Origin of the sequence: Trinickia dinghuensis (assembly GCF_003367175.1) — a bacterium.
In the GTDB taxonomy this organism is placed as follows: domain Bacteria; phylum Pseudomonadota; class Gammaproteobacteria; order Burkholderiales; family Burkholderiaceae; genus Trinickia; species Trinickia dinghuensis.
Window position 1 is genome coordinate 172,562 of record NZ_QRGA01000016.1, and the last position, 54,821, is coordinate 227,382.

A 54,821-nucleotide genomic window follows, 5' to 3' on the forward strand; every position below is an offset into this window, starting at 1 on the left:
GACGCGCTGCGATTGCCCCATGCCGTCGCGGATGACCTTGCCGCCGCCGAACTTCACTTCCTCGCCGTAGATCGTGAAATCGCGTTCGATCTCGATCGTGAGGTCGGTATCGGCGAGCCGGATGCGGTCGCCCGTCGTCGGTCCGAACATTTCCGCGTAGGCGCGGCGGCTGATGCGTAGTGTCATGACGATGCGTAGTCCTAAGGATTGACCGGGGATGCCGCTAACGAGATCAGAGCGGTCCCATCACCTTGCCGTTGAAGCCGTAGACCTCGCGCGCGCCGGCCAGCGCCACGAGTTCTACCGTGCGCGATTGCCCCGGCTCGAAGCGCACCGCGGTTCCGGCAGCGATGTTCAGCCTGAAGCCGCGTGCCTGTTCGCGATCGAACGCGAGCGCCGCGTTGGCCTCGTAGAAGTGATAGTGGGAGCCGACTTGCACGGGCCGGTCGCCGGTATTGGCGACCGCCAGCGAGCGTGTCTCTCGGCCCACGTTCAGCTCGATGTCGCCGTCTTCGGTCAGGATTTCGCCGGGAATCATGGTGAGCGTTCCCTCAGGGAATCGGATGATGAACGGTGACGAGCTTCGTGCCGTCGGGAAACGTGGCTTCGATTTGAATCTCGGGAATCATTTCGGGTACGCCGTCCATGACGTCGTCGCGCGTGAGCAGCGTCGTCCCATAGTGCATGACTTCGGCAACGGTCTTGCCGTCGCGGGCTGCTTCCATGAGTGCCGCGGAGATGAACGCGACGGCTTCGGGGTGATTCAGTTTCAAGCCGCGTGCGCGGCGTCGTTCGGCAAGCAGTGCTGCGGTGAAGACGAGCAGCTTGTCTTTTTCACGGGGCGTCAGTTTCATGGCGCGGAGCGCTCAAGCGTAATGTCGATGAAAGATAAGGCCGCAATCCGCGGGGGGCATGGGATGGCCGTTCGTGCCGCGATGAAATGCTGAAATGCGCGGTTATCGTAGCACTGGGGTGCGATGTATGGGAACGTATCCCGATCGATTTTACGGAGTCCTGAGTAATTCGATCCGCCATAGTGACACGATGCACCGCAATGACACCTTGTGCACTGTAATGAAGCGCGTGAACCGTTATCGATTCGATATGACCATGCGTATCGGAGGGCGGAGAGAACATGATTTTCGGATTGGCATCGATTGCTTCGGATTGCACGATCCGTTAGCCGTTTGCAGCGGATAAATTGCGACTCAAGTAGCAAGGAGATCGCTCATGTCGGCTTTTGATGCAATCATCGTAGGCGGCGGCCCTGCCGGCGCATCGTGTGCCCTATGGCTGAAACTGTTGGGATTTCAACCCTGCATCGTCGAGCAGCGCTCGGAATTGGGCGGGCTCCAAAACGAAAGTCCCTACCCCAATGAGTGGATCGCTCCGGTGGTCGGTGTGCGCGGCGAAGAGGTCGCGCACCGCATACACGGCAACATTCTTTCTCGCGGTATCGAATGCCGCCTGAGCACATCGGTCGAGTGGGTGACGATCGACCGCGGCCGGTTTGTCGCCGATGTCACCGATGCAGCGGGGCGGCAAGACATCCTGTCCAGCCCCTATCTTGTACTCGCGTCGGGCGTGCGTCCGGCCGACGGCGGATTTCGCGCAGGCCCGAATTTCGTGATCGGACCGGGAAAGCGAATCAACGGAAGAGACTTCCGCGGCCAATCCGTCGCGATATTGGGCGGTGGCGACAGCGCATTCGAAAATTACGAGTTTATCCGTGCCAAAGGCGCTGCCCACACCCACATTTATGCCCGATCGATTCGAGCGAGACGGGACTTTCTCGAGCGCATTCCTGTAACGGACGTCAGTGTTGGTCCGTACGACGTTTGCCCCGATACGGCTACTGTGTCGGGACAACGTTACGATGTCGTCGTCGTCCTCTATGGCTGGACGCCGTCGCTCGAATTCATGCGTGGCCTCGACCTCGCGCGTAGCGCCGAAGGGTTCGTGTCGGCCGACAGCCGCACCGCCGAAACGTCGATACCCAACGTGTTTGCGATTGGCGAGGTCGCTCATCGAATGCATCCGTGCTGCGTGACGTCGATGGCTGATGGCGTGGTTGCCGCCAAGGAAATTCAGAAGCGGATCGAAGCGGATTCCAGGGGCCGCTTCATTGCCGCCGCGCGTGCCCTAGCTTTGTAGGTGCGGCGTGGCGCGGCCTACGTGCGCCAGAGCCGCAGGTCGTGCGCACCTACGCCGTGCACCAGCGGGCGCAGCGTATGCCAACACTGGATAAGCCTGTCCTGCAGCCTCTCCATCGAGTTCGACACCGCGCGCACGATGAGCACGCCCGGCGTGACGCAAGAGGCCCCCGCGCGCAGGCCGTCGTCGAACGGCAATTGTCGCGTCAGCATGTCGGCAAGCGCGTCGTCGCAGGCGGGGCCGATCGCCCAGAGCGTTCCATAAGCGGGATAGCTGTCAAGCCCTTGGCGCGCCACGCGCAGCGCGTCATCCGCCGCGAGTTCCGCGCGCTCGAACCAGAGCAGCTTGCCCGATGGGCCACAAATCCGCGCTGTGCTCGACAACGCCCCGGCGGCCCAGCGTTCACCGGCGGCGACTCGCCCGAGCTGCGTCGCATCCCAGCCGAGCGCCGTCGCACCTTCGGCGAGCGTCAACGTGAAGTCGAGCGCGATCCGCGCGCCATCGAAAACGATGTTGTTTTGCGGTAGCCAATCGAGCTTCGCATCGGTTTCGGCGACGATATCGATGCGTTGGCGTGCAATGCGGCCGTTCGACTTGTACCACTTCGCAGCACCGGGCGTCGTGAGTACGGCATGCGTGCCCGCGCCGAGCGAGACGTCGAGCGTCAGGGCATCGCCGCCGGCGATACCGCCGGGCGGGTGGACGATCACCGCATGGCAGATCGCATCGCCTTCCGGGTACAACGGCTTTTGCACGCGCAACGGGCCCAAGTGAAGTCGATGCGTCAGCGTCGTCCGCGTGCTACGCCGCTCGAAACCGAGCGCGAGGCTCGCTTGCCAGCCGTCGGCAGCGCGCGGGCGCTGCCCGGCGCTGGGTTCGGCAGCCACTGCCGTCGAAGCGTCGGTTACATGAGAAGACATGAAATGCGGAGGGCGCCGGATAGGCTTGAGTAAGCGTGGAATCGAGCATAACACCGGCCCTGTCAGACAGCGATCATCTCTCGCACGCCGGCAGCCTCCATCTCGCTGCCCGCGCCGCCCGCGACGATTTCGCCGCGCCGCATGACCCAGTAGTGATCCGCGAGTGCCTTGGCGAAGTCATAGTACTGCTCGACGAGCAGTACCGTCATCCCCGTTTCGTCGACGAGCTTGCGCAGGGTCCGGCCGATCTCCTGAATGATCGAGGGTTGAATGCCTTCGGTGGGTTCGTCGAGGATCAACAGGCGCGGCTCGCTCATCAGCGCCCGGCCGATCGCGAGCTGCTGTTGCTGGCCGCCCGACAAATCGCCGCCGCGCCGTTTGCGCATGTCTTTGAGGACGGGGAAGAGCGTGTAGATGCGCTCGGGCACCTGCGAGACGCCGCGCTTGCTCGCCGCGCCGACGAGCAAGTTTTCTTCGACGGTGAGGCGCGCGAAGATCTCACGCCCCTGCGGCACGTAGGCGATGCCGCGCGCCACGCGTGCCGGCGGCGCGAGTGCATCGATCGTTTGGCCGTGCCATGCGATCGTGCCGTTCTTGGCCCGCACGACGCCCATGAGGCAGCGCATCAACGTCGTCTTGCCGACGCCGTTGCGGCCGAGCAGCACGGTCAGCGAACCTTGCGGCACGTGCATCGTGACGTCGCGCAAGATATGGCTGCCGCCGTAAAACTGATTGAGTCCGGTCACGTCGAGCATCGATGCTGTCCTTGCGGGTGCGTGAATGCAAAAAGGGCGAACGGCTCAGCGGCCGAGATACGATTCGATGACGGCTTCGTCGCGCTTCACCTCGTCGAGCGAGCCTTGCGCGAGCACGCTGCCCTCGGCCATGACCGTCACGCGCGAGTGCGTTCCGGCGAGTGCGGCCACGAACTCCATGTCGTGCTCGACGACGATCATCGAACACGTGCCCCGCAATCGGTCGAGCAGGGCGGCGAGCGCCATTGTCTCGTCGTCGGTCATGCCCGCGGCGGGCTCGTCGAGCAAGAGCAGCGCGGGCTGCTGCATGAGCAGCATTCCGATCTCCAGCCGTTGTTTCTGCCCGTGCGAGAGTTCGCCGGCCGCTCGCCATGCTTGCTGTTCCAGCCCGATCGTCGCGAGCGTCTCTTCGATTCGGGCGATGGCGGCGGGCGTCAGCCGTGCGCGCAGCGTGGCGTGCCAGCGCTTGTCGGTTTTCATCGCAAGCTCCAGGTTTTCCCACACCGGATGCTGCTCGAACACGGTCGGCTTCTGGAACTTGCGGCCGATTCCGGCACGGGCGATCGTCGGCTCGTCCATGCGCGTGAGATCGAGGGTCTGGCCTAGAAACACGCGACCATGATCGGGCCGCGTGCGACCCGTGATGACGTCCATCATCGTCGTTTTGCCGGCGCCGTTCGGTCCGATCACGCAACGCAGTTCGCCGACGTCGAGCGTCAGCGACAAAGCATTCAGCGCGCGGAATCCGTCGAAGCTGACCGTCACGTCTTCCAGATAGAGGATCGTGCCGTGCGTGACGTCGATCGCACCGGGCGCGACGATGTGCGCCATCGGCGCATCGCCCGCGGGTGGAACGTGGGCCGCCGCCGTTTCATTAGGCGTGCTGAGCATCGTCATTTGCGGGTGCTCCTTGCCACGAGCGAGGATGCCAAGCCGGCGAGACCGCGCGGCAGCGCCAGCGGCACGACGACGAACAACGCGCCGAGAAAGAACAGCCAATATTCGGGAAGATGCGCCGTGAACACGCTGCGGGCAGCGTTGACCGCAAATGCCCCGGCGATCGGCCCGAGCAGCGTGCCGCGTCCGCCGACGGCGACCCAGATCGCCATTTCGATCGAGTTCACCGGCGACATCTCGCTCGGGTTGATGATGCCGACTTGCGGTACGTACAGCGCGCCGGCGATCGCGCAGAGCATGGCTGATAAGGTCCACACGAACAGCTTGTAGGCGAGCGGGCTGTAGCCGAGAAACATCAAACGTGTCTCGCTGTCGCGCATGGCAGTGACGATGCGGCCGAGCTTGGATGTGACGATGGCGCGCGCACCGACGAACGCGAGCACGAGCACGGCGAACGTCAGCAAAAAGAGGGTGACGCGCGTATAGGGGTGCGCGATCGGAAATCCGGCGATGCGCTTGAAGTCCGTGAAGCCGTTGTTGCCGCCGAAGCCCGTTTCGTTGCGATAGAAGAGCAGCATCGCCGCGTACGTGAGCGCCTGGGTGATGATCGATAAGTAGACGCCTTGCACACGGGAGCGGAACGCGAAAAAGCCGAACGTCCATGCGAGCACCGCGGGCACGACGAGCACGAGCAAAAGCGCATACCAAAGGTGCTCGGTGCCGTGCCAGAACCAGGGCAGTTCATGCCAGTTCAGAAACACCATGAAATCGGGCAGATCGCTGCCGTAGACGCCGTCATGGCCGATCGAGCGCATGAGGTACATGCCGATCGCGTACCCGCCGAGCGCGAAGAACAGGCCGTGGCCCAAGCTCAGGATTCCGCAATATCCCCAGACGAGATCGAGCGCGAGCGCTGCGATCGCATAGCACATGAACTTGCCGCCGATCGTCAGCGTATAGGCGGATAGATGAAAGGCGCTCGATTCAGGCAGCACGAGCGCGGCGATCGGTACGCCGAAGCCGACGACGAGCACGAGTGCAACGAGTGCGCTCCATGCGGGGCGAGACAGCAGTCGGCGTCGTTGCGGAAGCACGAATCGCGTGGGAGACGTGTGCGCCGTGCGCGGGTGGCTCGGTTCGCGCGCGGCATCGTCGGCGGCGTTCACCGATGAGGGAGCGTCTGGTTCCGCCGTCGCCGTGGGAGTGAAAGAATGCATCGCGGGCCTCATGCATTGCGTCCTTTCAGAGCGAACAAGCCCTGCGGACGCTTTTGAATGAACAGGACGATCAGCACGAGCACGGCGATCTTCGCGAGCACCGCGCCGGAAAACGGTTCGATGGCCTTCGTGAGAATGCCGAGCCCGAAGCTGCCGAGCACGGTGCCGGCCAATTGCCCGACCCCGCCGAGCACGACGGCCATGAACGAATCGACGATATAGCCCTGACCGAGATCGGGGCCCACGTTGCCGATTTGCGAGAGCGCGCAGCCGCCGAGGCCGGCGATGCCCGCGCCGAATGCGAACGCATATGAATCGATGAATGCCGTTTTCACGCCGACACAGGCAGCCATGCCGCGATTCTGCGTGACGGCGCGCACGAACAGTCCGAGTCGCGTGCGTGTGAGCACGGCCCAAGCGATGGCGACGACGCCGAGCGAGAACGCGAGGATGGCGATGCGGTTGTACGGCAGGATCAGATTCTGCATGACGGTGACGCCACCCGTCATCCAAGCGGGATTCGTGACTTCGACGTTCTGCGCGCCGAACAGCGTGCGAGTCGCTTGCATCAGCACGAGGCTCGCGCCGAACGTCGTCAGCAGCGTTTCGAGCGGCCGGCCATACAAGCGCTTGAGCACGAGCCGCTCGAGCACGACGCCGACGAGCGCCGCGGCGATGAACGAGGCCGGCACCGCGGCGAGCGGATACCAGTCGAACGCGCCCGGCGCGTAATGCCGAAACGCGCTTTGCACGACGTAGGTCGCATAGGCGCCGATCATCAGGAATTCGCCGTGCGCCATGTTGATGACGCCGATGACGCCATAGGTGATCGCGAGCCCGAGTGCGGCCAGCAGTAAAACGCTGCCGAGCGAGATACCGGCGAACAGCGTCCCGGCGATGCGGCTGTTGCGTTCGATCGCGTCGAGCGCGTCGATGCCGCGCTGCGCCGCGGCGCGCACGCGCGGATCGGTTTCGGCGAAGGTGCCGTCGGGGTGCTGGGCGACGAGCGGGCGCAACAGCGGATAGAGGTCGAGGTCGTGCCGCGCGGCCACGAGTCGAACCGCTTCCAACCGCCTGGCCGGGTCCGCGTCGGTGAGCGCTGTCGTTGCCCACAGCACGTCGAGACGGCGCTTGAGCGCGGCATCGGTTTCCTTCGCGCGAGCCGCTTCGATGAACGGCTTCATCGAAGGATCGGGATTCGCAAGGAGGGTGTCGGCGGCCTTGCGGCGCACCGCGAGATCGGGCGAGGCCAGCTGCGCGCCGGCCAACGCATGCGCGACCTTGTTGCGCAGCAGGTTATTGAGCATGACGGGCTGGGCGTCGCCGATCTCGACCAGCCGGCCGGAGACGGCGTCGCGCGCATGCGCATCGTCGCCGCTCTCTGCGATCAGCACTTGGCCCGAATCCGTTGCCAATGCGCGATCGTCGGCGAGCGCCCCGAGCAATGCGAGTCCTGCCGCATCATGGTTGGTCGCGAGCGTGTCGATGGCGGTGGCTTTCGCATCGAAGTCGTCGCCCGCGAGCGCCGCGACGTCGGCTGTCGTCAGGGCGAACGCCGTGGAGGCGGCGAGCGAGCACGCGAGCGCGACCACGAGTGCGCATCGGCGTAGGGATCTGTTCATGGGTCGAGGCATGCAAGGAGCGACGGTCCAAGGGCGAGCGGCGGCAGCGCGAGGCGCGATCGAACGCGCCTTGCACTGCCGTCCGCCGGGCGGGCTGCGGTCGAACGCGCCGTTGCCTAAGCGACGTTGCGCCGGCGCAAGAACTCGCGGATCGAGCTGACGACGTCGGGCTTGCCTTGGTTGCCCGCAATGTACGGACTCCACGGCTGCGCGCGAACGGGCGCCTTCGTCTTCCAGACGATGTTGAATTGGCCGTCGGCGCGCACTTCGCCGATCATCACGGGCTTGTGCAGATGGTGGTTGCCGTCCATCGTCAGCGTGAAGCCGGACGGCGCGTCCACCGTTTGCCCGATCATCGCGGCTCGCACCTTGTCGACTTCAGTGCTCTTGGCCTTCTCGGCGGCTTGCTTCCACATATGGATGCCGACGAAGGTCGCTTCCATCGGGTCGTTCGTGACGCGCTTGCTGCCGCCGGGCAGGTTCTGCGATTTGACCCACTCGGCCCACTGGGCCTTGAATTTCGTATTGGCCGGACTCCTGACCGACATGAAGTAATTCCACGCGGCGAGCTGGCCGACGAGCGGCTTCGTGTCGATCCCGCGCAGTTCCTCTTCGCCGACCGAGAATGCAACGACCGGGATATCCGTCGCCTTGATCCCCTGGTTGCCGAGTTCCTTGTAGAAGGGCACGTTCGAATCGCCGTTGATCGTGGAGACGACGGTGGTCTTGCCGCCTTGCGCGAACGCCTTGATGTTGGCGACGATCGTTTGATAGTCGCTGTGCCCGAAAGGCGTATACACCTCCTGAATGTCGGCGTCGCTCACGCCTTTCGAATGCAGGAAGGCGCGCAAGATTTTATTCGTCGTGCGCGGATAGACGTAATCGGTGCCGAGCAGGAAGAAGCGTTTCGCGCTGCCGCCCTCGGCGCTCATCAGATATTCGACTGCGGGCAGGGCCTGTTGATTCGGCGCTGCTCCCGTATAGAAGACGTTGCGCGACATTTCCTCGCCTTCGTATTGAACGGGGTAATAGAGCAGTCCATTCAACTCTTCGAAAACGGGCAATACCGATTTCCGCGAAACGGAGGTCCAGCAGCCGAATACGCAGGCGACTTTGTCTTGCGTCAGCAGTTGCCGAGCTTTTTCGGCGAACAGCGGCCAGTTCGATGCCGGGTCCACCACGACAGGCTGAATTTGACGGCCCAAAACGCCGCCGTTCTTGTTGATGTCGGCGATCGTCATGAGCGCCGTGTCTTTGAGCGAGGTCTCCGAAATCGCCATCGTGCCCGAGAGCGAATGCAAGATGCCGACTTTGATCGGCCCGCTCGACGACTGCGCGCGAGCGAACGGGGCTTGCCCTGCTAGCGCTAGCGCGCCGGAGAGCGAACCGAGCTTCAACAAGCTACGACGTTTCATGTGCTTCCCCTTGCCGATGCTGAAATAGCGTTTATTGGAGTAGGCCGCGCGATGCGGGCGTCGATGAGACAAGCGACGCGTGCGCGGACCGCCGAGCATTGCAAGGGATATGCCAACCGCGATTTGTCGGGCGCAGCGCGGCCCAGCGCGGCGATCGCCGAAGGGGAGGGAGATGGTTTGCACCAATTCCGGCTGCCAACTTGGTGCGAGCCGCGTCGCGAAAGCGCAGGGTGCGCGATGTTGGTGAACGAATGGGCTGTTTCGCGCTTGCCGTGAGGGGTTGCGTCACCGATCTCGTTGCTTCGATAATGGCTGCGCTCCGCTTACTGGGCAAATACGATTCAATGGTTGTGTAATATAAATGTAATAAAAAATCATCAAAAGATAACAAGCCAATTCAATTAGAAGAGAACCGATATGACCAACGGAAAGGCTGTACGAGGGCAGTACAAGAGGGGGATGGGGTGGGCGGCAACGGGGGCCGTTGCGCTATTCGCGCTGGCCGGCTGCGGCGGTGGGGGAAGCAGCGGCAGCCCGAGCGCGGGAACGAGCGTCACGCAGGTTGCGCTGCAAGGCACGGCAGCCGTGGGCGCACCGATGGCGAGCGCCAACATCGTCGTCATCGATTCAAAAGGCGCGATGGCGACGACCACGGCCGATTCCAACGGCCAGTACTCCGTTTCCGTAACTAGCCTGACGGCGCCGCTCGTGATTCTGGCATCGGACCCAACCGGCGTCGATTCCACGCAAGTGTCGGTGGTACCGTCGATGGGCACGACGTCGACGGTCACCGCCAACGCCACGACACTGACCACCGCGATCAGCGCCCTTCTGACCAGTACCGGCAATCCGACGGATCTAGCAGCGAGCAGCAGCGCACTGGCGGCCGTGACGCCCGCGAGCGTATCGGCGGCGGTGAGCAGTTTGAAGACCGCGTTGTCGACAATTCTGGCCGCCAACGGTGTCGGCGCGGCGACGTTCGATCCGATCGGCACGCCTTTCACGGCCGACCACACGGGGCTGGACGGCGTCATCGACGCGGTTCAAGTGGTCGCGGCACCGGGTGGAGGCGATGAACTCGTTTCGACCGCGGATGCGACGACGAGCGTTTCGCTGAACAGCAGCGCGAATATCTCGACCACGCTGTCCGCACCGCCTGTCCAAGGCGGATATCTGAGTTCGCTGGTATCGCAGCTTTCGCTGTGTCTGAACGGGACGAGCACGGCGTGCAGCCAGGCGATCGACGCCAAGTACTTGGGGAACGGGTTTACATCGTTCGCGAGCGCGCATCCCGTGGTGGCTGCCGGCGGGGTGACGCTGGGCGTTCCGCGCACGCTCCAATTCTTCACGGCCGGCGGCGTTCAGAAGGCGCTGGTTCAACTGCCCTATGTGACGCAGAGCGGGGCCAAGGGCTCACTCGTCATCGTGGTGCAGCAATTGTCGAACGGCAGCTGGGATGTCATCGGAAATCAGCAGCCGTACAACGTATCGATTTCGTCGTTCCTCGAGCGCAAGCAATTCCTGGATCCGACCGAAGTGAAGTTCGGCCGTTACGAAGCCGGCATTTCGATCACCGTACCGAACGGTGCGGCTGGCACCCCCAATCCGGCCAATCTCGCGTCGGCCGCCGTGACCGGCCCCGGCATCAACGGCACGGTATATCTGACGCCGCGTGCCGGCGTCGGCAACGCCTTGCTGGGCTTGACGAGCACCGCGCTGACGCAGCCGCCCGTCGGCAGCGTGCTGTCGACGTCGAACACGAGCCTGTATCGATGGTCTTGGCTAGCTCTGGGCGGTAGTGCGAACGGCACCTTCGTTCCGGGTACCGGCGCTATGGGTTACTACACTCCGTCTCCGATCGACGTGTCGACGGTGCCGAGGTACGCCACCTACACCGTGACGTTCTACGATTCGACGGGCGCGCAGATCGGCCAACCGTTCTCGGTCATGAACCCGACGCCGGTGATGCCCGCGACGGCGGGCCAAGGCGTGCTATGGCAAAGCTTGTCCGGCAATACGATCGCGAACTTCATGAATCCCGCCGGCTCATTGGCGGCTCAGCAAGCGAGCGCGCCGATCGCCTGGTCGAGCTTGATCAATGGCGTGAACGCCGCGCCGCTCGTCGGCAAGGTGCAGATCCAGGCAACGCCGGGTACGGGCGTGAATACGAGCGAGGTCGACGGATGGGCGATCATGCCTTCGACGTTTGCCATAAACGGCAGCTATGCCGCCACGGTCACGGCCGGCGTCGATCAAACGGGCGTCCAGCAATGCACGAGCGCGTGCGCCTTCCCGGCGCTGCAGACCGGCGCCTCGCGCCTCGTCCAGCTTTATTGGATCGCGGGTGAGATCGAGTACTTCAACATCTGGAAGTACAACGACTGATTGAGCGCGACCGGGAAGGGGGCGGCGTTGCCGCCCTTCGACGCGACGGTTTTGCATCGGCCAAACAAAATGCCGTCGGTTCGGAAGGCCGACGGCATTTTTATCGCATCGATGGCGGCAGTGGGAGGCGCGATACGGTTCGAGTGGGCGTCGCCGCCCATTCGACGCTCGGTCGGCTCAATAAAGCGGCACCTTCGGATCCACCTGACGCGACCACGCGTCGATCCCACCTTGAAGGTTGAAGATGTTCTTGAAGCCGCGCCCTTCGAGGAACATCCCGACATTGGCGCTGCGTGCACCGTGATGGCAGATGCAAACGATCTGCGCTTCGTCGTCGAGTTCTTCGCTGCGCGCCGGGATGTCGCGCATCGGAATCTCGACGCAGCCGGCGATATTGGCGGTCGCGACTTCCCAGGGCTCACGCACGTCGAGCAGCACGGGAGCGGGGCGCGACGAATCGGCCAGCCATTCGGCGAGTGCGGGAGCGGTCAGGTTTTGCATGGCGGACGATCGATTGAAATAACTGAGCGGCGCTGGGCGGCACGGCCTGCTAGGCCGCACCGCTGCGAAGCGATGAAATTAGAACTTGAAGCGCGGCGGCTGAACGGCACCCGCCAGCGGCTCGACGAACGTCTCGAACACGTCGGCCACGCGGAATTGCTTTTCGTCGATGCGCGTGATGACTTGCGCCTTCATGACGGGAGCCGTGCCGACGAACGCTGCGAGGCGGCCGCCGATCTTCAGTTGCTCGAGGATTTCCTGCGGCAGCACGGGCAGGCCACCCGACACGCAGATGACATCGTACGGTGCGCCCGTGGGCCAGCCGCGCGCGCCGTCGCCGAGCGCGACTTCGGCATTCGTCACGCCGTTCTCGGCCAGATTGCGCTTGGCGAGTTCGACGAGTTCCGGCGAGATATCGACCGTCAGCACGTGGCGGGCGCGGTGAGCGAGCAGCGCGGCCATGTAGCCCGAGCCCGCGCCGATTTCGAGCACGGTTTCATGCTTCTTGACGGCCAGCTCTTGCAAGATGCGCGCTTCGACGCGCGGGAAGAGCATGTGCTCGCCCGTGGGCAGCGGCACTTCGAGATCTGCGAACGCGATCTCGCGGTAGGCGGCGGGGACAAAATTTTCGCGCTTGACGATCGACAGCAGATTCAGCACGTCCTGGTCCAGCACGTCCCAGGGGCGAATTTGTTGTTCGATCATGTTGAAACGGGCTTGCTCGATGTTCATGGCGACTTAGCGGACTTAGGACGTGACGTAGCGGTTATAGCGGTGCGGTACGACAGAAAGAAACTTCGGGATTGTACCAAACCGAATGCGCAAGCCGATGTGCTCAGCGTTTGCTGCGTTTGATCTGCGCCTCGAACGCCACGTCGAGCTTGCTGACCCGCTTGGGTTTCGCGGGCGAGATGGCGTCGACGAACGAGACGAACGCATCGAGCGGCAGCGGCTCGGAAAGCGGCAACTCGACCCCGCTCGCGCGGTCGACCAGACGAAACAGGCCGCCGGGCATGCCGATGGCGGCGTATTGGGTATTGCCGGTGCGCTCCTTGAGCTTTTGCACCGCGGAAATGGCGCGTGTGCCGCGCATGCTTCGATCCTCGTAAAATCGCGGGTTAAACATCTACTTTACCAAGCCGCGTGCCCGCGCACCTAATGTCGTATGGCGGGCGCGGATGCAAATTGGGCTCGCGCACGGCCGCGCGCCCTTATTCGGGCCCTTGCAGTGAACGCCACCGGTTTCAGCCTCAGTTCTGTCAGTTCGATCAGTTCGTCCTCCGCACCCGAGCATGCATGCCGTCCCGGCTGCGGTGCCTGCTGCATCGCGCCGTCGATCACGAGTCCGATCCCGGGCATGCCGAACGGCAAGCCGGCGGGTGTGCGCTGTATTCAGCTTTCCGATGAGAACCGGTGCCTCATTTTTGGGCTGCCCGAACGTCCGAGCTGTTGTGCGGGATTGAGTCCGTCGCTGGAGATGTGCGGTTCTTCCCGGACGGATGCCTTGCTTTGGCTGACCCAGCTCGAGATAGACACGCTGCCGTAGCTTTTCCCACTTTCATGACGGGCGCGATGGTCGGCAATTTCGTCATGGTCGGCGTCGGCACCGCGATCTTAGAACCCATCGATACGGCGTCGGGCGCAGCCTATGCCTATCCGAAGGAGATTACGGTGTCGTTCGGCCAACCGGCCCCGTCGAAAGCCGCTCCGGATACCGGCAAGGCCACGCCGATCGATTCGACGGCCGCAATCGATACCCCGGCCCCGCCGGCGAAGTGACTCCGCGGCGAGACGAAACCCCAACGGCTTCGTCTCGCCGGCGCATGCGAACGCGCTCGGCATGCGCCGGTGAAAACGAGCCCAGAAAGCGATGCGGGTTAGTATTCCTTTATGCGGCCAACGGCGAGCCGGCCGGTGCCTAACGCCGAGGCTGAACACTAGGAGTCATGCATGACGTACGCTGTTGCGCCCCGTCGGCGCAAATTGCTGGGTTGGGTTTTCGCGGCCGTTGCCGGCGCGTGTATTGCGAGTGTTGGCGTTTCGCTGTCCGCGTGCGCGAGTTCGACGTTCCCGTTCATCCCCGATCACTACACGTTTTCGCGCCAGCAGATACAGACGGCGGTGGCGCGAAAGTTTCCCTACCACCGTACCGTATCGCAGCTGTTCGACGTCGCGCTGACGAACCCGGTCGTGGGCTTCGAGCCCGGCAGCAACCGTGTCACCGTCCATGTTGACGCGCACATCGCAAGTCCGTTTCTGCAGCAGCCTGTCGATGGTGGATTTCTTCTGACGAGCCAGCTCGAATACGACGCGCCGACCCACGCCGTCGTGCTGCGCTCCCCAAGCGTCGAGCGCGTCGACGTGGACGGCCAGGCGCAGGCGTACCAGCAGCAGATTCAGGCAGCCGGCGCGGTTGCCGCCGCGCAGTTGCTGGACGGCTATCCGATCTACACGTTCAAGCCTGAGCAGCTGCAATTCGCCGGCGTGGACTTCGAACCCGGTACAATCACGATCCTTACAAACGGCATACGCGTTCAGATCGTCGAGAAATGACGTTCGCGCGGCCGCGAGAGGCCGCGCACGGAAAGCTTGCTGCCCGGTCCGCTCGCACTCATCGAGAGAGAGGGCATCGATGGACTGGGTTTTGATCGGCAAGGCACTGATTCTCGGCATCGTCGAAGGGGTGACCGAGTTTCTTCCCGTCTCCAGCACGGGACATTTAATCGTCGTCGGCAGCTTGCTCAATTTCGGCGGGGATGCCGCGAAGACATTTCATGTCGTGATCCAGTTCGGCGCCATTCTCGCCGTCTGCTGGGAATACCGGCAGCGCATCGGCCGCGTGGCCTTCGGCGTATGGGGCGATCGGACACAGCGCCGCTTCGCGCTGAACGTCGTGATCGCGACGATCCCGGCCGTCGTGCTGGGTCTTGCCTTCGAAGCCGCGATCAAGGACGCACTGTTCGCGCCGGTGCCCGTCGCATTCGCGCTCGTGGCGGGCGGCATCGTCATCCTGTGGGCTCAAGCACGCGAGCGCCGGCTAGGGGGCGCATCGGGCCGCATTCGGACGCTCGACGAACTGCGTCCGCTCGATGCCCTCAAGGTGGGGCTTGCACAGTGCTGCGCGTTGATTCCGGGTGTCTCGCGCTCGGGTTCGACGATCATCGGCGCCATGCTGCTGGGCGTCGAGCGCCGAGTCGCCACCGAGTTCTCGTTCTTCCTCGCCATCCCCGTGATCGGCGGCGCGACGCTTTACGAACTCGTCAAGCACCGCGGAACGGCATTCGTCGATATGGCCGACATCCTTACGGCCGGCACCGTGGCCGCGTTCATCAGTGCGTTCGTCTGCGTGCGCTGGCTGCTGCGCTTTCTCGCCACGCACGATTTCACCGTGTTCGCTTGGTATCGGATCGCGTTCGGGATGATCGTGCTCGTGATCGGCTATGGCGATGCGCTCAATTGGGGCGCGTAGGATTGCCGCGCCCCGGCGCCGAGGCTGGACGTCTGACGCGGCACGGCCTTGGCGCGAGCTTTATTGCGTGCGGTTAAGTCCGCCGTTTGAACACTAGATCCCATACCCCGTGGCCGAGCCGCAAGCCGCGCCGCTCGAATTTCGTCACGGGGCGGTAGTCGGGGCGCGGTGCATAGTCTTGCGCCGTGTTTTCGAGCGACGGCTCGGCGCCGAGTACTTCGAGCATTTGCTCCGCGTAGTTCTGCCAATCGGTCGCGCAGTGCAGATAGGCGCCCGGTTTCAAGCTCGACGCCAATAGCGCGACGAACGGCGGCTGGATCAGCCGGCGTTTGTGGTGCCGTGCCTTGTGCCACGGATCCGGGAAGAAGATGTGAACGCCGTCGAGCGTGCCCGGCTCGATCATGTGTTCGATCACCTCGACCGCATCGTGCTGAACGATCCGGATGTTCGTCAGCGAATGCTCGCCGACGAGCTTGAGCAGCGCGCCCACACCGGGCTCGTGCACTTCCACGCCGATGAAATCGTCGGCCGGACGGACGGCCGCGATCTCGGCCGTCGTGGCGCCCATACCGAAGCCGATCTCCAGCACGCGCGGGGCTTGGCGGCCGAACAGCGAGTGCCAGTTCGCTGGGCCGGGCGAGTACGGAACGACGAAGCGCGGGCCCAGTTCGTCCATGGCGCGGCGTTGGCCGGTCGAGACCCGGCCGGCGCGCGTGACGAAGCTGCGGATGCGGCGCGGGAAGAGGGGGGCGTCGGGCGTTGCGTCGCCGTTGTTGTCGGGCGCGTCGGGCGGCAGGCCCGTGTCGTTCGGATCGTGAATCATCGTTTCTAGAGCAGTCTAAGGCGTCGGCGCCCGGCGACATGAAAAAGCCGCCAGCGCGGGCGGCTTGCGGGTCGGGCGCGCGCCGGCGGATGGCCGGCGTGAAGTAGTGGGCGAGATTGTAGACGAGAGTGCGGCGCGCGTGAAATCGCGGGGGGCGTACGCGCGCGGCGAGCAACAGGCTTGCGTGTTGACGGTTCAGTCCGACACGATCACGTGGATGCGGTTTGGTGTTTCGATCTCGAATTCGCGCGTGCGCCCGATGCGAACGTCGAGCAGCAGGCGGTCGAGGTCTTGGAGCATTTGCTGTTGGCGCGAGGCATCATGCGCCGGCTTGTCATGCAAGTCCTTGGCGACCGTTTGACGCGTATCGACGAGCAACCCGACGGCGCTCGTGCGTGACATGAAATACCGTTCCATCTTTTTCGATTACACAAGAAGTGGGCAGGTGGCCGTGGCCTTACGGACCGAAGTTGGCCGAGCCTCGTATCGACAGTAGCGCGCGCCGGAAATTCCTTGATTCGTGAACCGGTACCATCTGTTCGCTTGGCAACCACCGTGGCGTCTAGCGCGAGGACCGATTCGCTTGCTCGCTCGGCGGCGCGGCCGACATTTACACAGTGAGGGGTGGCGCGCGATATTTCAAGCACCCCACTGCACTGTGTACGGGGCACGCTACGGGCAGCTATTCGACGAGAGCGTTTGCATCATTTGTTTGGTGCGATCGGTCGCACACATGGCGACCGCAGCCGACAGCATCGAGCCGTCGCCCCATTGCTGTTCGGCTGATTTTTGACAGGTTTCGTCACGCTGCTTGCGCCAGGCCGCGACTTTTTGCGCGAGCACGGCGCCGCACTTCGGCGAGGCTGCGCGCCGTTCGTCGATGAGGTGGCGCAGCGTGCGTTCGGCGGCCAGTTCGTCGCGCAAGGCGCAGAACTTCATGCTGGTTTGATTCGCGTCGCAGTTCGCGAGCAGCGTCGTGACCTGGATGGGGCTCATGCCGCTGTGCTCGGCCAACTCGGCGGTGAGCGTTTGCGCGCGTGCAGCGACAGCCCACACCGATAGGAAGGCGAGCAGTAAGAGAATACGTTTCGTAGGTCTTTCCGCCGACATGGCTGGCTCACGCCATCAGAGACAACTTACCGACTCCGGATGAGACGCTGAGAGATGGACTGCAGCGGGTGATCGGAATCCTTACCCCAAGTCCCGCGGGTGCCGCTGGCCCACATAGCGGGAACGGCGCGGGTGCGCAGCCTAGATTTCTAAGACAAGCGCACGGCAGTATAGCAAGTCTCACGGGGGCCGGAGATGGCAAGTCTGAATGTTGGGCATGGGTTCGTATCAGTGCTGAGCGTGTGACTGCGCGCGGCGCACGTGAGCTGTGGGCGCTGCGCCTTTTTGCTTCAGAGGGGGAGTTCCGCTGACGCTACCTGGAGGACCTGTGGATAGGTGGCGGCAGCGTTGGAGCGGGCGATGGGAATCGAACCCACGTCTCTAGCTTGGGAAGCTAGGGTAATGGCCATTATACGACGCCCGCAGAGCCAGCTATTCTACAGGGGGCGCGGTGGGGATGGCAAGCGCAAGAAATTGGCCGGTGGTGGCAAAACTGGCATGGCTTTCAAGAGCGACCGTTCTCGACCTTGGCGGAATCCTATTGACCAAGGCCGCAGGGCTTGGTTTTGTTCTTGTCCAGCGCGGGTGCCTCGCGACACGACGCGGCTTTGTAGCTTCTGCTTTTGCGGTCGAACTTGAGTCGCATCGAGTTGCAGTCGACCGCGGTACATTGCGTTTCCTCGATGTCACGCATGCCGTCGTGAGCGGACGACAGCACCCGAAAACCATCGGAACTATCTTCGTAGAAGATGTGACCATTCAAAACCAGCCAATGCTGGAAGATATGAGCGCCGTAGAACGGTGTGAAATATGGCTCGAGCGTCGGCCTGACGTACAGAACCTTTTGCCCATGCAGACCAATCGGCACCGCCTTCTGTACGAGTCTTGTGCTCGCGTCTTTCGGTATCTCGCCCGCCTCGGCAAAGCCGCTCAAATCTTGAAGTTGCGCTTCGTGCTTCATTAGCACTTTCGCAAAGGCCGGAGTCACGTGACTCCAACCGTTGGTCGGATCTTCCGTTTCGTTGTCGAACAGCGGCTTGGCTGCGAAGGCGCGCCCAGCTGCGAGGCCGATCAACAAGTAGAGAAAAAGAAAGGCTGTGCGTTTCATGTTCTCTTTGTCACTGCGTTGTTGCAGACCGCGCTAGCGCTTCCGCGTCCCACTTGCCGTTGATAAGCGCGCTGTGAAGCATTCCCAGAGTTATGGCTTCTCGCTTAAATGTATGTGGCCTTCTCAGTAGCTTCATCGTCAAATGATAAAGAATCCCTTCGCCTTCCATCAGGAAGTAGCGACGGAAATCGTAATCACCTCTATCGATGCCGAACAGTTCGAAGAAGTGCTGCATGAATTCGTCGGCCTCCTCACCCTGCTGGCCCAAATCATCTTCCACCGTTGACTTTGCGGAGATAGTTTTTTTTGACGATATACACGCTTCCCTTCTGACGAAAGACTCGAGATCCTCCCACGTGTAGTTCCCCCTCAAAATATTTTTCCTCAGGCGAGTCGTCAGTCTGGATCGTATCAAAGAATTCGGCGTGGCAGTCGTTTCGTATGATTAATTGATGGACGACCTCCACCCCAAGCCCGTCGCCCCCAGGCCCGATTAATGCGACGAAAGAATCCCCTCCGCCGCGCTAAATATGACGATAACGCGGCCGTTTTTTTAAATTTTTATGAATCGTTTTCATGCGACGATGCTCGGGGCTCCCCCTCGGCTCAGCATTTGGGACTCAGCGGGGGGCGACCCACGTAACAAGAAGGAGAAGGACGTAGTGAACGGTTTCGACCATACAATTCTGACTTTCTTGACGCAGCACGCGTTTCATTCCGGCTTCGCCAACCGCGCGGTCAAGGCGATGACGGAGTTCTACACGATCAAAGGGCTCGTGCTGACCACGGTGCTCTGGTGGATCTGGTTCGCGCAAACGGAGCGCGCCGGATCAAAGCACACCGTCGAATCGAACCGGCAAATGGTGATCGGGACGATCGTCGCCGCGCTGCTCGCGCTTCTCATCGGTCGACTCATGGCGCATTACTTGCCATTCCGGACGAGGCCCGTGGACGATCCCAATCTCCATCTGCATTTCCCCGAGGCGACTTACACGGAGAGCACGCTCCGATTCTGGAGTTCATTCCCGAGCGACCACGCCATGATGTGGGGCGCAGTTGCCACGGGAATTTTTCTCGTCTATCGCGTCCTCGGCGTTTTCGCGCTGCTTTACACCGTGCTTTGCATCTTGCTGCCCCGCGTGTACCTCGGTTTGCATTACCCCACCGACATCATCGCTGGCCTGGTGCTCGGCATAGCGTTGGCGGTCGCGGTGACGCGCGACGCCGTGCGGGTCAAGTTCGCGGCCCCGATCCTGCGCTTGATCGAGCGATTTCCGGCACCGGGCTACACGCTCGCCTTCGTCCTTTGCTTTGAAATGATCACGCAATTCGACGATCTTCGAGTGGCGACCGAGGTGATCAGAAAGGCGCTCCTGCATACAGCGACTTGAGGCGGCACGGGCGGCCGGCGGCTGAGTGGATCGCGCGATGTTGCCGCGGTCCTACTTCGCGGCGACCCAGCGCCCCTTGGCGTCGAGGTTCGCATAGGGCTGGAACTTGCCGTCCCGAACCGTCACGGCCATGAAGGCCGCCTTGGCCCGATCGCCCTTCTGATCGAACGCGATTTCACCGGTCGCGCCGTTGTAGCTTTTCAACCGATGCAGCGCCGCGGCGATGTCCTCCGGCTTGGCTGACTTCGCGCTCTTGATTGCCCACGCCGTAACGCCGATCGCGTCGTATTCATAGACGGAATACGGCCCCGGCGCGCGCCGGTACGCCGCTTCGTAGGCTTTCACGAACCGCCGTGCCCCCGCGGTCTCGAGAAATTGCGGCAACGGCGACGTCATCACGATCATGCCCTCGGCCGCCGCGCCTCCTTTTTCGATGAGCGCCGGGTCTGCCGTGCCGTTGCCCATGAAGTATTTGATCGAGGGCGCCAATGCATGCCGATTCTGGGCCAGCACGATCGCTTCGGCGGAATAACCCGTGTAATAGAGCACGTCGGGCTTCAAAGCCCCCACGGATTTGACGGTATCGCCATAGTCTTGTTGTCCGGGCGTGATCGCGCCGTCGTAGACGACGTCGATGCCGTCTTTCTTTAATGCGTCGACGGCGCTTTTGGCCAGTCCTTGCGAATAGGCGGAGCCGTCGTTCATCACGGCCGCGCGCCTCGCATGCAATACGTCCTTCATGAACTGCGCGGCCAGGGCGCCCTGCGAATCGGTGCGCCCGATCGTGCGAAAGGCGTTGTTCCAGCCGTGGTCGGTTAGTTGAGGGAAGGTCGAAGCATCAAGAACGTAAGGAATGCCTTGGTCGTGCAGCACGCGTAATTCGGGGAGCGCGGCACTCGAGCAATAACCGCCGGCCACCGCCGCGACCCCCGCGGAAGCGAGTTGGCTCGCCGCTTGAGCCGCGATATCGGCGTTGCAGGCGTCGTCCTTCGGGACCAGCGCCAACTGTCTGCCGAGCACCCCGCCCTCGGAATTGATTTGCACCACGGCGAGCATGGCACCGTCGACGATGTCCTTGCCGGCCTGCGCGCAACTTCCCGACAACGGCACCGGCACGCCGATTTCGATGATGTCCCGCGCCTGCGCCTCGGCTAACTGCTGTGCCAAGGCGAGCGCCAGTCCGACCCCGACCGCCCAAGCCAGCAGCGCAATACCACCAGAGCCGGGCCCCATACGCCGCCGTACTCCGAACAGGGGAATGGAACGGATACTGTCGATCCTCATCTTGCGACCTCTTTGGATACCGATACCTGCTGCCGTCCGCCGCCCGGCTACGTGACGGCCTTGGTGTGCGACTTCGGAAATGGACAGGAAGCGACCGGCTCTCGCCTTCGCCATGCAACGTAGATATCGGCGGTTTTCTCTGGAAGATGAAACCGCCTGTTGGCATGGAATCGTTTCGCTAGGGAATACGATAGCCGGCGTGCTTTCGTTGATATCGATCAATGCCGACGAGCATGAGCGAGTCCTGCTGCGGGAGGGGAGGGCATATTGCGTATCGCCGCTCAAACCCCTAAAGTAGCGTGTCGTCGCACTGCGCGGCCGGGCGCCTCTCGCGCCGGTTGAGTCCGCGCAGTGTGCACGGGGAGATGGCATACCTCCTTTAACCGCCTTTGTGGCTGATGATGCCTACCATTCCCGAGCCGGAATCGGTAGGCGTTCGCACGTTCGGCGCTGCTGTGTTCCGGTTCATCGAAAAAACGATTCGAATCAGGACCGCACGTTGACTTACTCGATTCTCTCCATCTTCATCGGTGCCGGCCTCGGCGCGCTGCTGCGCTGGTTTTTGAGCCTCGGCCTGAATGCCGTCTTTCCGGCAATCCCCCTTGGCACGTTCGCGGCGAACATGATCGGCGGCTATCTGATCGGCGTGGCCGCTGTGTTCTTCACCACCAAGGCAGGCCTGCCGCCCGAGTGGCGGCTCTTCGTCATCACGGGATTCATGGGCGGTTTGACGACGTTTTCGACCTTCTCGGCCGAGGTCGTCACGTCGCTTGCAGGAGGCCAGTTCGGCTGGGCGATCGCCGAAGCCGCCGTGCACTTGTTCGGCTCGTTCGCGCTCACCGCGCTCGGGATGTGGACGGCACGTATTTGGCTCGTTGCCGCTTGACGGAAAAGGGCGTTCGCAAAGGGCTGCCCGCCGCCAAGCCGTCACAGTCGATTGAGTGCCGGTCCGGCATCGCCGCCGTTGTAGCCGCGCGATGCGGCAAGAGGCACAATCGACAGCGACGCCGCGTTAGCGCCAGGAGGCCTTATGCAAGTCGAGCAATGCGTGTTGTTGCGATTCTATGTGCACGAGAATCACCGGTTGCGCGGCAAGCTTTTATGGGAATGGCTACTCGGCTGCGCGAAGGATCTCGGTGTCATGGGCGGCTCGGCATTCCGGGCCATGGCCGGTTTCGGCGCGCATGGGGTCCTGCATGAGGACCGCTTCTTCGAACTGCAGGGATCGTTGACGGTGCAAGTCGAGTTCGTGGTCACCGAGACCGACGCCCGGCAGCTCATCCATCTCGTGGCGCAGGAAAAGGTGCGGGCCGTCTACACGACGACCCCGGTCACGTTCGGTGTCATCGGCACCGATGCGTGACGTGACGGGAATCCGAGGCGGCAATCGCTTCGGGTCAGGTGCTCCCGCCAAGGTACGCCCGGCTAGGCTTGCCTCCGACTGGGCAAGCCCCGAGCTACGCGCCCCGGGCTGGGCGCCCCCGGCTAAATACCGAACATCGTCAGCGACACGGCCATCCGCGTGATCACCATCAGCAACACCTGCACGATCACGAACAGCAGAATCGGCGAGAGGTCGATGCCGCCAAGATTCGGAATCACGCGGCGCAGCGGATTCAGGAACGGCGCGGTCAGCTGAGAGAGGATCGACATGGCGGGCGAACTCGGATTGAGCCACGACAGCAGGGCCATCAGGATCGTCAGCCAGATAACGAGATTCAGTGCCCACTTGACGAGCGTGAGCACCGACACGAGCGCGATGGTGGGGGCGAACTGAAGCGGATCGACGCCCGCGAGCGCGATCATCGCCACGACGAAGACGACCGCCGCCAGCAGCGCCGCGACGATGCTCGCCACGTCGACGCGCTTGGCCTTCGGCAGCACGCGCCGCAGCGGCAGGACGAGCCAGTTCGTCGCCTGGAAAATGGCGTTGGATACAGGGTTGTACGGCGGCAGGCGCACGACCTGCAACCAGGCGCGCAGAATCAGCGCGGCGCCGAACAACGTGAAAATAGTGTTGAGCAGAAAACGGGCAATATCCCCGAACATCTTCGATCCTTTCCTTCTTTGAGTCTCTTGTTTGGCACACGCCGAGCGCCTACGCCAGGCGTTCGACGCATCGGTCCAACCTGCGAGGCGGCGCCCGTCAGACGTTCACGAGCACTTCGCTGATCACAATTTGCGGCGCGCTGTCGGTGTAATTCGGGATGTCGGCGACGAGTTCGGCCGCCACCGGTTTGAATACCTCCGTGAACGCCTCCACCGAGTCGAACAGAAAATGACCGGCCGCCACGAAGGCCGCTGCCGAACCCGGTTCTCCGCCGCTGATGCCCTTATCGACGGACCATCCCTTCAGCGCCGGTTCGAAATACTGGGCCGCCTGCTTCATATGCTTGGCGCAATAGTAGTCGAAGTCGAAACGGACATTTTCTCGATAGGGATAAAGGATGCTGACCTTGATCATTTTGGCGTTCTCGTCAGGTTGCTGGGCGGCACCGAGGGCCGCACAAGGCGGCCGTGAGCGCCGGTCGTCACCATATCACGGCTTACGTTGCGCCTGCACTTCGCGAGAGGGAGCGCTCTAGGCGCGCGAGCGTCGCTTCGACCGCCTCGGTCATCGCATCGATCGACGCCGGAGGCTGCGTGCGCGATCGCGCGAGCGACAGCGCGCGTCGCGTGAGCAGCGCATAGAGCGTCGCATGGTCGGAGCCGAGCGCTTCGAAGGCCGCGAGCTGCTGCTCGAGCACGGCCGCGTCGCCGCGCGAGACGGGGCCCGCCAGCGCGCCGGACAGGCCCTTTGCGCGCGCGGCCTGAACCGTGCCCGCGAGCATCGGCAACAGCGCGCGCAGCGATTGGTCTTCGTCGAAGCCGAGCGTGCCCCAGACGTCGACCGCCTCCGCGAGCGCGGCCAGCGCGAAGCTGGCCGCGTAGTGCGCCGCGCCGTGGTACAGCATCCGCCGCGCGCCCTCGAGCGTCAGTATTTCGCAACCGAGCGAACGCGCGAGCGCGCCAAGAAGCGGGGCGAGCTCGCCTTGTGCCTCGATCGTCACCGAGCAGCCGGCGATGCGCTCGAGGTCCGCTTCGTCGCCGCTGAATAAATAAAGCGGATGAAACCCGCCGATCGATACGCCTTGCGCGCCGGCCGCCGCGAGCACGCCGACGCTCGTTGCACCGCTGCAGTGCACGAGCGCGGCCGAGCGGCCGTCGCGCGTATCGAATCTCAGATTGTTCGCGATCGTACCGATGCTGTCATCGGGAACCGCTAAAAAGACAAGATCGGAAGAATCGGCAACGGCCTGCGCATCGGCCACGGCCCGGCACAGCGGCAGGGCACAGGCGAGGCGCCCGGCGGAATCGGACGAGCGGGCGGTCACCGCGGCGACGGGATAGCCCGCGCGGGCGAAGCCCGTCGCCAGGCAGCGCGCCAAGCGGCCCGCGCCGATGAACCCGAGACGTGGAAGAGCAGGAAGCGGCATGGTCGAACCGTACGGAACGCGCTTGCCGCGCGTTGCGGCGTAAAACGACGAAGCCGCCAGTATCGCGCATCGGGGTCCCATCGTGGGCCTACTCATTGCGCATACCGCGTCGCGTGCCGATTCGCAACGGGGGTTCGTGCCGATTTTCGCCGATGCGTTTCGAGCGTCGTATTGAGAGGCGCAGTCGGTCAATCGTAATACGTACCGGACTGACGCGCTTCGTTCTTCGTTCTTGTGTCGCAGCCATGCATGGGAGGTCACGATGAACGTTTTTTCATACCGTAAACATTTGCGGTTCCTCAGCCGCGCGCAGCGCCGCCTTTGGTGGGATCAGAAAAAGCGCCTGACGCCGCGGGTCAAGATCGGGGAGGCTTACGTGCCCCCCAGCATCACGCGCGAATTCACTTACGTGAAAGTCGGATGACACGTCGGAGGCAGGGTCATCGATGGCTAGGCGTCATGGCTCGCACGCCCGTCGTTCATGTCGAAACATCGAAACGAGCGGGTGGGCGGCGCCCCGGCGATTGCTTCCGGCTTCGGTAGTCAGCGCATGCCGGCCGCGGACGTACGCGCATGCAACGAATTTGTAATTAAACATTACCGACGGTGTCGGATCGTTTGGCCTTCGAGCGGTAAAATCTCACCTATCGCGCCTCGCCACGCTTGGCGGGCGCCGATCTTCGCGGTTGCTCGGGTGCGCCCCGATTGCAATTTGCAACAAATGCCCAGCCCTCGTTCCGCGCTTTTTCGATACATTGGATGCGTAGGTTGCTGCCGTGCCGCTCGGTGTTTCGCGCCTTCGTGGCCCGGCCGCCCATTCGCCAGAGGGCAAGAGGAACAGTAATGAAAAAGCTCGCTTCGTTGATCGCTGTCGCAGCATTGAGCGCGGGTTTCGCCGCGACGGCTCAGGCGCACGTGTCGATCGGCGTCGGCATCGGCATTCCGGTCGCGCCGGCTTACCCTGTCTACGCACCGCCGCCGCCCGTGTATTACGCACCGCCTCCGCCGGTCGTCTACGCGCCGGCCCCGGCCTACTACGGCCCGCCGCCCGTGGTCGTCGGCGGCTACTGGGGTGGCGGGTACTACCACCATTACCATCACCGCCGGTATTACCGGGGCTGGTGATCGCGCTTGCGTCGGGCGAATGCTCGCCTGACGTGTAGCGACGGATGCACCGGTGCCAACGGCGCAACGTCGGCTTTTCGCCGCGTTGCGCCGTTGGCGTTTACGGGACTCGGTATTCAGTATCTCGGTATTCGCGGCGCCTGGGTTGCCGAGTGCGCGCTCGAAGCGCGCTAGCGTTTATGTCGCTTGGCGTGCGAGCGGGACGCGTACTTCCATACGCCCGACTTCGAGCCCGACTGTGTTTCTGATCGTCGGCGCGCGAAATTTGTCCAGTTGCGCGCGTTGAGACGCCGTGCCGATACCGAGGTCGTGAAGCAATTCAGTGACGACGGCGGTCAGAATCGCGCCGTTGCCGTCTTCCATTTTCACAGCCAGGCCGAGCGGGCCGTCGATGCCGTCGACGCCGTGCGCGCCCGCGCGCACGCCGAGCCCATAGCTGCCTTCCGCGCCGACTTTGCCGACGACATTGCCGCCGAACGCGCTCATCAGCGCCGTGCAAAAACGTCCGTCGCCCGCGACCCATTCCGGGTGCGTCGTCATCGCGGCATAGATACGCGCGAGCGCGGCGTCGCGCGCGCTCGCCGGCGTACCCCGCGCTGCTTGATCGGCGGCACTCGCCAGTTTCGCGAACAAGCGGGCAAGGCGGTCGAGCGCGAAGCTCGGGGTCGGCAGGTTGCAGCCGTCGATGCCCCAAGCGATGTCGGCTTCGTCTAGATCGACGAGTTCGGCCAGCGTGCGCTTCACGCTCTGCTGCAGGGGATGCTCGGGGCGCTCGTAGTCCTTCGTCGGCTGACCCATGGCCAGTGCGGCCGCGAGCATGCCGGCGTGTTTGCCGGAGCAGTTGCTGCATACCGGCGTCGGCGCGAAGTCGCGCTTGATCCATGCGCGCTGGACCGCGTCCGAGATTGCCGGATGACCGCCGCAGCGCATGTCGTCTTCGGTCACGTGCGCTTTCGCGAGCATGGCGCGCGCGCGGGCGATATGACGGTCCTCGCTGTTGTGCGATGCGCACATCAAGGCGAGATCGGCCTCGTCGAAGCCGAAGCGCTCGAGCGCACCCGTTTCGAGAATGGCCAGGGCTTGAGCCGGCTTGACGGCCGAGCGCGGCAGCGTGAGGCGATGCGGGTCGCCGAATGCGTAGAGCAGGCGGCCGGCGCCGTCGACGACGGCGACATGCGCCTGATGACGGTTTTCAACAGCCGGGCCGCGATAGGTCGTGACGGCGGCCGGGGCGGCTTGCGTGGTTTCAGCGGCTTGAGCGGCATTCATGGTTGAGCGATGTCCTCGACAGGTCGAATGAGCATGAGCGTGAGCGGCGCGCCGCGCGGCTTCAGCGCGCGAGCCCCAGGCGTTCGTACAAAGCGTCGACGCGCGTCTTCACCGCGGCGTCCATCGCGATCGGACGCCCCCATTCGCGATCGGTCTCGCCCGGCCACTTGTTGGTCGCGTCGATGCCCATTTTCGAGCCGAGGCCCGCGATGGGGGAGGCGAAGTCGAGGTAGTCGATCGGCGTGCGCTCGACGAGCACCGTGTCGCGCGCCGGGTCGACACGCGTCGTGATTGCCCAGATGACTTCCTTCCAATCGCGCACGTCGACATCTTCGTCGACGACGACGATGAACTTCGTATACATGAATTGGCGCAAGAAGCTCCAGACGCCGAACATCACGCGTTTCGAATGTCCGGCGTAGCTCTTCTTCATCTGCACGATGGCCATCCGATAGCTGCAGCCTTCGGGCGGGAGATAGAAATCGGTGATCTCGGGAAACTGCTTCTGCAGGAGCGGCACGAACACTTCGTTCAGCGCGACGCCGAGCATGGCGGGCTCGTCGGGCGGCTTGCCTGTATACGTGGAGTGATAGATCGCGTCGCGGCGCATCGTGATGCGCTCGACCGTGAAGACGGGGAACCACTCCTGTTCGTTGTAGTAGCCCGTGTGATCGCCGTAGGGCCCTTCGAGCGCGTGCTCGTAGCCGGCCGCCGCGCTTTTCGACGGCCGCGGCGGTGCGCCGGCTGGGAGCGCGCCGGGCTCGCCTTCGCCCGGGTAGATGAATCCTTCCAGGACGATTTCGGCACGGGCCGGCACTTGCAGTGTTTCGAGGCCCGGCGTCAGGCATCGCGCGAGCTCGGTGCGCGCGCCGCGCAGCAGGCCGGCGAATTGATATTCGGACAACGTATCGGGCACGGGCGTGACGGCGCCGAGCATCGTGGCCGGATCCGCGCCGAGCACGACGGCGACCGGATACGGCTTGCCCGGGTTCGCTTGTGCGAACTCGCGGAAATCGAGCGCGCCGCCGCGGTGCGCGAGCCAGCGCATGATCAGCTTGTTGCGGCCGATCAACTGCTGACGATAGATGCCGAGATTCTGGCGCGGCTTGTTCGGGCCGCGCGTGACGGTCAACCCCCAGGTGACGAGCGGGGCGGCGTCGCCCGGCCAGCAGGTCTGAATCGGCAGACGAGCCAAGTCGACGTCGTTGCCTTCCCAGACGATCTCCTGACAGGGCGGCGAGCTGACGGTCTTCGGTGCCATGTCCCAGACTGCCTTGGCGAGCGTCAGCAGCTTGCCGGCGTCCTTGAGCCCCTTCGGCGGCTCCGGTTCCTTGAGCGCCGACAGCAGCCGTCCCACGTCGCGCAGCGAGCGCAGTGCGGCACCTTCCTCGGCTGCCGCCGTCTCGTCGATGCCCATGCCGAGTGCGATCCGGCGCGTCGTGCCGAACAGGTTGCCGAGCACGGGGATCGTATGCCCCGCGGGGGCGTTGAACAGCAACGCCGGCCCGCCGGCGCGCAGCACACGGTCGCAAAGTTCTGTCATCTCGAGCACCGGCGACACGCTTTCCGGCACGCGCCGTAGCTCGCCTAGGGCCTCGAGGCGCCCGATGAAGTCCCGCAAGTCCTTGTATTTCATGATTTCGTTGTTTGGCTAGCGGCGCCTCGACGGGAGTGGGCGCCAAGCAGGCGACGATTTTACCTGTGGAAAGCAAGGACGTTCGTTCGGCGCTGAGATCGCAAAATAGTTGAAAGGCGCACGGGGCGTGGATATCGGCCGCGCCAGCCCGATCCTTAATTACATTTTGTTATGATTTCGAGAATTTGTAGCATTGACGATCTATAAAAGCCTGCTAGAATCCGTCCACATTGGCTGCAGGGCCAAGTAGTTTTGTTGTGTTACTGCCCTCGATCCAGCTCGCGGCACGAACAAAGTGTCGCGCTACCGTACGCCGCCCTGCACGGCGCTCTTACGGTCTATTTGGTGGTCATTGTGCCGGCGCACGGTTATCAATCGCGCCGGCTTTTGCGTGAGAGCCACTGTGCGCGTGCCATCGGTGCGCTGCCGGTTCCTTTTTTGTCCGATGTGGCTCTCCACACGGTTCACTGCCGCTTCGCGCGGTAGGGTGCCGTATCCCGGCGTTCTCGAGGTCCGACCAAGGCCCGTGGCGCCTTGGCCCGTTCGATAGGCGCTTCGCGCGCTGCTGTACCCGTCGAGACGAGCCATGCTCAATGGGAGAACTGAATGAATACTTGGTTATCGTCGCGTTCCGACGACAGTTTCGGCGCCGTGGTTCGCGCCGCGCTGCGCCGCGGGACGCGTGTCAGCCACCATCTGTTCAGCATCGTCGGCGTATGCGCCGTGCTGGTCGGCCTAGCCTTGTGGCTGCTTCCGACCGTGCGCGGCACCCTGGCCGCACGGATGATGCCGTTCATCGAAGCGGCGGTCCAGGCTGGCCCGGCGCGGCTTCTGAGCGGACATCCGCTGCCGGCGTTCGGCGTGCCTTCGCCATCGTCCGAAGGTGCCGACGGCGCGCCCACCCTCGACAACACGCGCTATGACGGCGCGTTCGATGGCAGTGGCGCAAGCGGCTTGTCGATGGCGGCGGCCCCCGCGGCCGATACGCATCTGCCCGCGAGCATCACGCCGTCGAACCTGTACCTGCTGGCAAAGATGATCTCGTCGCAGCCCGTGTCGGCCGACGCGCGCGACGACCGCGTGCTCGTATCGACGCGCGAGCAGGCGCTCGTGACGTCCTACTTGTCGCGCCGCTATCACGTGGCGCAGGAGCCCGTCGGCGATCTCGTCAAGGCCGCGTTCGACACGGGCCGGCAAGTCGGCCTCGATCCGCTGCTGCTGCTCGCCGTGATGGCGATCGAATCGGGCTTCAATCCGTATGCGGAAAGCGGTGTCGGCGCGCAAGGGCTCATGCAGGTCATGTCGAAGGTTCACTCGGACAAGTTCCAGTACTTCGGCGGCACCGGCGCGGCACTCGAGCCGCTCGCGAACATCACCGTGGGCGCCGTGGTGCTGAAGGATTGCATCGCGCGCGGCGGTTCGTTGACCGATGGCTTGCGTTTGTACGTCGGTTCGACCTCGCAGGACGACGGCGGCTACGGTGCCAAGGTGCTGGCCGAACGCGGACGGCTGCGCGACGTGGCACGCGGCCGTCAGGTGCCGATCAATGCGCCGCAGGCTCCGCAAAAGCCGGTGCTGGCCGCGACCAAGCGCGTTCAAGTGGCGCTCAATAGCAACCACCCGGCTACGGCCCAAGTGAAGACGAGCGCGGCCAATACTTCGTCTACGCCGGTATCGGACGACGATGGCGGCAACGCGAATCAGCCGCATCCGTCGAACGCACAAGCCGAACTCGGCGCTTAAGTCTCGCGACCCTCGCAAAGCGCAAAAAGAAAGAGAAAGTCGAAAAAAAGCACCCTCGGGTGCTTTTTTTATTGCGGATCGGATCCGCGTGGCCGGTGTGGGGCGACGCCGCGCCACATCGCATCAATGACTCAGCGCCCAAACAGCCGTGCCAAGCGTTCGACCGCTTCCTCGAGCGACGTATAGGCCGTCGCGTACGACAACCGGATGTAATCGCGCGGCGCGTGTTGTCCGAAGTCGAGCCCCGGGACGAGCACGACGCCCGCATCGTGAAGCATCGCTTTCGTGAGCGCGGCGCTGTCGCCCGCGGCTGGGTGGGGGACGCCGCGGCAATCGGCATAGACGTAGAACGCGCCGTCGGGCGTGACGGGCACCTTGAAGCCGAGCCGCTCGAGGGCGGGCACGATGAAATCGCGCCGGCGCTTGAATTCGAGGCGCCGGCCCTCGTAGATCTCGATCGTCTCGGGTTCGAAGCAGGCCAGGGCGGCATGCTGCGCCAGCGCCGACGCGCAGATGAACAAATTCTGCGCGAGCTTTTCGAACGCGCCGATCATCGAGGTGGGCACGACGAGCCAGCCGAGCCGCCAGCCCGTCATGTTGAAGTACTTCGAGAAGCTGTTGACGGTGACGACGTCGTCGCCGAACGACAGCGCCGATACGGGCCGCGCGTCGTACGACAGCCCTTGGTAGATTTCATCGACGATCGTGAAGCCGCCGCGCGCGCGCACGGCTTTGACGATCCGTTCGAGTTCCGCGGGCTCGATCGAGGTGCCGGTCGGATTCGACGGCGACGCGAGCAGCACGCCTCGCGTCTTTTCGCCCCAGAGCCGTTCGATGTCGGCGGCCGTCAGTTGATACCGTGCTTCGGGGCCGCTCGGGACGAGCACGGGCTTACCTTCCGTCGCGGCCACGAAATGGCGGTTGCAAGGGTAGGACGGGTCGGGCATCAGGACTTCGTCGTCGCGATCGACGAGTGCCGCGCAGGCCAGCAGCAGCGCGGCCGATGCGCCGGCCGTGATGACGATCCGCGCCGGATCGACGATGAGCCCGTAGTTTTGCTGGTAGTACGCGGCGATGGCTTCCCGCAGCGGCGCGATGCCGAGGGCGCCCGTGTACTGCGTCACGCCGCGCCGCAGCGCTTGCGCGGCGGCTTCGACAACGGGTTCGGGCGCCGTGAAATCGGGCTCGCCGATGCCCATGTGGATGATATGGCGCCCCGCCAGTTCGAGCTGCCGGGCTTCCTTGGCGAGCTCCATGACGTAGAACGGCGCGATCGCGTCGACACGCGACGCGAGCTTCGTGAGCGGTTCTGCCGCGATATTCATGCTAAGTGCCTTGATTCTTCCGGATTCGATCGGCGTGGGCCGCGGGTAGCGGCGCACGCGACGAGAACTGACCGGCGAGGGCTCAGCGGTTGGTGCGCCCTGCCTGCGACTCCGTGGTACGCAACTTCAAGGCGAGCTTGTCGAGCACGCCGTTGACATACTTGTAGCCGTCCGAGCCGCCGAACGTCTTCGCGAGTTCGACGGCTTCGTTGATGACGACGCGATACGGAATATCCAGGTGATGCTTGAACTCGAACGCGGCCACGAGCAGCACGGCCCGCTCGACGGGCGAGAGCTGCTCGATCGGCCGATCGAGGCACGGCGCGAGATCGGCCGAGAGCTCGGCGCTCTCGCGGATCACCCCGTGCAGCAAGGCATCGAGGTGCTCCTGATCGGCCTTGTCGAAGCCTTGCGCCCCGCGCAGCTGGGCGTCGATTTCACCGGCGGGCGCGCCCGACAGCAGCCACTGATACAGCCCCTGCGTGGCTAGTTCGCGGGAGCGTCTGCGGGCGCTCTTCATGCCTCGTCCTCTTCTTCTTCGTCCTCGTCTTCGTCTTCATCGCCGCCGAGCTGTTCGAGCGCGACCGACAGGTTCGCCATTTCGACGGCCACGCGGGCGGCATCGCGGCCCTTTTCGGTCATGCGGGCGACGGCTTGCTCGTCGGATTCCGTCGTCAGCACGCCGTTGGCGACGGGGATGCCGAAGTCGAGCGCGATGCGCGAGACGCCGGCGCCGTTCTCGTTCGAAACGAGTTCGAAATGGTACGTTTCACCGCGGATGACGGCGCCGAGCGCGATCAGCGCGTCGAACTGGCCGCTCTCGGCCAGCTTTTGCAGCGCGAGCGGGATTTCGAGTGCGCCGGGCACGGTGACGAGCAGGACATCTTCGCCCGCGACGCCGAGACGCTCGAGCTCTTCGATGCAGGCATCGACCAAGCCGTTGCAGACGGGCTCGTTGAAACGCGATTGCACGATGCCGACGCGCAGGCCGTCGCCTTCGAGGTTCGGCTGGTATTGTCCGATTTCCATAAATGGTCCGTTAGGGTCCGTAGAAAGGGGTAAGAGGCGTCGTGCGCCGAGGTGCCGCCGGCGATTATGCGCCAGGCCGCACGGGAGCGCCCGGCATCGGCACGAAACCCGTCACTTCGAGGCCGTAGCCCGACATGCTGCCGAGCCGGCGCGGGTTCGACAGCACTTGCATCTTGCCGACGTTCAGATCGCGCAGAATCTGCGCGCCGACGCCGTACGTCTTGAAATCGACGGGCCGGCGCTTGAGCTGCGCCGCCTTTTCTTCTTCGTCGAACGCCTTGAAGACGTCGATCAGATGATCCTTCGTATCGCCGCAGTTGAGCATGACGATGACGCCGAGATCGCGATCTGCGATTTCCTTCATGGCGGCGTCGAGCGTCCACGAATGGGTGGAAGTGCCCACTTCGAGCAAATCGAGCATGGACAGCGGCTCATGCACGCGCACGGGCGTTTCGCCGTCGGGCGTCGGCGTGCCGCGCACGAGGGCGAGGTGCGGCGAGCCGCTCGGCTGATCTTGATAGAGGATCGCGCGGAACGGGCCGCGCGCCGTGTGCATCGTGCGCTCGGCCACGCGCGTGACGATCGACTCGGTGCGGCTGCGGTAGTGGATCAAATCGGCGATCGAGCCGAGCTTGAGATCGTGCTGGGCCGCGAATTCGATCAGATCGGGCAGGCGCGCCATCGTGCCGTCGTCCTTGATGATTTCGCAGATGACGGCGGCCGGCGTGAGCCCGGCGAGCGCCGTCAGATCGCAGCCCGCTTCCGTGTGGCCCGCGCGCACGAGCACGCCGCCCGGTTGCGCCATGATCGGGAACACGTGCCCCGGCTGCACGATGTGCTCCGCCTTCGCATCGCGCGCGACGGCGGTGGCGATCGTGCGGGCGCGGTCGGCCGCCGAAATGCCGGTGGTGACGCCTTCGGCGGCTTCGATGCTGACCGTGAAGGCGGTACCGTACTGCGTGCCGTTGCGGTACGTCATGAGCGGCAGGTTCAGCTGCTTGCAGCGCTCCTGCGTCATCGTCAGACAAATCAGGCCGCGGCCGTAGCGGGCCATGAAATTGATCGCTTCCGGCGTGACGAAATCGGCCGCGAGCACCAGGTCGCCTTCGTTTTCGCGATCTTCTTCGTCGACGAGGATCACCATCCGGCCGGCTTTGAGTTCGGCGATGATCTCGGGAGTGGAGGCGAGAGACATGTCGTTGAGTAGGTTCGGGAAAGCGCGTATTTTACGCCACGGCGGGCGGCGCGGCGCCCCAATCCGCGCTACGCGCGCGAAACATAGCGTTGCAAATCCCAAACTGCACTTCGGCCTTCGGCGCGATGGCCCCCGAAATCGTCAGGGTTCGCTCCAGAGACGCAACAGGTTGTGATAGCAGCCGACGAGATTGCGCCGCGCGAGTTCGTCCGCATCGGTCGCGTTCAGGCGCTGAATGGCGTTGTCCATGTCGAACAGCAGGGCGCGTTGCGCGTCGCCGCGAACGAGGCTTTGCACCCACAGGAAGCTCGCGACGCGTGCGCCGCGGGTGACAGGCGTCACGCGGTGCACGCTCGCCGCAGGGTAGAGGACCATGTCGCCGGCCGGCAGCTTCACGGCGTGGGTGCCGTAAGTGTCTTCGATCACGAGTTCGCCGCCGTCGTATTCGTCGGGCGAGGAGAGGAACAGCGTGGCCGACACGTCGGTACGCAGCTTGATGCCGTTCGGGAGGACACGCACAGCACCGTCCACGTGATTGCCGAAGGTCATGCCGCCTTCGTAGCGGTTGAACAGCGGCGGATACACTTGGTTCGGCAATGCGGCGCTGATGAACAGCGGGTGGCGCTCGAGCGCGGCGAGCACCACATCGCCGAGTTCGCGCGCGATCGGCGTGTGCTCGGCGATCTGCTGGTTGCGCTTGACGGGGGCGCCCGAGTAGCCGGCCGTGGCGCGGCCGTCGACCCATGCATCGCCGGCGGCGTCGAGCCGGTTTCGCATGGCGCGGATCTGTTCGGCGTTCAGCACGCCCGGGATTTGCAGCAGCATGGCGATATTTCCTTTACATGTCTAGGCGTGCTGGGTGTTCGGGCATGCCGGGCGCCGCTCGCCAAAGGCGCGCCCGGTACGCCTTGCGGCCGCTTCCTCAAAGCCGGTATTCGAACGTCGCGAGCAGCGTACGGCCGATGCCCGGCACCGAGCGGCCGCCGTCGGACTGGATCAGCGCGTCGTAGTAGAACTTGTTGGTCAGGTTGAGCAGGTTCAGGCGCGCGTCCCACTTCTTTGCGTGATAGGCGGCCATCGCATCCCAGCGCGTGTAGCCGCCCACTTGCACGAAATTCGTGTTCGCGGCATAGCGTGCCGACATGTACGTCGGGCCGCCGCCGATCTCCCAATGCGGCGTGAGATTGTAAGTGGTCCACAGCGTCAGCGTATTGCGCGGCGTATTGGCCGGCGTGTTCCCTTGGGTGCCGTCGAGCGCGCGCAGGATTGTCGCGTCCAAGTACGTGTATCCGCCGAACACCTGCCAGTTCGGCAGAATGTGGCCCGTCACGCCCGCCTGGAAGCCGCGCACGCGAATATCGCCGTCTAGCGTGTATTCGGACGAAGACAATTGCGTGCGCGCGTTGTCCATCTCTTCCTGGAACAGTGCCGACGTCACCGAGAGATTCCCGTCGAGCAGATCCCACTTGCCGCCCACCTCGTACGACTTGGTGTGCTCCGGGGCGAGGTTCTGCGTGAAGTTCGTGACCGTCAGCGCTTCGAGCGACGGGTCGAACGACGTTCCGTACGAGAAGTAGTACGACTGCCAATCGGTGGGCTGGTAGATCACCCCGGCGCGCACGCTCGTGAAGTCGTTCGTCTGATTCGTATAGCCCGGTGCGTTGATCGTGTTGCTGATGTGCGCTTGGAAGCGATCCCAGCGCAGGCCGCCGATGACCTTCCAGTGCTGGCCGAGCGAGATCGTATCGTTCACATAAGTGGCGAGCGACGTCGCGCCGGACGAGGCATAGTTGCCGATCGACTGCGTGACGTTCGACGGCGTGCTCTCGTACACGGGATCGAGGAGGGAAACGATGGGCAGATTGTTGCGGATGTAGGCCTGGTTGCTATAGCTCTCGTAGCCGATCTCGGCGCCGGCGATCAAGTCGTGGCGGATCGGCCCCGTATTGAATGTGTAGCGGACCATCGAGTCGTTGCTGATCGAGCGGTTCTGGATCACCCGGTCGTGGCTCTGCAACTGCACGTAGAGATCTTGCAGCGGCAGGGAAGTGAAGTTGCCGCTCGACAGTGCCGTGCTCGAGGCCGTCGGCCCTGTGAGCACGGCATGCGCGGCCGTCTCGCGCGCGTCGGTCGTCGAGTGGGAAATCTGTGTCTGGTTCGACACCGACAGAGCATCGGAGATCTTATGTTCGACGCGCGCCCTTAGAGATTGCACGTCCTGGATCGTGCGGTCGTCGGTCAGCCCGTAATAGGTGTGCATCGACGGCGCGAACGCATGGCCGTCGATCGCCTGCACGCCGTAGTCGGGCATGTCGTAGTTGTGCTGGATCAGCGCGGAGATCGTGACTTCGGTGGGCGTGCCGATCCCGAACCGGACCGACGGCGCGATGCCGTAGTCCTTGTTCTTCATCTCGTCGCGCGTCGAGCCGAGCGATTGGCCGAATGCATCGACGCGGAAGGCGGCGGTGTCCGTCAGCGGGTGGTTCAAATCGACGGAAGTCCGATAACGATCGCTGGTGCCGATCGTCGTCGAGATTTCTCCCGACGCTTTGAGGCTCGGCTGTTTGCTGACTTGATCAATCACCCCGCCGGTCGAGCCCCGGCCGAACAGCATCGACGAAGGGCCGTACAGCACGTCGATCGATTCCAGGTCGAACGTATCGCGGTAGTACTGGTTGCGATCTCTGAAGCCGTCGAGGTAGATGTCGTTCTGCGCGGTGAAGCCGCGCAGATTGATGTTGTTGCCGATCTGACCGCCCTCGGCACCGCCGATCGTGATGCCCGGCGCGTTGCGCAAGCTGTCCTGGAACGACGTTGCGCCTTGCGATTGCATGAGCGCTTGGTTGATCACCGTGACCGATTGCGCGATGTCGCGCTGGGCCGTCGGCACCTTCGCCCCGACCATCGATTTGTCGGTGATGAAGTCGTCGTGCGTTTGGGTGCTGTTGACCGTGACGGTGGGCAGCGTCGTATTGGTTGCGGAAGGCGCTTGCGGCTTGGGCGCGGCAGTGTCCGCCTGCCGAGGGCTGTTGGGAGGGTTCGGCTCCGTTGAAGCCTGTGCGTGGGCAGCGAGAGGAAGCGCCGTGACATGTAGCGCGAACGCCAGTTGGAGCGCCCGCGCGAGCGGCGTCTTGGTCAGCATGTAGAAAACCCCTGTGTCGATGTTTGGCTCCCGCCATCCGTGTGCGGCGGGGCGTTTTGGTGTGGGCAGCGCTTTCCGCGGTAGCCGGATTATGCTAATACAAATGAGAATGATTAGCATTACATATGTCTGCGACAGTGACAAGACAAATGTGGATCGACCCTTCCAGCTTGTCGGGACGGGACAACGGAGGTAGGGGTAGTGCAGGCAGTAGGGCGGTCATGCCCTCGGCGGCGGCTAACCGGCGCTTATGAGGAGGCGTGCAGACCGAGATCGTGCAATTGCGGTGACATGTATGACCCGCATCTTGGACACTTTTGCCAGCCGGCGGCTGGCATTCGAGCGAGCTATGTCATCGGCCGTAATAAACCGTAGCAAGCTTTTACAACTAGAATGCTCGGCGTTCGTATCATCGTCGCCGAATCAAGAGGAGCAAAGATGAAAGCGAACAAGTTGTTGATACTGACATTGGCGGTGGGCACAATTTCGTGCGCGTCTCTCACGGGGTGCATCGTTGCGCCTGTGCCGGCCCAGGTGACGATCGGCTGGCATGGTGATCGCTATTGGGACGGGCATCGCTATTGGGAGCGCCGCGATTGGGAAGCACGGCATCACGAAGGATACGATCAGCGCCAGCAGTACTAATCGACTAGCGGCACCCTCGATCTCCTTGCTCCCGTTATCGAATCCAACCTAATGAGGATATGAAAATGAAGACCCTTCTGAAAACGATCATCTTGGCCGCCGTTGCGACGGCCGTGCTCGCTCCGGCCATCGCCGAGGCGCATCCCCACCGTGTGTGCCATTGGGATAACCACCATCACCATCGCATTTGCCACATGGTGCGGTAATCACCCAACGCCAAGCGGGCGTCAGTCGATCGCCGCGTGCGAAGCGACGTCGCCCGGCGAAGGCGCATGGGGAGAGCGAATCAACACGAGCAGCGGGATGGCGACCAGCGTGGCGACGAACATCAGCTTGAAGTCGTCCACATAGGCGATCATGGCGGACTGTTGCGTGATGCCTTGATCGAGTATCGCCATGCCGAGCCTCGAACTCGAAGCCAGCATGCTCTGAACGGTCGGATCGAAGACGGTCACGTGAGCGGCGAGGTTGGCATGCGACACCTGCGTGTAGCGTGTCAGCAGCGTCTGCACGATCGAGATGCCGATGCTGCTGCCGATGTTGCGCATCAGGCTGTAGGTGGCGGTGCCGTCCGCGCGCAGCTCGGCCGTCAGCGTCGAAAACGTGAGCGTGCTGAGCGGGACGAACACGAGACCGAGCCCGAAGCCTTGGACCACCCCGGGCCACACGATGTCCGATGGCGACAGCACGATCGTGTAATGCATCATCTGCCATAACGCGAGTGCGGAAATGCTCATGCCGGCGAGCAGGATCAGCCGGGCATCGACGCGCCGCAGCAGCTTGCCGGCAAGCAGCATCGCCACCATCGTTCCGGCGCCGCTCGGCGCCGTGACGAGTCCCGCTGTCGCGACCGGATAGCCCATCAAGTTCTGCAGCATCGGCGGAATCAACGCGCGCGTGGCGTAGAGCACGGCGCCGACCACGAAGATGAAGAACGTGCCGACCGCGAAGTTCGGGTCGCGCAGCAGCTCGCGCTTGAAGAACGACACTTTGCCGGCCGTGGCCGTATGCACGACGAAGAACGCGAAGCTGACGGAGGCGAGCAGCGCCTCGATGACGATCTCCTTCGACCCGAACCAGTCGAGCTGCTCGCCGCGATCGAGCATCGCTTGCAGCGCGCCGATCGCGAGGGCGAGCGTCGCGAAACCGAACGTATCGAACGCGATCCCGCGCTTGGGCTCCTTGGCAGGGAGGAATGCCGCGACGCCGGCCAGCGCGAGCACCCCGATCGGCAAGTTGATGAAGAACACCCAGCGCCACGAGTAACTCTCGGTGAGCCAGCCGCCAAGCGTGGGCCCGATGATCGGGCCGACCATCACGCCCATCCCCCAAACCGCCATCGCCTGGCCTTGCTTTTCTCGGGGATTGACGTCGAGCAGAATCGATTGCGAGAGCGGAACGAGCGCGGCCCCGAAAACCCCTTGCAGCAGCCGCGACAAGACTATTTGCGCGACGGTCTCCGACAGGCCGCACAACGCCGATGCGATGGTGAAGCCCACGACCGAGATCGTCAGCAGGCGCTTCACGGTGAGGCGATCCGATAACCAGCCCGTGAGCGGCGTCGCGATCGCCGCGGCGACGATATAGGACGTCAGCACCCACGTGATCTCGTCTTGCGACGCCGACAAGCTGCCCTGCATATGCGGGAGCGCCACGTTTGCGATCGTGCTGTCGAGCGTCTGCATCAGCGTCGCGAGCATGATCGAAACGGTCAGCATCGGCCGGTTCAGCGGCGGGTTCCGCCCGGCGGCGGAAAGCGGTTCGTTCAACGTGAGTCTCCGGCGATCGCCCGGCGCTTGCGCGATCTTCAATTAGTAAGCATGCTTATTATAAATTAGCCTATGTGATGTGTCGTGAGCGGTGTCGTGACCGGCAGTCGCAGAGTGGATCGACTCGCTCCCCTATAATTCGGGCATGGACAAGAGCTACGAGAGCCGGCTGAACTTTTTGATTACCGACGCGGGGCGGTTGTGCGGGCGTCTCTACGACAAACGTGCGAAGCGGCTCGGGCTCACGCGCGCGCAAAGCCGCGTGGTCGCGTACCTGACGTGGAAGGGCGAGATGAACCAGGCGCGTCTCGCCGAGCTCCTGGAAATCACGCCGATCTCGCTGACTCGTCTGCTCGACCGGATGGAAGGGTATGGCTGGGTGGAGCGGGTGGCGAGCGGCGAGGACCGCCGCGCATTCGTGATTCGCTTGACGCGCAAGGCGCGAACGATTTTCCCGCGCGTGTTGCAGGTGGGGGACGAAGTGGCGGAGGAAGGGTTTCGCGGGCTATCGACCGCTGAGCGCGAGACGTTGATCCATCTGCTGCAGCGCGTCCGAAACAACTTCGGCGAAAGTATCGGCGAAGGCGTCGAATAGCGGATCGAAGGTACCTCGCGCGCCTCGATGCGGGCGCGGGCCGCGAGCCGCGACGGCTTTCCTCCGATGGATCGATGCCGGCTCCAAGCGTACCGCTTCCGACCCCGTGAGAGGTGGCCTACACTTGAATTCAACCGCGTGGGCTTGCATTGAGCCGCGCCGTCAAATGGGGTCGAACGGGCTTTTCCCAAGTCGACCGGCATCCATCGCAAGCACCTCGCGGTCGCGTTCGGCGGCGACCGAGGGCCTCGCATCGTCTCCGAGCATATTCAACCGCAAACCTCCACGGAGGCGGTTTATGAATAGTAAGTTCTCGAACCCGGCACCGCTCGGTCTCGCCGGTTTTGCATTCACCACCTGGATGCTGAGCATGGTGAACGCCGGTTGGTACGGCTCCGATGCATTGGGCCTCGTGCTCGCGCTGGCGTTCGCCTTCGGCGGCACGGCGCAGATGATCGCCGGCGTCCTCGAATATCCGCGCGGCAACACACTGGCCATGGTGGCGTTCCTCAGTTACGGCGCCTTCTGGTGGTCGTTCGCGCTATTCGCGGCATTCCTAGGCACGAAGGTGCCGGAATCGTTCGTCGGCTGGTATCTGCTGGTATGGGGCGTGTTCACGTTCTATATGTGGGTCGCCTCGCTCCATACGAGCACGTCCGTGCAAGTCGTGTTCCTCTCGCTTTGGATCACCTATCTGCTGTTGGCGATCGGCGCATGGACCGGATCGGCCTTGGCCACGCAAATCGGCGGCTATACGGGCTTGGTGACGGCGGTGCTGGCGTTCTATGCTTCGGCGGCCATGGTCATCAATGAAAGCCTCGGCCATACCGTGCTTCCGACCCACGATTGGGCGCAAGCTCATCCTCACGCGGCGTAGCCGCGCAACGTCGATTCGGCGATAGCCGGCAAAGTGGCGCGCGACGGGACAACCCGATCGCGCGCCGAAAATCGAGAAAACGACGATCCTTCAAACCACCGTTTCGCGTTCCGGTGTCGCGCTGATCTTGTGGAGCGAGAGATCGGCGCCGTCGAATTCGCTTTCGTCGTCGAGGCGAATCCCCACGGTCGCCCGCAGGATGCCATAGACGATCGCGCCGCCGGCCGTCGCGACGACGATGGCCGCCAGCGTGCCGAGCACCTGTGCGATCAGCGATACGCCACCTGCGCCGCCGAGCGCTTTCGCGCCGAAAATGCCCGCGGCGATGCCGCCCCAGGCGCCGCACATGCCGTGCAGCGGCCACACGCCGAGGACGTCGTCGATCTTCCAGCGGTTTTGCACGCAGGTGAACATGTAGACGAACAGCACCCCGGCGATCACACCGGTCACGAGCGCGCCGATCGGGTGCATGACGTCGGACCCGGCACAGACGGCGACGAGTCCCGCGAGCGGGCCGTTGTAGGCGAAGCCCGGGTCGTTGCGTCCGGCGAGCCAGGCGGCCAGCGTGCCGCCGACCATCGCCATCAGCGAGTTGACGGCGACGAGCCCGCTGATCTTGTCGATCGTCTGCGCGCTCATGACGTTGAAGCCGAACCAGCCCACGGCGAGCACCCAAGCGCCCAATGCCAAGAACGGGATGTTCGACGGCGGGTGCGCCGCGATTCGCCCGTCGCGGTGATAGCGTCCGCGGCGCGCGCCGAGCAGCAGCACGGCGGGCAACGCCACCCAGCCGCCGAACGCATGCACGACGACCGAGCCCGCGAAATCGTGGAACGGCGCGCCGAGGGTTGCGGTCAGCCAGGTTTGGATGCCGAACCGGTCGTTCCAGGCGATGCCTTCGAAGAACGGATAGACGAAGCCGACGAGAATGAACGTCGCGCATAGTTGCGGGTTGAACTTCGCCCGCTCGGCGATGCCGCCCGAAACGATCGCGGGGATGGCCGCGGCAAACGTCAGCAGGAAGAAGAAGCGCACGAGGGCATAGCCGTTGTGCTCCGCGAGCGTGGTCGCGTTGCCGAAGAATTGGACCCCGTAGGCGATCGTGTAGCCGATGAAGAAGTACGCGATGGTCGACACCGCGAAATCGACGAGGATCTTGACGAGTGCATTGACCTGGTTCTTCTTGCGAACCGTGCCAAGCTCGAGGAACGCGAAGCCTGCATGCATCGCGAGCACCATGCCGGCGCCCAGCAGCAGGAACAGAGTGTCGCTGCCCGATTTCAGGTCATTCATAGGATCAATTGGCGCGCAAAAAAGAGGCACGTAACGCAAGAGATGTGCCAATCAGGTGAATCGATGTCCTTGATTTGTGCAAGGCCGCTGTGGCAGCCCGTGTTTGCGCGCTGTCGGTGCATTGCACGATGCCCCCAGGGGAAAATGGCGTTTGCACGGGAAGGGTGCGTTATATGCACGGCAAGCGGGCGTTTGCACTGGCAGCGAGCATTCGATGCATGCAAATGGGGAGGGCGCTTGGCGGGGCCGCCTTGGCTCGGGCGAAGGCACCGCTGCTGTCAGCCGTTCGCTGTCCCCTCGGCGCGCAACGCTTCCACGAATGCTTGCTGGACGGCCGTTCCCAGCCAGTCGGTGCGCAGCGTATAGCCGACGACCCGGCTCGCGGTCGGTGTATCGAATCCGAGCGCGACCAGTTCGCTGCCCGGATACCCTTCGTCGATCTGTGAGCGGGGCAGGACGGTGACGCAGTCGCTTTCGACAAGCATCGCCATCATCATGGTGAGCGAGCTCGTTTCCACGACGAGCGGTGGCACCGCGGGCAGCCTTGCGAGCAGCGCGTCGATCACCGCGCGGCGCGGCACGCTGCGTTGCGGTACGACCCAATCGAATGCGCCCAGATCGCGTGCCGCGACCGTATTCCGCCGCGCCAGCCGGTGTCCCTTGCGCACGGCCACCACGTAAGGATCCGCGAATAGCTCGGTTTCCCTGACGTCGCCTGTCAGGCGCGGCTCGCGCAAGCTGCCGACGATCATATCGATCGCGCCGATCCTCAACTCGCGCATGAGCACGTGGTGCGAGCCTTCTTCGACGGTTACCCGAGCATCGGGAAAGCGGCGGCGAAGCCGTTCGATCGCGCGGGCGACGAGCCGCTGCGCCAGCATCGGCAGTACGCCGATCACCACCTTGCCGGTGCGCTGTCCGCGGGCAAACGCGACGTCCTCGCGCGCCTGCGCGATCTCGTGCAAGGCGAGACTCAGTGCACGCGCGAACTCGATCCCGGCGGGGTTGGCGGCGACGCTATGGACGCGCCGGCGATACAGCGCGACGCCGACCGTCTGCTCGATCTGCCGCGCAGCGCGATGCACGGCCGGCTGCGAGATGCCGAGCCGTAGCGCGGCTTCGGCCGCGGACCCCGCGCCGGCGATCGCGATATGGCATCGCACCTGCGCGTCCGTCAGGTGCCGGCAGAGTTTCGCCGTACTCGCCGCTCTCGGTTCGCCGACCAGTTCGGCGATGGCCCGCTCTATCTGGTCGAGCATCCGCCTCACTCGCCGTCGCAGGATTTCGCCTTCGTTGGTGAGATCGCTGCCGCCGAAGCCGCGCTCGAACAGCCGGCCGCCGAAGCTCGTTTCCAGCTTGGCGATCGCGAGGCTGACCGCCGGTTGAGTGCGGCCTGCGCGAGCGGCGGCCTGGCCGATGCCGCCCGCCTCGCAGACCGCGTCGAACAGGAAAAGCCGCCGCAGCCGCGTCAGCTCGTCGTCGCCGCGCGCGCTATCGCTCGCCTTCATTGCGCCAAGGTCCGTATGTAAAAACACCTAGCTTAACCAAAATTTATGTGACATGCCGCGCTTCATATTGCGGGCTTCGCCGCCAACGCCCGTACAGTTACATGCATTCGAACGCGACAATTCCAGTCAGGAGCCACGACATGTCCGTCGTCATCGACACGCATACTCATGCAATTTCCTCAGATAAACAGCGTTATCCGCTGGCCCCGGTCGGCGGGCACCAGTCCGAATGGTCGGCGAAGCGGCCGACGACCTACGAAGCGCTGCTCGACTCGATGGATGCGGCCGGTATTGCCCGCGCGGTCGTCGTGCAGGCGTCGACCGTGTACGGAAACGACAATAGTTATGTCGTGGAGGCGGTGCGTAGCCACCCCGATCGTTTCGCCGGCGTGTTTTCGATCGATGTGCTCGCCGACGACGCCGTTTCGCAGATGCAACGCTGGCTCGACGCGGGGCTCGCCGGTCTGCGTCTGTTCACGACCGGCAGCACGATGCCGGGGCAGGCGGGCTGGTTGGACGATGAGCGCTCGTTTCCGGTTTGGGACTATGCGCAGCGACATGGCGTGTCGATCTGCCTGCAGATGACGGCGCAGGGCATCCCGGCGCTGCTCAATATGCTGTCGCGCTTTCCCGATAGCCGCGTGTTGCTCGACCACCTCGCGCGTCCGGATCTGGCCGGCGGCCCGCCATACGAAGCGGCCGCGCCGCTCTTCAGCCTGGCTTCGCATGCGGGTGTCTTCCTCAAGCTGACGAATCGGACGATCGCCGAGGCCGCTCGCGGCGCATCGACATCCGAGGCGTTCTTCCCGCGCGTGCTCGATGCGTTCGGTGCGCACCGGATCGCCTGGGGGTCGAATTTTCCCGCTGCCGAGGGCGCACTGCCGCAATTGCTTGCGCAGGCGCGGGAGAGTCTCTCGATGCTCCCCGCCGACGCTCTCGACGCGATTTTTGGCGGGACCGCACGCACGATCTATCCGCAGCTTCGCGCATGAGCCGGCCGGCTCACGCAGCCGATACGCCGACACGCCGAAACAGCGACCGAATTTGGAACGACCGACGATGAACACCGATACACAAGCCCCGAATCTGACGATGGCGATTCGGACCTATCCGCACACGCAAGCGCTCAAGCGCGGCGAGTTGACGGATCCTGCCGTGCGGCTCACCTTCGAGGACGTCGAGCCGATTCATCGCGCGTTTGCGCCGATGGCGCGCCGCCAGGCCTACGACTTGAGCGAATTGGCGATTGTGACCTATCTGCAGGCAAAGGCATACGGCAAACCGCTCGTGCTCCTGCCGTTCGTCGTTGCCGCCCGGTTCCAACAAGGCTGCCTGATCCGCAGCGCGCAACGCGGCCCGCTGGCTGTCGGCGATCTGGCGGGCAAGCGGATCGGCGTGCGGGCCTATACGCAGACGACGGGCATGTGGGTGCGGGCGATTCTGTCGCAGACCTACGGCGTACCGCTCGAACGTGTCGAATGGGTGGCCTTCGAGGGCGCTCACCTCGAGGAATATCGCGATCCGGCGTTCGTGCGCCGGGCGGAACCCGGCCGGAATATGCTCTCGATGTTGCGCGACGGCGAATTGGACGGCGCGATCCTCGGCAACGATCTGCCCGACGATCCCGCGTTCGCGCCGGTGATCGCCGATGCCGCGGCGGCGGATCGCGTTTGGTACGGGCAGCATCGCTACGTCCCGATCAATCACGTTGTCGTGGTGACGAAAGCGGTGGTCGATGCCTACCCGCGAGCGGTGCGCGCGGTGTACGAACTGTTGCTCCGCGGCAAGGATGCGGCCGCGCGAGCCGATGCCGGCAAGCCCGACAAGCTGCTGGCCGGCTATGACGCGTTACGCCGGCCGCTGGAGGAGACTTTGGCGTTTTGCGAAGCGCAGAAGTTGCTGCGGAGAAGGCTGTCCGTCGACGAAATCTTCACCGATAGTGCGACCATCTTGGGCGAGGCCGCGCGCTGACGCACCGCCGTCGCCGTACCGATCGAGCGAACCCGAGTTCGCCACCGTAAGAGAAGGAGACATCATGAGTGTGCCCGGCAAGATTGCCGATGCGAAACGCCAAGTGCGCCAGCCGTTCTATCGCGACCTGTCGCTTCAGGTGCTCGCCGGTATGGCCCTCGGTATCGCGACGGGCTATCTGTTCCCGAAATTCGGTATCGATCTGCAGCCGGTCGGCGACGCGTTCATCCGCGTGATCCAGATGCTGATCGGACCGATCATCTTCTGCACGGTCTGCAGCGGCATCGCCGGCGTCAACGATTTCAAGCGAGTCGGGCGGGTCGCGATCAAGGCGCTCGTCTACTTCGAGGTCGTGACGTCGTTTGCACTCGTCATCGGGCTCGTCGCGATCAATGTGCTGAAGCCGGGCGTCGGCATGAATGTCGATATGCACGGTGCGCACTCGTCGGCGGTCGATGCATACGTCGCGCAGGCCCACCACGTCGTCACCACGAGCGAGTTCCTGCTGAACGTGATCCCACACACGGCGTTCAGCGCGTTCGCGAGCGGCAACGTCCTGCAGGTTCTGTTCTTCTCCGTGCTGTTCGCGTTTGGTCTGGCCGCGATCGGCGAGCGCGCGAAACCGGCGCTCGATCTGATCGACGCGGCCTCGGGATCGTTGTTCTGGATCATCGGGTTGACGATGAAAGTCGCGCCGCTCGCCGCATTCGGGGCGATCGCCTATACGGTCAGTAAGTTCGGTTTCGGCACGCTGATCTCGCTCGGAAAACTGGTGCTCGAGTTCTATCTGACCTGCGCGCTGTTCCTCGTCATGATTCTGTGGCCGATCGCCAAGATCAACGGTTTCAGCTTGCTGCGCTTGATGCGCTACATCGGCGCGGAACTGCTGCTCGTGATCGGCACGAGTTCGTCGGAGACCGTGTTCCCGCAGTTGATCGACAAGCTCGAACGCCTCGGTTGCGAAAAGTCGGTCGTCGGACTCGTGTTGCCCACCGCCTATACGTTCAATCACGACGGTACCTGCTTGTATTTCGCGGCAGCCGCGATATTCCTCGCGCAGGCGACCAACACGCCGATGAATTGGCACGATCAGCTGGTTCTGCTCGCGGTGCTGCTGTTGACATCGAAGGGGGCCGCGGGCGTGTCCGGCGCGGCGATCGCCGTGCTCGCGGCGACGCTGGCCGCGTCGAACACGATTCCGGTCGAGTCGATTGCGCTGATTCTCGGTATCCATAAGGCGCTGTCGAGCGCGTTCGTCTTCACGAATATCGTCGGCAACAGCGTCGCAACGATCGTCGTCGCGAATTGGGAAAAGGCGCTCGACCGAACCGTGCTGAGACGGGAGCTCGAGGCCGGCTTCGTGCCGCATGAACCGGCGCTGCCGAGGCTGGAACGGATGAGCGGCGGGCGAGCGGGCCACTGACCCGAGGCGTGCGAGGGGAGTCGATTGTAAGCATGGCCGGGTCGATCGAAATTTAATTAGGTGTACTAATCGATAAAGGCGCACACATACCACCCGCTAGCTCGCAAAAAACGAGATCAAAACAGGAGACATACGATGATGAAGATGGTTTGGAGGACGATGGGAGTAGGGGCGACGGCCGTCGTGCTGGGTGCACCGCTCAGTGCCCATGCGCAGTCGAGCGTGCAGTTGTACGGCACCGTCGACGGTGGGATCCGCTATCAGACGAACGCGGCGAAGGGCGGCGGTACGGTCGTCACGATGAATTCGAACGGCTATTACAGCTCGAACAAGTTGGACTTCCGGGGAAAGGAAGATCTCGGTGACGGTTGGAACGCCCACTTTCTGCTCGAGAGCGGGTTCAATCTGGGCAACGGGGCGTACGACAACACGACCGGGACCGAATTCAACCGGCAGGCATTCGTTGGTATCGGAAATGCCAAATACGGGTCGATCGATCTCGGGCGTCAATACACGATCGCGCACGACATCATCAGTATCTACGATCCCTTCAACTTTCACTTCACGCCGATCATCCCGCTGACAGTTGCCGCGGACGGCACGCGCGACAACAACGACGTGAAATACAAGAACACATTCGGTCCTTTGCTGTTCGAGCTCGACAATTCCTTCGGCGGCGTCGCCGGCGATTTCAGCAGCGGCGCGGGACGCGCCGTCGGCGTGAGCTATGGGGCCGGGCCGGCCGGCTTCGGCGGCGTGTACGGTCATCGCAACCTACTGAGCGGCGCGAGCTATGCCGGCGACAGCTACTACATGGTCGGCGGGAGTTACCGGATCGGGCCGGTCCGTTTGTCGGGCGGCTTCATGTCCGAGGACCTGCAGAGTCCGGGCGCGCCGCACCAAGTGACGAACAACGGCTTTGGCGGCCTCTCGTGGCGGCTCTCGCCGGCGTTGGAGTTCCGCGGCGGCTATTACCAGACGGCGGTGTCGAACGACAAAGCGAGCCGCCGAGGCCTGTCCGTGCTGTCGCTCGCGTATCTGCTGTCGAAGCGCACGACGCTGTACAGCGAAGTCGACTACTCGTCTTACCGGCACGCTGTGGTCAGCACCCTGAACCCGGCCGGGATGTCGAGCCAAACCGCGGTCACGGTCGGCATCGATCACCTGTTCTAAATATTCGACTGCTTACGCGCTGCCTCGGGCGGCCGAGCGTCCCCTTCATCGGAGCGACTCATGATCATCGACATCCACGGTCACTACACGACTGCGCCGAAAGCGCTGGCGGATTGGCGAGCGCGCCAGATCGCCGGTATCGGGCAGCCGTCGGAAATGCCGGCCGCTTCGGCGCTGTCGATCACCGACGACGAACTGCGTGAATCGATCGAAGGCAATCAACTGCGTTTGATGCGCGAGCGCGGATTGGACCTGACCGTTTTCAGCCCGCGTGCGAGTTTCATGGCCCACCACATCGGCGACTTCGAGGTATCGAGCACCTGGGCCGCGATCTGCAACGAGCTTTGCTATCGAGTGAGCCGGCTCTATCCCGATCATTTCGTTCCCGCGGCGATGCTGCCGCAAAGCCCGGGCGCCGATCCTAAAACGTGTATCCCGGAGCTCGTCAAATGTGTCGAGCAGTACGGCAGTGTGGCGATCAACTTGAATCCCGATCCGTCGGGCGGCCGCTGGACGGGCCCGCCGCTCTCGGACCGTCATTGGTATCCGATCTACGAGAAGATGGTCGAGTACGACATCCCGGCCATGATCCATGTCAGCACGAGCTGCAACGCGTGCTTCCATACGACGGGTGCTCATTACCTGAATGCCGACACGACCGCGTTCATGCAATGCCTGACATCGGACTTGTTCAAGGACTTTCCGACGCTGCGCTTCGTGATTCCGCACGGCGGCGGAGCCGTGCCGTACCACTGGGGCCGATTCCGCGGCCTCGCGCAGGAAATGAAGAAGCCGCCGCTCGACGAGCATCTGTTGAACAACATTTTCTTCGACACCTGCGTCTACCATCAGCCGGGCATCGATTTGCTGGCGAAGGTCATCCCGATCGACAACATCTTGTTCGCGAGCGAGATGATCGGTGCGGTGCGTGGCATCGATCCGACGACGGGCCACTACTACGACGATACGAAGCGCTATATCGAGGCCGCGGACATGAATCCCGAGCATCGCTTCAAGGTTTATGAGGGCAATGCGCGGCGCGTGTATCCGCGGCTCGATGCGGCACTGAGCGCGAAGGGCTGGTGAGCCGCGCCTGAATCGACGATCATTTCTCGGAGGAACGAAGCATGTATGAACTCGGTGTGGTCTATCGCAACATCACGCGGGCGGATGCGAGGATCGCGCAAGCGTTCGGCGAGTTCGGTAGCGCGACCGTGCACGAGGCGATGGGCCGGGTCGGCTTGATGAAGCCCTACATGCGGCCGATCTATGCCGGCGCGAAAGCGATCAGCGGCACGGCGGTGACCGTGCTGCTGCATCCGGGCGACAACTGGATGTTGCACGTGGCCGCGGAGCAGATTCGGCCAGGCGATATCGTTGTAGCGGCAATGACGGCGGAATGCACGGACGGTTACTTCGGCGATCTTCTCGCGACGAGTTTCCAGGCGCGCGGGGCGAGCGCGCTGATCATCGATGCGGGTGTGCGCGACGTCGCCGTGCTGACCGCGATGCGGTTCCCGGTGTGGTGCCGAGCGATCTCATCGAAGGGGACGATCAAGGCGACGCTCGGCTCGGTGAACATCCCCGTTGTTTGCGCGGGCGCTTATGTGACGCCGGGCGATGTGATCGTTGCCGATGACGATGGGGTCGTCGTCGTGCCGTCGCCGGCGGCGGCCGCGACGCTCGACAAAGCGGCCGCGCGAGAAGCGTTGGAGGCGAACAAGCGGGCGATGCTTGCCTCCGGCGTGCTCGGCCTCGACATGTATAAGATGCGTGAGCCGCTGGAGCATGCGGGATTGCGCTATATCGATTGACGCGTAATCGGCGCGCAACGATCTTGGGACACATTACCCCCTTGCTCGCCGCAAGCCGCCACCTGTGAAGGACCAGCCCAAGTTGACGCCGAGGCTCGCCAGCACGATTAACCCGACTCCGAGCCCTTGCAGCGGCGTCAGCGCTCGTCCGTACACGAGCCAGTCGACCAGAACCGCCGTCAACGGATAGATGAACTGCAGCACGGCGATCACCGATACCGGCATCTTGGGCACGGCGCCGTAAATCAACGCGTAGGTGAGCCCGGTGTGGATGATCCCCAGTCCGGCCAGCCAACCCCACTGATGGAGGCCGACGTGCGTCATCGCACCGGTCGGTACCAGCCACGGCAGGCTGACCACGCCCACGGCGCATTGGATCATCGTCAGTAGATGCGGCCTCAGACCGCCGAGCGCCTTCGCGATCAGCGTGACGCCTGCGTACAGCACCGATGCGATCAGCGTGAAGCCGATGCCGATCAGATAAGCCGAATCCGCCGACAGCGTGCTGCGGCCGATCCCCGCCGCCAGCGCCAACCCCACGAAGGCGATCCCGATCCATGTCAATCGCGCCGCGCCGACTTGCTCGCGGAAGACGAGGGCACCCAGCAACACCACCCAGAACGGCTGGACGTGGAAGACCACTGTCGCTACCGCGATGCCGACACGCTGGAGCGCGCCAAAGAAGAACACCCACTGCGACACCATGAGCACGCCGGACAACAGCGCAAGGCCGAGCAACCGTCGATTGAAACGCTGGCTGCGGAAGTAGCCCTTCCATGCGCAGTAGGCGGCCATCGTGGCCAGGCCGAATACGCATCGATAGAAGACCGTCGTGATCGGATCGAGCCCCGCTTGTTCGACGAACACCCCCATCGTGCCCATCAGCACGGCGGCAACGGAAAAGCCGAGCACGCCCTCGCGAGATGAGGCGGGTTGTCGGGGGCTCGAGGTCGGCATGGCGGCTCCTTGGATGGAGTCTTAGTATCGCGAGCTTGATTTGCTAACTCAAACGAATAAAACTTAGAAAACTCATCAGCTTTGTTGATTAATCATGTCCCCTGATTTCGACGCCGATCTGCTCAAGACCTTCATTGCTGCCGCTGAATTGGGCAGCTTCACCAAGGCCGCCCAAGTCGTATTCCGCTCGCAAGCGGCGGTCAGCATGCAGATCAAGCGGCTGGAGAGCATCGTGGGCAAGCCCTTGTTCGTTCGAGACACGCGCAATCTATCGTTGACGCATACCGGCGAAGCGCTGCTCGAGTACGCTCGCCGCATTCGCTCGTTGCAGGACGAGGCTTGGGCGGCGGTAGCTCGGCCGGAGATCTCGGGGCATGTCGTGTTGGGCGGCCCCGACGATTACATCTCTTCGCTGCTGCCACCGGTGTTGCGGCGTTTTTCGGTGATGTATCCGGCGGTGGAGATCACCGTGATCTGCGCGCAGAGCACCGCGCTGGCTCCGATGCTCGCGGACAACCGGATCGATCTGGCCTTCGTTACGCGTGACCGCAGTCTGCGGTTGGACGGCGATTTCATCCGCCGGGAGCCGATGTTGTGGGTGGGCAAGCCGGACGAGCCGCGGCTGTGGCTGGCGCGTCCCTTGCCGGTTGCGCTCTATGAGCCGGGTTGTATGGCGCGTGCCAATACTGTCGCGGCATTGGACCGTGCGGGGCTGCCGTATCGCGCGACTTACAGCAGCGCGAGCATGCTGGGTGTGTTGACCGCGGTCGATGCGGGGCTGGCGGTATCCGCGCTGGCTCGCTGCAGCATTCCCGATCGGCTCAGTGTGATTGCGGGGCGGCATGGGCTACCGGAGATCGAGCCGTTGGACATCGTGGTTGCGCGCAGCGCCAAATCCAACCGGCCGACCTGCGATTACCTGGCCGCGCAAATGCAGGAGGATCTGAGCAGGCCGATGGAAGGCGTATTAACTGTGCAACGCTGAAGGGATCAAAACTCGAAACGCTAGCGGAATACTCAGGCGTTCGAACATCTCCCGCCAATTCTCGGACCAATTGCCGGTCCCGATCACGTGCACCGCCAACGTGCGCGAATCTTGCAGATCATTACATTCCTAACAAGTCACAGCCGGCTAACGTATCCATTACGTCACCTTTCATTACGCCGTAACGGACGGATACAAAGCAGTCGCTTGGCGGAGCCGGCGAACAGCTAGTCTTAGGCTTTGTCATCCATCTGAAAGGAAATCTGCGGTTCCGTCCCCACGAACGGTCGACTCGGCTACAGCCGCGTCCCATCGACCCAGCCCGACCCATCAAAGGTTTGAAAATGGAATCTTTCCCGCTGTTCGTCGTAGGCTCGCCGAGGTCGGGAACGACCTTTTTTTGTTGCGTCCTCAATGCCCACCCGCTCATTCATTTGACGAATGAATGCCGTGTCTTCGCTCTGCTCAAAGACACGCTGGACGTCGGCAGCGATCGTCCCGATCTGCTGAGCCCGCCTCTGCGGGATCGTTTCCTCTCGTTCAGCCGTCGTACGCTCGGCAGCTGGGTGGAGCGCTTCTACCGGGACGAACTCGAAATCACGGAACCGATCTGGGGCGACAAGCATCCTCCCTACGCCGATCCGACGATTCTGTCCGGCCGCATGGGTTCGGTCGAACGTCTCCCGCGTTCGGGTTCATGTCTTCGGCTGATACGCGAATTGCTGCCCACCGCGAGGTTCATTCACATCCATCGCGATCCGGGACGCGTGGCGAACTCGCTCGTGCGCAAGCGCTGGATCGGCGCGATCGACGACGGCGTTCGCGTATGGGGGCAATACGTCACGGAGATTCTCGACTTCTTCGAAGAACTGCCGGCCGAGCACAAGCTGACGATCGCGTATCGCCATCTAATAGAGGATTCGGATACGAGCGCCGAGCGCATCGGGACATTTCTCGGCTTGGAGGACGCGTCGCCCATTGGCGACTTTCTGACGTCTCAGCGCCGCGATCCCACGCCGTTCAGCGAGCCGGTCACCGATATGGCCGATCTGTATGTCGTTCCGAATACGCCGATGAGCGATGAAAAACTGCTGAGGCTGGCGGGGCGCGCGGCGACGAGTTTGGGGTATGTCGCGGCATAAGGGGATGCCGCGATCCGCAAGCATGGCGACAAAGAGGGCGAAAAGAACGTCGCGATTTTAACGGATGGAAATGCCGTCGATTGATGACGGCATTCCCTGTCCGCTGCTTTCAGGATATCCTTCCGTCGACTCGCAGGGTGTCCTGAGGCAAAGGGTGCCGCGCCAGCATAAAAAAAATTCGGGGTGATGTTTTCAATGGGCATGGAACGAGCAAGCGCGCAGTCTGCTTTACAGACAGACAAACGTTACAAACGCATTTCGGTTCCCGTAAAGGCTAGTCTCGCAGCAGTAGTGATTGCCGGCATCGTTGCGTCGGGCATTTTCTATACCTCGGGTAGCGCATTGTTCGCCGCGGATTCGGGAGATAGTGTTAGCGCGTCCGATCAAAAAGCACGCATCGAGGCGTTCCAGGCGCTCAAATACCTCGTCGTATCGAAAGTTTCAGCGGCGGAAATGCCGGCCGCTATCGATTCCATGCATTTGAACGCCGACGAACAATCGAAATTGCGCGCCGACCTCGTGCGGAATGCGGCGGCTTCCTCTCAGCGTGGGGCTGACACACGGTTGCCCGCGGCAAAAGAGGCCGGCGAGCACGCGGGCGCGGCTACTGCGCACGCCGCGGCCAAGACGGATCCCACTGCACTCGAGCAAGCCAAGCTGCCGTTGGCCGCCCCAGCCGCGCAGGCCGCTCAGCCTGTCCTCGCCTGGGTTCGTCTCTGGGACTCCGATGTCGAGGACGGCGATGTCGTTCGAATCGATAGCGACGGCTATTCGCGAACGGTGACGTTGACCAAACGTGGCATCACGTTCGCGGTTCCCGTATCCGCGAACGGACAAATTCGTATAACCGGCGTCCGGGACGGCGATGGCGGCGGCATTACCGTCGGCTTGGGTTCGGGCTCGGCGCAAGCGATCCTGCCGATCATGAGCGTGGGGCAGGTCCTTTCCTTGAACGTCAGGACGAACTGATGCGCCGGCTCAACTCCATTGCCACGCAATACGCGCCTCTGGCCTTGTTCGTGATGACGTGCATTGCGGTGGGACAGTTCGTGTTCCAGCACGTACCCGCGCGATCGCGCCTCGAGCAGTATATGCACGCGATTGCAACGTTTGCGCATGAGAACGCGTGGATCCTATTTGCGGTTGCAGTCCTTTTCTGGCTAGTAGTATTTGCAGGCTATTTTCATGATCGACACGCAGCTCGACGCGGCGATGTCAAACAAGGCGGGTGGTTAATGGATGCACTGGATCGGCTCACGAATCGGCGAGCCCTGGAGCAAAAGCTTGCGCAAGAGCCCGAGCCGCAGGTTATCGACGCCGAGAAGCTCGCGAGTGCGCTCAAGAGCAAGGTGATCGGTCAGGACGCGGTTTGCGACGACTTGGCGGCGCAAATTCGCCGCCGTCTTGCGCTCCGGCAGCGCAATAAGCCGATCGGTGTGTTCATGCTGGCGGGACCGCCGGGAACCGGAAAAACCTATTTGGCGAAATGCCTAGCGGCGGAACTCGACCGTACTCTGCTGCATTTCGATATGACGCAGTTCTCGAGCGGTGCGCAAGGGGCCACGCAATTGTTCGGCGCGTCGAAGGGATACGTCGGTTCGAATACCTATGGCAAGCTCACCGCGGCTTTACGCGACACGCCCGATGCGGTCGTGTTGCTCGATGAAATCGAAAAGGC

At 63.4% G+C, this 54,821-nt stretch carries 59 protein-coding genes, 1 tRNA gene and 1 riboswitch (2 of these 61 running past the window's edge); of the genes, 25 read left to right on the forward strand and 35 right to left on the reverse strand.

Features of this window, described 5'->3' with window-relative positions:
- The 3 genes in view from ureC to DWV00_RS25760 are tightly spaced (at most 46 nt apart) and all read right to left on the reverse strand, a layout consistent with a single transcriptional unit that may run on beyond the window.
- Window positions 1-186, reverse strand: partial view of an urease subunit alpha gene (gene ureC, locus DWV00_RS25750; RefSeq protein WP_115536443.1) — the 5' end (the start) only. Its footprint begins 1,521 nt before the window's first position; 186 of the gene's 1,707 nt are visible here — the first part of the coding sequence; its start codon is at window positions 184-186; its stop codon lies beyond the left edge, outside the window.
- 46 nt (window positions 187-232) lie between these two features.
- On the reverse strand, window positions 233-538 hold the full coding sequence (locus DWV00_RS25755) for an urease subunit beta (RefSeq protein WP_115536444.1): 306 nt from the start codon (window positions 536-538) through the stop codon (window positions 233-235).
- 13 nt (window positions 539-551) lie between these two features.
- A complete protein-coding gene (locus tag DWV00_RS25760) occupies window positions 552-854 on the reverse strand; it encodes an urease subunit gamma (protein WP_115536445.1) in 303 nt (100 codons plus the stop codon).
- 376 nt (window positions 855-1,230) lie between these two features.
- Here DWV00_RS25760 and DWV00_RS25765 point away from each other — a divergent pair, with 376 nt between their 5' ends.
- Window positions 1,231-2,154, forward strand: a complete 924-nt coding sequence (locus tag DWV00_RS25765) for an NAD(P)/FAD-dependent oxidoreductase (RefSeq protein WP_115536446.1) — start codon at window positions 1,231-1,233, stop codon at window positions 2,152-2,154.
- A gap of 17 nt (window positions 2,155-2,171) precedes the next feature.
- On the opposite strand, the gene DWV00_RS25770 is transcribed toward DWV00_RS25765, so the two are convergent.
- The 6 genes from DWV00_RS25770 to urtA all read right to left on the reverse strand — a co-directional run bounded on the left by DWV00_RS25770 (window position 2,172) and on the right by urtA (window position 8,980).
- Window positions 2,172-3,074: an urease accessory protein UreD gene (locus tag DWV00_RS25770; protein WP_115536447.1), complete on the reverse strand. Its 903-nt coding sequence runs from the start codon at window positions 3,072-3,074 to the stop codon at window positions 2,172-2,174.
- Between the two features lie 62 nt (window positions 3,075-3,136).
- On the reverse strand, window positions 3,137-3,829 hold the full coding sequence (urtE, locus tag DWV00_RS25775) for an urea ABC transporter ATP-binding subunit UrtE (RefSeq protein WP_115536448.1): 693 nt from the start codon (window positions 3,827-3,829) through the stop codon (window positions 3,137-3,139).
- Window positions 3,830-3,874: 45 nt separating this feature from the next.
- A complete protein-coding gene (gene urtD / locus DWV00_RS25780; protein ID WP_245965045.1) occupies window positions 3,875-4,660 on the reverse strand; it encodes an urea ABC transporter ATP-binding protein UrtD in 786 nt (261 codons plus the stop codon).
- A 62-nt stretch (window positions 4,661-4,722) separates the two neighbouring features.
- Window positions 4,723-5,943, reverse strand: a complete 1,221-nt coding sequence (gene urtC, locus DWV00_RS25785; RefSeq protein ID WP_115536531.1) for an urea ABC transporter permease subunit UrtC — start codon at window positions 5,941-5,943, stop codon at window positions 4,723-4,725.
- A gap of 8 nt (window positions 5,944-5,951) precedes the next feature.
- A complete protein-coding gene (urtB, locus tag DWV00_RS25790) occupies window positions 5,952-7,565 on the reverse strand; it encodes an urea ABC transporter permease subunit UrtB (RefSeq protein WP_425452831.1) in 1,614 nt (537 codons plus the stop codon).
- A gap of 116 nt (window positions 7,566-7,681) precedes the next feature.
- On the reverse strand, window positions 7,682-8,980 hold the full coding sequence (gene urtA / locus DWV00_RS25795) for an urea ABC transporter substrate-binding protein (RefSeq protein WP_115536532.1): 1,299 nt from the start codon (window positions 8,978-8,980) through the stop codon (window positions 7,682-7,684).
- A 417-nt stretch (window positions 8,981-9,397) separates the two neighbouring features.
- On the opposite strand from urtA, the gene DWV00_RS25800 reads away from it, so the two are divergent.
- On the forward strand, window positions 9,398-11,365 hold the full coding sequence (locus DWV00_RS25800) for a hypothetical protein (protein WP_147297977.1): 1,968 nt from the start codon (window positions 9,398-9,400) through the stop codon (window positions 11,363-11,365).
- Here DWV00_RS25800 and DWV00_RS33790 read toward each other — a convergent pair.
- From DWV00_RS33790 to DWV00_RS25815, 4 genes are all read right to left on the reverse strand, one after another.
- Window positions 11,311-11,526 carry a hypothetical protein gene (locus DWV00_RS33790; protein ID WP_147297978.1) on the reverse strand — a complete coding sequence of 72 codons (216 nt, stop codon included), beginning with the start codon at window positions 11,524-11,526 and terminating at the stop codon, window positions 11,311-11,313. The genes DWV00_RS25800 and DWV00_RS33790 overlap by 55 nt on opposite strands.
- Window positions 11,527-11,542: 16 nt before the next feature.
- On the reverse strand, window positions 11,543-11,866 hold the full coding sequence (locus DWV00_RS25805; protein WP_115536451.1) for a rhodanese-like domain-containing protein: 324 nt from the start codon (window positions 11,864-11,866) through the stop codon (window positions 11,543-11,545).
- Window positions 11,867-11,944: 78 nt separating this feature from the next.
- The gene (locus DWV00_RS25810; RefSeq protein ID WP_115536452.1) at window positions 11,945-12,598 is read right to left on the reverse strand and encodes a protein-L-isoaspartate O-methyltransferase family protein; all 654 of its coding nucleotides are present in this window, start codon (window positions 12,596-12,598) and stop codon (window positions 11,945-11,947) included.
- Between the two features lie 103 nt (window positions 12,599-12,701).
- Window positions 12,702-12,959: a hypothetical protein gene (locus DWV00_RS25815; RefSeq protein ID WP_115536453.1), complete on the reverse strand. Its 258-nt coding sequence runs from the start codon at window positions 12,957-12,959 to the stop codon at window positions 12,702-12,704.
- 135 nt (window positions 12,960-13,094) lie between these two features.
- Between DWV00_RS25815 and DWV00_RS25820 the strand changes: the two genes are divergently transcribed.
- The 4 genes from DWV00_RS25820 to DWV00_RS25835 all read left to right on the forward strand — a co-directional run bounded on the left by DWV00_RS25820 (window position 13,095) and on the right by DWV00_RS25835 (window position 15,335).
- Window positions 13,095-13,412 carry a YkgJ family cysteine cluster protein gene (locus DWV00_RS25820; protein WP_425452832.1) on the forward strand — a complete coding sequence of 106 codons (318 nt, stop codon included), beginning with the start codon at window positions 13,095-13,097 and terminating at the stop codon, window positions 13,410-13,412.
- Window positions 13,413-13,438: 26 nt separating this feature from the next.
- On the forward strand, window positions 13,439-13,645 hold the full coding sequence (locus DWV00_RS25825; protein WP_147297979.1) for a hypothetical protein: 207 nt from the start codon (window positions 13,439-13,441) through the stop codon (window positions 13,643-13,645).
- Window positions 13,646-13,816: 171 nt separating this feature from the next.
- Entirely contained in the window at window positions 13,817-14,419 is a 603-nt protein-coding gene (locus tag DWV00_RS25830; RefSeq protein ID WP_115536456.1) for a DUF1439 domain-containing protein, read from the forward strand.
- A gap of 79 nt (window positions 14,420-14,498) precedes the next feature.
- Window positions 14,499-15,335, forward strand: a complete 837-nt coding sequence (locus tag DWV00_RS25835; RefSeq protein WP_115536457.1) for an undecaprenyl-diphosphate phosphatase — start codon at window positions 14,499-14,501, stop codon at window positions 15,333-15,335.
- A gap of 73 nt (window positions 15,336-15,408) precedes the next feature.
- On the opposite strand, the gene trmB is transcribed toward DWV00_RS25835, so the two are convergent.
- From trmB to DWV00_RS25865, 6 genes are all read right to left on the reverse strand, one after another.
- Window positions 15,409-16,158 carry a tRNA (guanosine(46)-N7)-methyltransferase TrmB gene (gene trmB, locus DWV00_RS25840; protein ID WP_115536458.1) on the reverse strand — a complete coding sequence of 250 codons (750 nt, stop codon included), beginning with the start codon at window positions 16,156-16,158 and terminating at the stop codon, window positions 15,409-15,411.
- Window positions 16,159-16,353: 195 nt separating this feature from the next.
- Entirely contained in the window at window positions 16,354-16,560 is a 207-nt protein-coding gene (locus DWV00_RS25845; RefSeq protein ID WP_147297980.1) for a hypothetical protein, read from the reverse strand.
- Between the two features lie 270 nt (window positions 16,561-16,830).
- Window positions 16,831-17,268: a lysozyme inhibitor LprI family protein gene (locus DWV00_RS25850; RefSeq protein WP_115536460.1), complete on the reverse strand. Its 438-nt coding sequence runs from the start codon at window positions 17,266-17,268 to the stop codon at window positions 16,831-16,833.
- Between the two features lie 349 nt (window positions 17,269-17,617).
- Window positions 17,618-17,692: transfer RNA gene (locus DWV00_RS25855), tRNA-Gly, on the reverse strand.
- Window positions 17,693-17,806: 114 nt separating this feature from the next.
- Window positions 17,807-18,376: a hypothetical protein gene (locus DWV00_RS25860; RefSeq protein ID WP_115536461.1), complete on the reverse strand. Its 570-nt coding sequence runs from the start codon at window positions 18,374-18,376 to the stop codon at window positions 17,807-17,809.
- A gap of 10 nt (window positions 18,377-18,386) precedes the next feature.
- Window positions 18,387-18,791 (reverse strand): DUF1493 family protein, encoded by a 405-nt coding sequence (locus tag DWV00_RS25865; protein ID WP_342767010.1) that lies wholly within the window; start codon window positions 18,789-18,791, stop codon window positions 18,387-18,389.
- Window positions 18,792-19,038: 247 nt separating this feature from the next.
- Here DWV00_RS25865 and DWV00_RS25870 point away from each other — a divergent pair, with 247 nt between their 5' ends.
- Window positions 19,039-19,767, forward strand: a complete 729-nt coding sequence (locus tag DWV00_RS25870; protein WP_115536463.1) for a phosphatase PAP2 family protein — start codon at window positions 19,039-19,041, stop codon at window positions 19,765-19,767.
- A gap of 51 nt (window positions 19,768-19,818) precedes the next feature.
- On the opposite strand, the gene DWV00_RS25875 is transcribed toward DWV00_RS25870, so the two are convergent.
- Window positions 19,819-21,051 carry a branched-chain amino acid ABC transporter substrate-binding protein gene (locus DWV00_RS25875; protein ID WP_181885588.1) on the reverse strand — a complete coding sequence of 411 codons (1,233 nt, stop codon included), beginning with the start codon at window positions 21,049-21,051 and terminating at the stop codon, window positions 19,819-19,821.
- A gap of 352 nt (window positions 21,052-21,403) precedes the next feature.
- Window positions 21,404-21,466, forward strand: a riboswitch (Fluoride riboswitch).
- 84 nt (window positions 21,467-21,550) lie between these two features.
- On the opposite strand from DWV00_RS25875, the gene crcB reads away from it, so the two are divergent.
- Together crcB and DWV00_RS25885 are read left to right on the forward strand one after the other, a co-directional pair.
- Complete coding sequence (gene crcB, locus DWV00_RS25880) at window positions 21,551-21,937, forward strand: fluoride efflux transporter CrcB (RefSeq protein ID WP_115536465.1); 387 nt, start codon at window positions 21,551-21,553, stop codon at window positions 21,935-21,937.
- Between the two features lie 144 nt (window positions 21,938-22,081).
- Complete coding sequence (locus DWV00_RS25885; protein WP_115536466.1) at window positions 22,082-22,414, forward strand: DUF190 domain-containing protein; 333 nt, start codon at window positions 22,082-22,084, stop codon at window positions 22,412-22,414.
- Between the two features lie 122 nt (window positions 22,415-22,536).
- Here the strand turns inward: DWV00_RS25885 and DWV00_RS25890 are convergent, their stop codons facing one another.
- From DWV00_RS25890 to DWV00_RS25900, 3 genes are all read right to left on the reverse strand, one after another.
- A complete protein-coding gene (locus DWV00_RS25890) occupies window positions 22,537-23,100 on the reverse strand; it encodes a YggT family protein (protein WP_115536467.1) in 564 nt (187 codons plus the stop codon).
- 97 nt (window positions 23,101-23,197) lie between these two features.
- Entirely contained in the window at window positions 23,198-23,515 is a 318-nt protein-coding gene (locus DWV00_RS25895) for an EthD family reductase (protein WP_115536468.1), read from the reverse strand.
- Between the two features lie 82 nt (window positions 23,516-23,597).
- On the reverse strand, window positions 23,598-24,527 hold the full coding sequence (locus DWV00_RS25900; protein WP_115536533.1) for a Rossmann-like and DUF2520 domain-containing protein: 930 nt from the start codon (window positions 24,525-24,527) through the stop codon (window positions 23,598-23,600).
- Window positions 24,528-25,370: 843 nt separating this feature from the next.
- On the opposite strand from DWV00_RS25900, the gene DWV00_RS25905 reads away from it, so the two are divergent.
- Window positions 25,371-25,652, forward strand: a complete 282-nt coding sequence (locus DWV00_RS25905; protein WP_115536469.1) for a hypothetical protein — start codon at window positions 25,371-25,373, stop codon at window positions 25,650-25,652.
- A gap of 177 nt (window positions 25,653-25,829) precedes the next feature.
- Here DWV00_RS25905 and DWV00_RS25910 read toward each other — a convergent pair whose 3' ends face one another.
- Together DWV00_RS25910 and DWV00_RS25915 are read right to left on the reverse strand one after the other, a co-directional pair.
- Window positions 25,830-26,921: an asparaginase gene (locus DWV00_RS25910; protein WP_115536470.1), complete on the reverse strand. Its 1,092-nt coding sequence runs from the start codon at window positions 26,919-26,921 to the stop codon at window positions 25,830-25,832.
- 61 nt (window positions 26,922-26,982) lie between these two features.
- Window positions 26,983-28,557, reverse strand: coding sequence for a UbiD family decarboxylase (locus DWV00_RS25915; protein WP_115536471.1), 1,575 nt, complete (start codon window positions 28,555-28,557; stop codon window positions 26,983-26,985).
- A 606-nt stretch (window positions 28,558-29,163) separates the two neighbouring features.
- Here DWV00_RS25915 and DWV00_RS25920 point away from each other — a divergent pair.
- A complete protein-coding gene (locus DWV00_RS25920; RefSeq protein ID WP_115536472.1) occupies window positions 29,164-30,300 on the forward strand; it encodes a transglycosylase SLT domain-containing protein in 1,137 nt (378 codons plus the stop codon).
- A gap of 131 nt (window positions 30,301-30,431) precedes the next feature.
- Here the strand turns inward: DWV00_RS25920 and DWV00_RS25925 are convergent, their stop codons facing one another.
- The 6 genes from DWV00_RS25925 to DWV00_RS25950 form a co-directional block, all read right to left on the reverse strand.
- On the reverse strand, window positions 30,432-31,625 hold the full coding sequence (locus DWV00_RS25925; protein WP_115536473.1) for a pyridoxal phosphate-dependent aminotransferase: 1,194 nt from the start codon (window positions 31,623-31,625) through the stop codon (window positions 30,432-30,434).
- A gap of 82 nt (window positions 31,626-31,707) precedes the next feature.
- The gene (gene nusB, locus DWV00_RS25930; protein ID WP_115536474.1) at window positions 31,708-32,145 is read right to left on the reverse strand and encodes a transcription antitermination factor NusB; all 438 of its coding nucleotides are present in this window, start codon (window positions 32,143-32,145) and stop codon (window positions 31,708-31,710) included.
- Window positions 32,142-32,654, reverse strand: coding sequence for a 6,7-dimethyl-8-ribityllumazine synthase (gene ribH / locus DWV00_RS25935; RefSeq protein WP_115536475.1), 513 nt, complete (start codon window positions 32,652-32,654; stop codon window positions 32,142-32,144). Before ribH ends, nusB begins: the two co-directional genes overlap by 4 nt.
- A 64-nt stretch (window positions 32,655-32,718) precedes the next feature.
- The gene (ribBA, locus tag DWV00_RS25940) at window positions 32,719-33,849 is read right to left on the reverse strand and encodes a bifunctional 3,4-dihydroxy-2-butanone-4-phosphate synthase/GTP cyclohydrolase II (RefSeq protein ID WP_115536476.1); all 1,131 of its coding nucleotides are present in this window, start codon (window positions 33,847-33,849) and stop codon (window positions 32,719-32,721) included.
- A gap of 141 nt (window positions 33,850-33,990) precedes the next feature.
- Complete coding sequence (locus DWV00_RS25945; protein WP_115536477.1) at window positions 33,991-34,674, reverse strand: Fe2+-dependent dioxygenase; 684 nt, start codon at window positions 34,672-34,674, stop codon at window positions 33,991-33,993.
- A 97-nt stretch (window positions 34,675-34,771) separates the two neighbouring features.
- Window positions 34,772-36,991 (reverse strand): TonB-dependent receptor, encoded by a 2,220-nt coding sequence (locus tag DWV00_RS25950; RefSeq protein ID WP_115536478.1) that lies wholly within the window; start codon window positions 36,989-36,991, stop codon window positions 34,772-34,774.
- 438 nt (window positions 36,992-37,429) lie between these two features.
- Between DWV00_RS25950 and DWV00_RS25955 the strand changes: the two genes are divergently transcribed.
- Window positions 37,430-37,636, forward strand: a complete 207-nt coding sequence (locus tag DWV00_RS25955) for a hypothetical protein (RefSeq protein WP_115536534.1) — start codon at window positions 37,430-37,432, stop codon at window positions 37,634-37,636.
- Window positions 37,637-37,701: 65 nt separating this feature from the next.
- Window positions 37,702-37,842, forward strand: a complete 141-nt coding sequence (locus DWV00_RS34190; protein ID WP_181885589.1) for an HHHH-motif protein — start codon at window positions 37,702-37,704, stop codon at window positions 37,840-37,842.
- A gap of 21 nt (window positions 37,843-37,863) precedes the next feature.
- Here the strand turns inward: DWV00_RS34190 and DWV00_RS25960 are convergent, their stop codons facing one another.
- Window positions 37,864-39,354: a DHA2 family efflux MFS transporter permease subunit gene (locus DWV00_RS25960; protein ID WP_115536535.1), complete on the reverse strand. Its 1,491-nt coding sequence runs from the start codon at window positions 39,352-39,354 to the stop codon at window positions 37,864-37,866.
- Between the two features lie 196 nt (window positions 39,355-39,550).
- Here DWV00_RS25960 and DWV00_RS25965 point away from each other — a divergent pair, with 196 nt between their 5' ends.
- Entirely contained in the window at window positions 39,551-40,000 is a 450-nt protein-coding gene (locus tag DWV00_RS25965; protein WP_115536479.1) for a MarR family winged helix-turn-helix transcriptional regulator, read from the forward strand.
- A gap of 298 nt (window positions 40,001-40,298) precedes the next feature.
- A complete protein-coding gene (locus tag DWV00_RS25970) occupies window positions 40,299-40,877 on the forward strand; it encodes an acetate uptake transporter (protein WP_115536480.1) in 579 nt (192 codons plus the stop codon).
- 90 nt (window positions 40,878-40,967) lie between these two features.
- Here DWV00_RS25970 and DWV00_RS25975 read toward each other — a convergent pair whose 3' ends face one another.
- Both DWV00_RS25975 and DWV00_RS25980 read right to left on the reverse strand, forming a co-directional pair.
- Window positions 40,968-42,170: an ammonium transporter gene (locus tag DWV00_RS25975; RefSeq protein ID WP_115536481.1), complete on the reverse strand. Its 1,203-nt coding sequence runs from the start codon at window positions 42,168-42,170 to the stop codon at window positions 40,968-40,970.
- 278 nt (window positions 42,171-42,448) lie between these two features.
- On the reverse strand, window positions 42,449-43,678 hold the full coding sequence (locus DWV00_RS25980; RefSeq protein WP_115536482.1) for a LysR family transcriptional regulator: 1,230 nt from the start codon (window positions 43,676-43,678) through the stop codon (window positions 42,449-42,451).
- Between the two features lie 140 nt (window positions 43,679-43,818).
- Between DWV00_RS25980 and DWV00_RS25985 the strand changes: the two genes are divergently transcribed.
- The 6 genes from DWV00_RS25985 (at window position 43,819) to ligK (ending at window position 50,059) form a co-directional block, all read left to right on the forward strand.
- The gene (locus tag DWV00_RS25985; RefSeq protein ID WP_115536483.1) at window positions 43,819-44,670 is read left to right on the forward strand and encodes an amidohydrolase family protein; all 852 of its coding nucleotides are present in this window, start codon (window positions 43,819-43,821) and stop codon (window positions 44,668-44,670) included.
- A 67-nt stretch (window positions 44,671-44,737) separates the two neighbouring features.
- Window positions 44,738-45,649, forward strand: coding sequence for a substrate-binding domain-containing protein (locus tag DWV00_RS25990; RefSeq protein WP_115536484.1), 912 nt, complete (start codon window positions 44,738-44,740; stop codon window positions 45,647-45,649).
- Window positions 45,650-45,713: 64 nt separating this feature from the next.
- The gene (dctA, locus tag DWV00_RS25995; RefSeq protein WP_115536485.1) at window positions 45,714-47,072 is read left to right on the forward strand and encodes a C4-dicarboxylate transporter DctA; all 1,359 of its coding nucleotides are present in this window, start codon (window positions 45,714-45,716) and stop codon (window positions 47,070-47,072) included.
- A 135-nt stretch (window positions 47,073-47,207) separates the two neighbouring features.
- The gene (locus tag DWV00_RS26000) at window positions 47,208-48,245 is read left to right on the forward strand and encodes a porin (protein WP_245965041.1); all 1,038 of its coding nucleotides are present in this window, start codon (window positions 47,208-47,210) and stop codon (window positions 48,243-48,245) included.
- A 60-nt stretch (window positions 48,246-48,305) separates the two neighbouring features.
- On the forward strand, window positions 48,306-49,331 hold the full coding sequence (locus DWV00_RS26005; protein WP_115536486.1) for an amidohydrolase family protein: 1,026 nt from the start codon (window positions 48,306-48,308) through the stop codon (window positions 49,329-49,331).
- Between the two features lie 41 nt (window positions 49,332-49,372).
- Window positions 49,373-50,059: a 4-carboxy-4-hydroxy-2-oxoadipate aldolase/oxaloacetate decarboxylase gene (ligK, locus tag DWV00_RS26010; protein ID WP_115536487.1), complete on the forward strand. Its 687-nt coding sequence runs from the start codon at window positions 49,373-49,375 to the stop codon at window positions 50,057-50,059.
- Between the two features lie 33 nt (window positions 50,060-50,092).
- Here the strand turns inward: ligK and DWV00_RS26015 are convergent, their stop codons facing one another.
- A complete protein-coding gene (locus DWV00_RS26015; protein WP_115536488.1) occupies window positions 50,093-51,016 on the reverse strand; it encodes a DMT family transporter in 924 nt (307 codons plus the stop codon).
- A 94-nt stretch (window positions 51,017-51,110) separates the two neighbouring features.
- Here DWV00_RS26015 and DWV00_RS26020 point away from each other — a divergent pair, with 94 nt between their 5' ends.
- From DWV00_RS26020 to DWV00_RS26035, 4 genes are all read left to right on the forward strand, one after another.
- Window positions 51,111-52,001 (forward strand): LysR substrate-binding domain-containing protein, encoded by an 891-nt coding sequence (locus tag DWV00_RS26020; protein ID WP_115536489.1) that lies wholly within the window; start codon window positions 51,111-51,113, stop codon window positions 51,999-52,001.
- Between the two features lie 344 nt (window positions 52,002-52,345).
- Window positions 52,346-53,143, forward strand: coding sequence for a sulfotransferase family protein (locus DWV00_RS26025; protein WP_115536490.1), 798 nt, complete (start codon window positions 52,346-52,348; stop codon window positions 53,141-53,143).
- A gap of 291 nt (window positions 53,144-53,434) precedes the next feature.
- Window positions 53,435-54,112, forward strand: coding sequence for a hypothetical protein (locus tag DWV00_RS26030; RefSeq protein WP_115536491.1), 678 nt, complete (start codon window positions 53,435-53,437; stop codon window positions 54,110-54,112).
- Window positions 54,113-54,378: 266 nt separating this feature from the next.
- On the forward strand, window positions 54,379-54,821 hold the start of the coding sequence (locus DWV00_RS26035; protein WP_220274736.1) for an AAA family ATPase. Its footprint extends 538 nt past the window's final position; the window shows 443 of its 981 coding nt (coding positions 1-443); the start codon lies at window positions 54,379-54,381; its stop codon lies beyond the right edge, outside the window.

Bases quoted from the DNA above. Each gene is read 5' to 3' on its own strand.
- DWV00_RS25755 (WP_115536444.1), bottom strand. From the start codon at position 538: ATGATTCCCGGCGAAATCCTGACCGAAGACGGCGACATCGAGCTGAAC.
- DWV00_RS25760 (WP_115536445.1), bottom strand. From the start codon at position 854: ATGAAACTGACGCCCCGTGAAAAAGACAAGCTGCTCGTCTTCACCGCA.
- DWV00_RS25765 (WP_115536446.1), top strand. From the start codon at position 1,231: ATGTCGGCTTTTGATGCAATCATCGTAGGCGGCGGCCCTGCCGGCGCA.
- DWV00_RS25770 (WP_115536447.1), bottom strand. From the start codon at position 3,074: ATGTCTTCTCATGTAACCGACGCTTCGACGGCAGTGGCTGCCGAACCC.
- urtE (WP_115536448.1), bottom strand. From the start codon at position 3,829: ATGCTCGACGTGACCGGACTCAATCAGTTTTACGGCGGCAGCCATATC.
- urtD (WP_245965045.1), bottom strand. From the start codon at position 4,660: ATGGCGCACATCGTCGCGCCCGGTGCGATCGACGTCACGCACGGCACG.
- urtC (WP_115536531.1), bottom strand. From the start codon at position 5,943: ATGCATTCTTTCACTCCCACGGCGACGGCGGAACCAGACGCTCCCTCA.
- urtB (WP_425452831.1), bottom strand. From the start codon at position 7,565: ATGAACAGATCCCTACGCCGATGCGCACTCGTGGTCGCGCTCGCGTGC.
- urtA (WP_115536532.1), bottom strand. From the start codon at position 8,980: ATGAAACGTCGTAGCTTGTTGAAGCTCGGTTCGCTCTCCGGCGCGCTA.
- DWV00_RS25800 (WP_147297977.1), top strand. From the start codon at position 9,398: ATGACCAACGGAAAGGCTGTACGAGGGCAGTACAAGAGGGGGATGGGG.
- DWV00_RS33790 (WP_147297978.1), bottom strand. From the start codon at position 11,526: ATGGGCGGCGACGCCCACTCGAACCGTATCGCGCCTCCCACTGCCGCC.
- DWV00_RS25805 (WP_115536451.1), bottom strand. From the start codon at position 11,866: ATGCAAAACCTGACCGCTCCCGCACTCGCCGAATGGCTGGCCGATTCG.
- DWV00_RS25810 (WP_115536452.1), bottom strand. From the start codon at position 12,598: ATGAACATCGAGCAAGCCCGTTTCAACATGATCGAACAACAAATTCGC.
- DWV00_RS25815 (WP_115536453.1), bottom strand. From the start codon at position 12,959: ATGCGCGGCACACGCGCCATTTCCGCGGTGCAAAAGCTCAAGGAGCGC.
- DWV00_RS25825 (WP_147297979.1), top strand. From the start codon at position 13,439: ATGGTCGGCAATTTCGTCATGGTCGGCGTCGGCACCGCGATCTTAGAA.
- DWV00_RS25830 (WP_115536456.1), top strand. From the start codon at position 13,817: ATGACGTACGCTGTTGCGCCCCGTCGGCGCAAATTGCTGGGTTGGGTT.
- DWV00_RS25835 (WP_115536457.1), top strand. From the start codon at position 14,499: ATGGACTGGGTTTTGATCGGCAAGGCACTGATTCTCGGCATCGTCGAA.
- trmB (WP_115536458.1), bottom strand. From the start codon at position 16,158: ATGATTCACGATCCGAACGACACGGGCCTGCCGCCCGACGCGCCCGAC.
- DWV00_RS25845 (WP_147297980.1), bottom strand. From the start codon at position 16,560: ATGTCACGCACGAGCGCCGTCGGGTTGCTCGTCGATACGCGTCAAACG.
- DWV00_RS25850 (WP_115536460.1), bottom strand. From the start codon at position 17,268: ATGTCGGCGGAAAGACCTACGAAACGTATTCTCTTACTGCTCGCCTTC.
- DWV00_RS25860 (WP_115536461.1), bottom strand. From the start codon at position 18,376: ATGAAACGCACAGCCTTTCTTTTTCTCTACTTGTTGATCGGCCTCGCA.
- DWV00_RS25875 (WP_181885588.1), bottom strand. From the start codon at position 21,051: ATGAGGATCGACAGTATCCGTTCCATTCCCCTGTTCGGAGTACGGCGG.
- DWV00_RS25885 (WP_115536466.1), top strand. From the start codon at position 22,082: ATGCAAGTCGAGCAATGCGTGTTGTTGCGATTCTATGTGCACGAGAAT.
- DWV00_RS25890 (WP_115536467.1), bottom strand. From the start codon at position 23,100: ATGTTCGGGGATATTGCCCGTTTTCTGCTCAACACTATTTTCACGTTG.
- DWV00_RS25895 (WP_115536468.1), bottom strand. From the start codon at position 23,515: ATGATCAAGGTCAGCATCCTTTATCCCTATCGAGAAAATGTCCGTTTC.
- DWV00_RS25900 (WP_115536533.1), bottom strand. From the start codon at position 24,527: ATGCCGCTTCCTGCTCTTCCACGTCTCGGGTTCATCGGCGCGGGCCGC.
- DWV00_RS25905 (WP_115536469.1), top strand. From the start codon at position 25,371: ATGAAAAAGCTCGCTTCGTTGATCGCTGTCGCAGCATTGAGCGCGGGT.
- DWV00_RS25910 (WP_115536470.1), bottom strand. From the start codon at position 26,921: ATGAATGCCGCTCAAGCCGCTGAAACCACGCAAGCCGCCCCGGCCGCC.
- DWV00_RS25915 (WP_115536471.1), bottom strand. From the start codon at position 28,557: ATGAAATACAAGGACTTGCGGGACTTCATCGGGCGCCTCGAGGCCCTA.
- DWV00_RS25920 (WP_115536472.1), top strand. From the start codon at position 29,164: ATGAATACTTGGTTATCGTCGCGTTCCGACGACAGTTTCGGCGCCGTG.
- DWV00_RS25925 (WP_115536473.1), bottom strand. From the start codon at position 31,625: ATGAATATCGCGGCAGAACCGCTCACGAAGCTCGCGTCGCGTGTCGAC.
- nusB (WP_115536474.1), bottom strand. From the start codon at position 32,145: ATGAAGAGCGCCCGCAGACGCTCCCGCGAACTAGCCACGCAGGGGCTG.
- ribH (WP_115536475.1), bottom strand. From the start codon at position 32,654: ATGGAAATCGGACAATACCAGCCGAACCTCGAAGGCGACGGCCTGCGC.
- ribBA (WP_115536476.1), bottom strand. From the start codon at position 33,849: ATGTCTCTCGCCTCCACTCCCGAGATCATCGCCGAACTCAAAGCCGGC.
- DWV00_RS25945 (WP_115536477.1), bottom strand. From the start codon at position 34,674: ATGCTGCTGCAAATCCCGGGCGTGCTGAACGCCGAACAGATCCGCGCC.
- DWV00_RS25950 (WP_115536478.1), bottom strand. From the start codon at position 36,991: ATGCTGACCAAGACGCCGCTCGCGCGGGCGCTCCAACTGGCGTTCGCG.
- DWV00_RS25955 (WP_115536534.1), top strand. From the start codon at position 37,430: ATGAAAGCGAACAAGTTGTTGATACTGACATTGGCGGTGGGCACAATT.
- DWV00_RS34190 (WP_181885589.1), top strand. From the start codon at position 37,702: ATGAAGACCCTTCTGAAAACGATCATCTTGGCCGCCGTTGCGACGGCC.
- DWV00_RS25960 (WP_115536535.1), bottom strand. From the start codon at position 39,354: ATGCTGACCGTTTCGATCATGCTCGCGACGCTGATGCAGACGCTCGAC.
- DWV00_RS25965 (WP_115536479.1), top strand. From the start codon at position 39,551: ATGGACAAGAGCTACGAGAGCCGGCTGAACTTTTTGATTACCGACGCG.
- DWV00_RS25970 (WP_115536480.1), top strand. From the start codon at position 40,299: ATGAATAGTAAGTTCTCGAACCCGGCACCGCTCGGTCTCGCCGGTTTT.
- DWV00_RS25975 (WP_115536481.1), bottom strand. From the start codon at position 42,170: ATGAATGACCTGAAATCGGGCAGCGACACTCTGTTCCTGCTGCTGGGC.
- DWV00_RS25980 (WP_115536482.1), bottom strand. From the start codon at position 43,678: ATGAAGGCGAGCGATAGCGCGCGCGGCGACGACGAGCTGACGCGGCTG.
- DWV00_RS25985 (WP_115536483.1), top strand. From the start codon at position 43,819: ATGTCCGTCGTCATCGACACGCATACTCATGCAATTTCCTCAGATAAA.
- DWV00_RS25990 (WP_115536484.1), top strand. From the start codon at position 44,738: ATGAACACCGATACACAAGCCCCGAATCTGACGATGGCGATTCGGACC.
- dctA (WP_115536485.1), top strand. From the start codon at position 45,714: ATGAGTGTGCCCGGCAAGATTGCCGATGCGAAACGCCAAGTGCGCCAG.
- DWV00_RS26000 (WP_245965041.1), top strand. From the start codon at position 47,208: ATGATGAAGATGGTTTGGAGGACGATGGGAGTAGGGGCGACGGCCGTC.
- DWV00_RS26005 (WP_115536486.1), top strand. From the start codon at position 48,306: ATGATCATCGACATCCACGGTCACTACACGACTGCGCCGAAAGCGCTG.
- ligK (WP_115536487.1), top strand. From the start codon at position 49,373: ATGTATGAACTCGGTGTGGTCTATCGCAACATCACGCGGGCGGATGCG.
- DWV00_RS26015 (WP_115536488.1), bottom strand. From the start codon at position 51,016: ATGCCGACCTCGAGCCCCCGACAACCCGCCTCATCTCGCGAGGGCGTG.
- DWV00_RS26020 (WP_115536489.1), top strand. From the start codon at position 51,111: ATGTCCCCTGATTTCGACGCCGATCTGCTCAAGACCTTCATTGCTGCC.
- DWV00_RS26025 (WP_115536490.1), top strand. From the start codon at position 52,346: ATGGAATCTTTCCCGCTGTTCGTCGTAGGCTCGCCGAGGTCGGGAACG.